Source organism: Vogesella facilis (assembly GCF_042648525.1).
Classification (GTDB): domain Bacteria; phylum Pseudomonadota; class Gammaproteobacteria; order Burkholderiales; family Chromobacteriaceae; genus Vogesella; species Vogesella facilis.
Genome location: NZ_JBHRXN010000003.1, coordinates 1 through 55331, shown reverse-complemented (window position 1 = coordinate 55331; position 55331 = coordinate 1). Strand labels below are relative to the sequence as shown.

The window sequence follows — 55331 nt, the reverse complement described above, 5'->3', positions numbered from 1 at the left end:
GGAAGCCGGCCACCGGCCAGTCGCGCAGCTCCTTCTTGGCGACGAAGCGCGATACCGTCACGCTGTTGAGCGCGAAGATGTCCAGCCACGACACGTGGTTGGCCACCACCAGCGTGTGCGGCGGGTAGATGGCCGCCGGCGCGGCGCCGTGCACCCGCACCTTGATGGCCAGGATGTGCAGCAGCTGCTGCGACCAGCGCTGGGTGATGACGGCTTTTTCCGGTTGTGACAGCCGGGGGTACAGCCGGGCAATGGTGAGCACGCCGTGGCACAGGTGCAGCACGAGGCGGAGCAGGCGAAGCAGGCGGAAGGGCAGGGAGGTGGTCTGGTGCACGGTAATGACGGTTCGCGGACAGTTGGTGGCAGTGTAAGGGGCGGAGGTGGCAGCCGTTTTACAGTGGCTGGCAGTGCGGGCAGAAGCAGGTGCTGCGCTGCCCCTGGCGGATTTCCACGATCAGTGTGCCGCAATCATGGCAGGGCAGCTCGCGGCGGCCGTACACCTTGTAGCTCTGCTGGAAGTAGCCCGGTTTGCCCTTGGCGTCCATGAAGTCGCGCAGCGTGCTGCCGCCGGCGGCGATGGCGCGTGCCAGCACCGCCTTGATCTCTGCGGCCAACCTGTCGCACTCCTCGCGGCTGAGCGAGTTGGCCGCCCGCGCCGGATGGATGCCGGCGTAGAACAGCGACTCGTTGGCGTAGATATTGCCCACCCCCACCACCACGTGGTTGTCCATGATCAGCAGCTTGATGGCGCTGCCCTTGCGGCGGCTGGCGTCGAACAGCACGCCGCCGTCGAAGGCGTCGGCCAGCGGCTCCGGCCCCAGGCTGGCCAGCAGCGGGTGCGCCAGCGCCGGCCCCTGCTGCCACAGCATGGCGCCAAAGCGGCGCGGATCGCGATAGCGCAGAACCGTTTGCCCCAGCACGATGTCTACATGGTCATGTTTTTCCGGCGGCGTGCCCGGCGCCACGAAGCGCAGGCTGCCGGACATGCCCAGGTGCACGATCAGCGTGCCGTGTGCGAAGTCCAATAGCAGGTATTTGGCGCGGCGGCTGACGCTGCGCACGGTGCGGCCGGCAAGGTTGGCCGCCAGCTCCGGCGGGATCGGCCAGCGCAGCCGCGCCTCGCGGACGATCACTTGCTGGACGGTGGCGCCCTCCAGCTGCGGGGCGATGCCGCTGCGGGTGGTTTCGACTTCTGGCAATTCGGGCATGGCGGGTGTAGGCATGATTAACGTTAATGGCGTGGTATTCTACCCGCCTGTGATGAATACAGGTTCTGTGCATGAACGCTCTGCTCCGTCTGTTTGCCGTGCTCACGCCGCTGGCGCTGTCCGCCTGCGCCAGCCTGCATCCGTCCGCCGCGGCGGCCACTGCGCCCGCCGCGCAGGCGGCGGCTGCCGACGCCGATGACGACGCGGCGGTGCCGCGCGATGAAGACAACCCGGCCATTCCGCATCAGCAGCTGCGGGCGGAGTGGTTCTATGGCCTGTTGGCCGGCGAGCTGGCGGCGCAGCGCGGCGCCGCCGCGCAGTCGGCCGAGAGTTACCTGGCGCTGGCGCGCGATACGCGCGACCCGCGCATCGCGCGCCGTGCCGCCGAATTCGCGCTGTACGCCGGTCAGCTGCAAAGCGCCAGCGCGGCGCTGAGCCTGTGGCTGGAGCTGGACCCGGAGGCCGAGGCGGCACGCGAGCAGCTGATCATCGCGCTGTTGCGTGCCGGCAAGCTGGTGGAAAGCCGCCCGCTGATCGAGGACATGCTCAGCCGCCAGCCGCAACGGGCGGCCGCCATGTTCGTGCAGCTGGCGCGGCTGGCGGCGCGGCAGAATGACAAGCAGGGTGCCGAGCGGCTGATCGGCGAGCTGGCCACCCGTTACCCGGACTTGCCGGAGGCGCGCTTCGCGCTGATCGCGGTGGCGGCGGAGGCCAACGATCAGGCCACCGTGGATACCGAATTCGCGCGTCTGGCGCGCATCGCGCCGCAATGGGACTTGCCGGTGCTGTGGCAGGTCGACCGCCTGCGCCGTCAGTCGGCCGGTGATGCCATCGGCTTCCTCAAGCAGGAGCTGGCGCGGCGGCCGCAATCCAGCATCGATCTGAACAGCAGTTATATCCGCCTGCTGGCCGGCGAGAAGCGCTTTGCTGAGGCCGAGGCGCATGCGCGCAGCCTGCAGGGACGCTTTGCCGGCAATGCCGAGCTGCTGCACCTGCATGGCCTGCTGGCCTACCAGACCGGCAACTTCGCGCTGGCGCGCAAGCAGCTGGAGGCCGCACTGGCGGCCGGCTTCAGCGACCCGAACACCCTGCGCTACACCCTGGGGCAGCTGGCCGACGAGCAGAAACAGCCAGCGCTGGCGCGGCGCTGGTACCTGCAGGTGGATGGCGGCGACAACCTGCTGCCGGCACGGGTGCGCGCCGCGCAGATGCTGGTGCTGGACGGGCAGTGGCAGCAGGCCATCGACAGCCTGAACGAGCTGTCCGCCGACCCGGACAACTGGTTGCGCGTTACCCAGGCGCAATCGATGCTGGCGCGCGAAGCCAAGCAATATGATGTGGCGTTGAAGATTCTGGGCAGCGGCCTGCAGCAGTCGCCGGAGCAGGCCGACCTGCTGTACGAGCGCGCGCTGCTCCTAGATCAGCTGGGGCGCTCCGCCGAGGCCGAGCAGGATCTGCGCAGCGTGGTGCGGCAAAAGCCGGACGATGCCCAGGGCCTGAACGCGCTCGGTTACGTGATGGCCAACCGCGGCCTGCAGCTCAAGGAAGCGCAGGGTTATATCGAGCAGGCGCTGAAGGCGGAGCCGGACAATGCCATGATTCAGGACAGCCTGGGCTGGGTGCTGTTCAAACAGGGCAAGCTGGCCGAGGCGCTGCAGCAGCTGCAGACCTCCTACAGCAAGCTGCCGGATGCCGAGGTGGCAGCACACCTGGGCGAAGTGTTGTGGGCGCTTGGCCGCAAGGATGAGGCGCGCTCGGTATGGGGCGAGGCCGGCAAGCGCGCGCCGGATGATCCGGTGCTGAAGGAAACGCTGGATCGCCTGAAACCATGAAATTATCCCGCTGCTTGTCGGCGGTCTGCCTGCTGTTGCTGGCGGCCTGCGCCACCACTCCCGAGATCGCCCAGCCGCTGGCGACCCCTGCGGCCAACGTTGTCGACACTCCGTTCAGTGTCAGCGGCCGGCTGGCGGTGAATTATCAAGGCAAGGGCCATGTCGCCAATTTCGACTGGCAGCACAGTGCCGGCAGCGATCAGCTCAACGTCAAGACGCCGATCGGCACCACGGTGGCCAGCCTGGCCCGCGACGCCGCTGGCGTGCGCCTGGTGGCGGACGGCCAGGAGCGGCAGGCGGCCGACGTGGAGAGCCTGACCGAGGCGACGCTGGGCTGGCCGCTGCCGCTGTCCAACCTGGCCTGGTGGGCGCGCGGTCTGGCCGCGCCCGGCCTGCCCGCCGCGCAGGCTGCCGATGGCCGCCTGCAGCAGCAGGGCTGGCTGATCCGCAATCTGAAAGACGCCAGCAGCCAGCCGCGCCGGCTGGAGCTGGAGCGCGATGGCCTGAGCATCCGCCTGGTATTCTCCGACTGGCGTGTCCGTGACGCCTCCGCCCCGATTTCGACGCAACCATGAACCTGCAATTCCACCGTTTTCCCGCGCCGGCCAAGCTCAATTTGACGCTGCTGATCACCGGCAAGCGTGCCGATGGCTACCACCTGCTCGATAGCGACTTCCGCTTCATCGATTTTGGCGACGATATCGACATCGCCGTGCGCGACGATGGCCGCATCGTACTGGAAACCCCGACGCCGGGCGTTGAGCCAGAGGCCGACCTCACCGTGCGCGCCGCCCGCCTGCTGCAGCAGGCCAGCGGTAGCCGGCTCGGCGCCAGTCTGCGCGTCACCAAGCGCATCCCGATGGGCGGCGGCCTGGGTGGCGGTTCGTCCGATGCCGCCACCGTGCTGCTGGCACTCAACAAGTTGTGGGGCTGTGCCCTGTCGCGTCAGCAGCTGATGGATCTGGGCGTGCAGCTGGGGGCCGACGTGCCGGTCTTCATCTATGGCCGCAATGCGCGCGCGCGCGGCATCGGCGAGCAGCTGGAGGCGCTCGATTTGCCGGCGGCCTGGTATGTGGTATGCAAGCCACCGGTGTCGGTGCCGACCGGGCCTGTTTTCCAGCGCTTTTCGCAAAAGCTGTTGACAGGAGAGGTTCGATTCTCCATAATGCGAAGCCTGTTCGATGCGACGCAAAAACAAAACGATTTGCAGTCGGTCGTAACGGCAATGTATCCAGCGGTAAATGAAGCACTGAATCGACTGAGTGAGTACGGTTCGCCGCTGATGACAGGTTCGGGAGCATGCGTGTTTCTGGAGCTGGCAAGTGAAGATCAAGCAAAATCAGTATTCCAGTCCTTGTCGAAAGATATGGTCGGATTTGTTGCCAAGGGGTTAGCGGCTCATCCACTGTACGACAGGGAAGCGTAAAGGATACTGGGGAGTCGCCAAGTTGGTTAAGGCACCGGATTTTGATTCCGGCATTCGAAGGTTCGAATCCTTCCTCCTCAGCCAAATCTCTGCATGACTGAAAGAATACTGGGGAGTCGCCAAGTTGGTTAAGGCACCGGATTTTGATTCCGGCATTCGAAGGTTCGAATCCTTCCTCCTCAGCCAAACTTCCAGCAGTGAAGTAAGAAAAAAAGCGTGTAAGTTTCCCTTACACGCTTTTTCTTTATCTCCCGATCCAAGGCATAGAGTTATGGCGGCATACGACAGTTTGATGGTCTTCACCGGTACCGCAAATCCGGAACTTGCACAGAACGTGGTCAAGCACCTCGACATCTCCCTCGGCCGTGCCGATGTGGGCAAGTTCAGCGATGGTGAAGTGGCAGTGGAACTGCTGGAGAACGTGCGCGGTCGCGACGTGTTCATCCTGCAGCCGACCTGTGCTCCGACCAACGATAACCTGATGGAAATCCTGACCATGGCCGACGCGCTCAAGCGCGCCTCCGCCGGTCGCATCACCGCGGCGATTCCGTACTTCGGTTACGCCCGTCAGGATCGCCGTCCGCGTTCCGCCCGTGTGCCGATCACCGCCAAGCTGGTAGCCAACATGCTGACCAGCGCCGGCATCGACCGCGTGCTGACCGTCGACCTGCATGCCGACCAGATCCAGGGCTTCTTCGACATGCCGGTGGACAACGTGTACGCCACACCGGTGCTGCTGAAGGATATCCGTTCGCAGCGCATCGACGACCTGATCGTGGTCAGCCCGGACGTGGGCGGCGTGGTGCGCGCCCGTGCCGTGGCCAAGGCGCTGAACACCGACCTCGCCATCATCGACAAGCGTCGCCCGAAGGCCAACGTGGCCGAGGTGATGAACATTATCGGTGATATCGAAGGCCGTACCTGTCTGATCATCGACGACATGATCGACACCGCCAACACCCTGTGCAAGGCCGCTTCCGCGCTGAAAGAGCGCGGCGCCCAGCGCGTGCTGGCCTACGCCTCGCACGCCGTGTTCTCCGGCCAGGCCGTGGACCGCATCAATAATTCGGACATCGATCAGGTTGTGATCACCGATACCATCCCGCTGGTGGCTGCCGCCAAGCAGAGCAGCCGCATCCGCGTGGTATCGATCGCCGGGCTCATCGCCGAGACCCTGCGTCGCATCAACAACGAAGAATCGGTGTCCTACCTCTTCAACGAAGAGCTGGTTTCGGCAGGCGCCGTCCTGCCGTAAACGTCGGCCCCGCTGGTCGCGGCGGGGCGGGCGAATTTCAATGAAACTGGAGTAATACTCAATGGCAATCGAACTGATCGCTGCCAAGCGCGAACTGGAAGGTACAGGTGCGAGCCGCCGCCTGCGTCGCGCTGGCCAAACCCCGGCTGTTGTTTACGGTGCAGGTAAAGAAGCCGTATCCATCACCCTGGACCACAACACCATCTACCACGCACTGAAGAACGAAGCTTTCCACAAGGAAACCATCGAACTGGTGATCGACGGTCAGAAGGAACTGGTAAAAGTTGCCGACTTCCAACTGCACCCGTTCAAGCAGCTGGTTCTGCATCTGGACTTCGCTCGCGCGTAATGTATGCGTGCCGCTCTGTCTGACAGAGTGGTGACAGGCCCGCTGACCGGTTATCTGGCAGCGGGCTTTTCATTGGAACGACACCCATGGCGATCCGTCTGGTAGTCGGGCTGGGCAATCCCGGCCCGGAGTACGCAAAAACCCGGCACAACGCCGGCTTCTGGCTGGTGGACGAGCTGGCCTGGCAGCACAAGGCCAATCTGCATGCCGAAGGCAAGTTCTTCGGCGAGGCCGCGCGCGCCACCTTGGCGGCAGGTGACCTCTGGCTGCTCAAGCCGATGACCTATATGAACCTGTCCGGCCAGGCGGTGGCGGCGCTGGCGCGCTTCTACAAGATCGCGCCGGAAGAAATCCTGGTGGTGCACGACGAGCTGGACCTGCCGCCGGGCGCGGCGCGCCTGAAGCAGGGTGGCGGCCACGGCGGTCATAACGGCCTGAAGGACATCATCGCCCGTCTCGGCAGCCCGGCGTTCTGGCGCCTGCGGCTGGGCATCGGCCATCCGGGCGACCGCAACGAAGTGGCCAACTTCGTGCTGAAGAAGGCCCGCGCCGAGGAGCAGCAGGCCATCGACGACGCGCTGGCCAAGTCGCTGCAGGTGATGCCGGAAGTGCTGGCCGGCAATATGGCGGCGGCGATGAAGACGCTGCACACTGCGGCCAAGTAATGCGGTGCGGCCAACGTTGGCCGCAACATTGCGCAAAATACAGGCAGCCGAAGTGTTAAAATCGCTGCCTTTGTTGCCCCGCCTCGCTGGCGGGCCGAACACAACGAGGAATTACCATGAGTCTGAAGTGCGGTATCGTCGGCCTGCCCAACGTCGGCAAGTCCACCCTGTTCAATGCGCTGACCAAGGCCGGCATCGAAGCGGCCAACTACCCGTTCTGCACCATCGAGCCGAACGTCGGCATCGTGGAGGTGCCGGACCATCGCCTGAGCGAGCTGGCCAAGATCATCAACCCGCAGAAGATCCAGCCGGCCATCGTCGAGTTCGTCGACATCGCCGGCCTGGTGGCGGGCGCCTCCAAGGGCGAGGGCCTGGGCAACCAGTTCCTGGCCAACATCCGCGAGACCGACGCCATCGTCAACGTGGTGCGCTGCTTCGAAGACGGCAACATCGTACACGTGGCCGGCAAGGTCGATCCGCTGGCGGATATCGAGACCATCCTCACCGAGCTGGCGCTGGCCGACCTGTCGTCGGTGGAAAAAGCCGTCGCCCGCGAAGGCAAAAAGGCCAAGGCCGGCGACAAGGATGCGCGTGCGCTGATCGCGGTGCTGGAGAAGCTGGTGCCGCACCTGAACGAAGGCAAACCGGCGCGCTCGCTGGGTCTGTCCGACGAGGACAAGGCGCTGATCAAGCCGCTGTGCCTGCTCACCATCAAGCCGGCGATGTACGTGGCCAACGTGGCCGAAGACGGCTTCAGCAACAACCCGCTGCTGCAGCGCGTGGAAGAATACGCCGCCAAGGAAGGCGCGCCGGTGGTGGCGCTGTGCGCGGCCATCGAGTCCGAGATCGCCGAGCTGGACGATGCCGACAAGGCCGAGTTCCTGGAGACCCTGGGCCTGGAAGAGCCGGGCCTGGACCGCCTGATCCGTGCCGGCTACAAGCTGTTGGGCCTGCAGACCTACTTCACCGCCGGGGTGAAGGAAGTGCGCGCCTGGACCATCCATGTCGGCGACACCGCGCCGCAGGCTGCCGGCGTGATCCACACCGACTTCGAACGCGGCTTCATCCGTGCGCAGACCATTTCCTACGCCGATTTCATCAGCTACGGCAGCGAAGCCAAGGCCAAGGAAGCCGGCAAGATGCGTGCCGAAGGCAAGGACTACGTGGTGCAGGATGGCGACGTGCTGAACTTCCTGTTCAACGTCTAAGCGCGGGCACAAGACAACACCCCGACAGTTGGCCACTAGGCCGGCTGTCGGGGTGTTTTGTTTTCGTGGCTGGGGCCGTGCTGCTCGGTGCGGCGCCATCTGCGCGGCGGCGGGTGGTTTGGTCGCTGCCAGCCGTGCTGGCGCTGCGCAAAAAAATGCGGCCAACCAGCAGGTTGGCCGCATGACGGAGCGGTTTACTCCACCCGTTCGCCGTGCAGTACCACGTCCAGACCTTCGCGTTCTTCTTCTTCGCTGGCGCGCAGACCCATTACCGCATCCACGATCTTCAGCAGAACGAAGGTCAGTACGCCGCAGTAGAGGGCGGTGGCGCCCACGCCGATGGCCTGGGTCATCAGGCTGCCTTCCACGCCACCGATGTCTTTCACCGCGAATACGCCGGTCAGCAGCGCGCCGATGATGCCGCCGATGCCGTGTACGCCGAAGGCATCCAGCGAGTCATCGTACTTCAGCATGTGTTTCAGGCTGGTGGCGCTCCAGTAGCACACCACGCCGGCCACCAGGCCAATCGCCAGCGCGCCCTTGGCGTCGACAAAGCCCGCGGCCGGGGTGATGGCCACCAGGCCGGCCACCGCGCCGGACACGATGCCCAGTACCGACGGTTTGCCCTTGGCGATCCATTCCGCTGCCATCCAGCCCAGCGCGGCGATGCCGGTGGCCACCTGGGTGGCGACCATGGCCATGGCGGCGCGGCCGTCGGCGGCAACGGCGGAGCCGGCGTTGAAGCCGAACCAGCCCACCCACAGCATGGAGGCGCCCACCAGGGTCAGCACCAGGTTGTGCGGCGGCATGGCTTCCTTGCCGAAGCCGACACGTTTGCCCAGCACCAGCGCGGCCACCAGACCGGCGATACCGGCATTGATGTGCACTACGGTGCCGCCGGCAAAGTCCAGCACGCCTTTGTCAAACATCCAGCCGCCCGGCGCCCATACCCAGTGCGCCACCGGCACGTATACCAGCAGCGACCACAGCACCATGAACACCAGCATGGAGGAGAACTTCATGCGTTCGGCGAAGGCGCCGGTGATCAGCGCCGGGGTGATGATGGCGAAGGTCATCTGGAACATCATGAACACGCCTTCCGGGATGGTGGCGGCCAGCGGGTGCACGGTCAGCTTGCCGGCATCCTTCAGGTACAGCATGCCGTCCAGCAGCACGCGGTCCAGGCCGCCGATCAGGCTGTTGCCCGGGGTAAACGCCAGGCTGTAGCCGACCACGGTCCACAGCACGGTCATCACCGCGCAGATGGCGAAGCTCTGCATCAGGGTGGCCAGCACGTTTTTCTTGCGCACCATGCCGGCATAGAACAGCGCCAGGCCGGGGATGGTCATGAACAGCACCAGGGCCGTGGAGGTCAGCATCCAGGCGGTATCGCCGGCGCTGATGGTGCTGGTGGCGACCAGGGTCGGCGCACCATCCGCCAGCGCTGGCAGGGCGGTTGCCAGCGCGGCGGCGCCGGCGGCAGCAAGCAGTTTCTTGTCCATATACAGGTTCCCTCTATCGCTCTTGTTGTGCAGATTCAGACGGCGTCGGCGCCGGTCTCGCCGGTACGGATGCGCACCACCTGCTCCAGATCGAACACGAATACCTTGCCATCGCCGATCTTGCCGGTGCGTGCTGCGCTTTCGATTGCCTCGACCACCTGATCCAGCAGTTCATTGGCGATGGCGATTTCCAGTTTTACCTTGGGCAGGAAGTCCACGACATATTCCGCGCCGCGGTAGAGCTCGGTATGGCCTTTCTGACGGCCAAACCCTTTGACTTCGGTAACGGTGATGCCTTGCACACCGATGGCAGAAAGTGCTTCCCGCACTTCGTCAAGCTTGAACGGCTTGATGATTGCACTGACCAGTTTCATGGCGACTCCTCGATAATTGCCGAATGGCTGCGTGGTTGGAGAGACGACGCCAGCTATGCATGAATCGTGCCAGAATAAAATTTCTTTTTATTTCAAGCAACTACCGCATCTTGGTGCATTCTGCCGCGCGGTGCCGAGCCTGTGCACCATTTAGGCGGCGGCCCGTGCGCCGTATTGGTGCGCGGTCGGCTTTGTGCAGTTATAGAGGCTTTTTGCTAAACTCAAACTCTCTCCGTTCATGACAAAGTCAAGGTCGCGCCATGCTCAGCCAGAAACTGTTTGATGAAATCAGCAACAAGATCAGTGAAACCATCGCCGCCAGCCCGGCCAAGGACCTGGAAAAGAACGTCAAGGCCATGATGGCCGCCACCTTTACGCGCATGGATCTGGTGACGCGCGAGGAGTTCGACATCCAGCAAGAAGTGCTGGCGCAGACCCGTGCCCAGCTCACCGCCATGGAGTCGCGCCTGCAGCAGCTGGAAGCCGCGCTGCAGCCGGCTGCGGCCGCCGCGGAAGCCGATACCGACGCGCCGTCGCAAGACTGAGCGATGTCGCTTGCCGTCTGTCTCAGCCGGGCGCTTGCCGGCGTGCATGCGCCGGAGGTGGCGGTAGAGGTCCATCTGGCCAACGGTCTGCCGGCATTTACCCTGGTGGGGCTGCCGGATACCGAAGTAAAGGAAAGCCGCGAGCGGGTGCGCGCGGCGTTGCAGCAATCCGGCTTCGACTTCCCGGCGCGGCGCATCACGGTCAACCTGGCGCCGGCCGACCTGCCCAAGGAGTCCGGCCGTTTCGATTTGCCCATCGCGGTGGCGTTGCTGGCCGCCGGCGGGCAGCTGCCGGCGGAGGTGCTGGCCGGCTATGAGCTGGCGGGGGAGCTGGCGCTGGGCGGGGAGTTGCGCCCGGTGCGCGGCGCCCTGGCGATGGTGGCGGCGGCGCGTGGCAGCGGCCGCAAATTCATCCTGCCCCGGCTTAGTGCACAAGAGGCGGCGCTGGTGCAGGGGGTGGAGATCTTCGCCGCCGATACCCTGTCCGAGGTCTGTGCCCATCTGGCCGGCCTGGCGCAACTGCCGCGCTGTTCCCCGACGTTGGCCACCGGCGAACTGGCCCATTATCCGGATCTGCTGGATGTGCGTGGCCAGGGCGCCGCCAAACTGGCGCTGGAGGTAGCGGCCGCCGGCGGGCACAGCCTGCTGATGCAGGGGCCGCCCGGTACTGGTAAATCCATGTTGGCCGCACGGCTGCCCGGCTTGTTGCCGCCGATGGCGCAGCTCGAGGCGCTGGAAAGCGCGGCGGTGCAGTCGCTGGCCAATGGCGGCTTCGTGGCGGCCAACTGGGGGCAGCGGCCCTACCGCCATCCGCACCACACGGCATCGGCGGTGGCGCTGGTCGGCGGCGGTTCCGATCCGCGCCCCGGGGAAATCACGCTAGCCCATCGCGGCGTGCTGTTTCTCGACGAATTGCCCGAATTCGACCGCAAGGTACTGGAGGTACTGCGGGAACCTCTGGAAACCGGCGAAATCCATATCTCGCGCGCTGCACGGCAGGTGACTTTCCCGGCGCGTTTCCAATTGCTGGCGGCGATGAATCCTTGCCCTTGCGGTTATTTGGGGCATGCGCGACGCGCTTGTCGCTGCACGCCTGAACAAGTGCTGCGATATCGCGCTAAAATATCCGGCCCGCTGTTGGATCGTTTTGATTTGATGGTAGAAGTAGGCAGTCTGCCGCTGGACGAATTGCAGCAGCTGCCGGGCGGTGAAACCAGTGCACAGGTGCGTACCCGCGTGGTTGCCGCGCGCGAGCGCCAATGGCAGCGGCAGGGCAAGGCCAATGCCGAGTTGCAGGGCGGCGAGCTGGACGAGGTCTGCGCCTTGCCGCAAGCCGAGCGCAGCTATCTGAACCAGTTGCTGGAACGGCTGGCCTTGTCGGCACGCGCCTATCACCGCGTATTGCGCGTGGCGCGCACATTGGCGGATCTGCAAGAAACGGCGCTAGCCCGGACCCATTTGCTACAGGCGGTGCAGTTCCGCCGTGGTCTGTCCGGTTTTGGCAGTAATGAATGACAGGGTCGAATCGACTCGAATCAGTGGGTTTCATGAGCAACAAAGATCATAAGAATTCACGTGGCAGCCGCAGCGCTTCGTCACGCAAGGGCGGTGGTGGTGGCCTGATGGCCGGTGTGCTGGTCGGCTTGATCATCGGCATCGGTGTCGCCGTCGGCGTGACGATGTACCTCAGCCGTTCCTCCACGCCGTTCAGCAATCTGGAACGCATGCAGGGCAAGCAGCAGGCATCGCTGCCGGAGGCCGAGCTGCTGGAGCCGGGCGCCAAGCTGTCCACGGTGACGCCGCCGCCAGCCAAGCCGGCCGTCGTGCCGACGCCGGCATCGGCGCCGGTTGCGGCCAAGCCGGCCACCACGACAACCACCACGCCGTCGCCGGCGGATGTCGATGGCCAGCGTTTCGACTTCTACAAGATACTGCCGGGGCAGCAGGAAGCGCTGCCCAACACCGACAAGGGAACCGGCGACGCCTCCAGCAGCTCCAATGCGCCAGGACCGCGCCTGTTCCTGCAGGCGGGTGCCTTCCAGTCGGAAAGCGATGCCGACAATATGAAGGCGCGGCTGGCGCTGATGGGGGTTGAAGCCAAGATTCAGTCGCTGTCGATGCCGGAAAAAGGCCTGATGCACCGGGTGCGTATCGGGCCGTTCGAGCGTCAGGAAGAGCTGGACGCGTTGCGTGCTCGCCTGCGCCAGGACGGCATCGAAGTCTCTGTAGTGAAACTCCCTGCGAAATAAACGAAAGAAAACCATGAAGAAATGGCTGTTTGCAGCATTGTTGCTGGTGGCGGGCGTGGCCCAGGCCGCCATTGTGGAAGGCAAGGACTATGTGCTGCTGGCCAAGCCGCAGCCGGTGGCGACGCCGGGCAAGGTCGAAGTGATCGAGTTCTTCTCGTACCACTGCGTGCATTGCTTCAATCTGGAGCCGTCGATTGCCGCCTGGTCGAAGAAGTTGCCGAAGGATGTGAGCTTCCGCCGTGAACAGATCGTCTGGGGCAAGCAGATGGAGCCGCTGGCGCGACTGTTTGCTACCTTCAACATCACCAAGACGCTGGATCGCCTGCACGCACCGGCACTGACGGCGATGGTGCAGCAGCGCGTCAACCTGGCCGACGAAGCGGAAATGAGCAAGTGGCTGGCCACCCAGAAGGGCGTGGATGGCAAGGCCTTCATGCAGGTGTACAAGTCTTTCGGCGTGAACTCGCAAGTGGCCCGTGCGACACAGATCACCCGTGACTATGCCATCCAGGGCACGCCGACCATCGTGGTGGCGGGCAAGTACGCCACGTTGGCCGCAGAGCCGGCGCAGCTGCTGCGCGTGGTCGACGAACTGATAGTGAAGGCGCGCGGCAAGTAAGCAGCCTCCTGCGTTATGTTCAGGCCGCCCTGTGCGGCCTGAAGTCATTTTAGAAAGGGAAAAAGTGGACACTTTGTTACTGGCTCAGGCGCTGTTACTGGGTATCGTAGAAGGTTTGACCGAATTTCTGCCGGTATCCAGCACCGGGCATCTGATCGTGGTCGGGGATCTGATCGGCTTTCACAACGCCGGCAAGGTGTTCGAGATCGCCATCCAGTTCGGCGCCATCCTGGCGGTGCTGTTCCTGTACCGCGAACGCTTCACCGCGGTGGTGAAGGGGCTGGGCAGCGAGCCGAAGGCGCAGCGCTTTGCGGCCAACCTGCTGATCGCCTTCCTGCCGGCGGCCATCATGGGGCTGCTGTTCATCAAGCAGATCAAGCACTATCTGTTCAACCCGGTCAGCGTCGCCAGCGCGCTGGTGCTGGGCGGGCTGGTGATTCTGTATGCCGAGCGCCGGCAGCATGTGGCGCGGGTGCACGATGTGGACAACATCGGCTGGCGCGAGGCGCTCAAGATCGGCTGCGCGCAGGTGGTGGCGATGATTCCGGGCACTTCGCGTTCCGGTGCCACCATCATCGGCGGCATCTTCTTTGGCCTCGACCGCAAGGTGGCCGCCGAGTTTTCCTTCTTCCTGGCGGTGCCCACCATGTTTGCCGCCACGGTGTACGACCTCTACAAGCACCGTGACCTGCTGTCGCTGGCCGAGCTGCCGATGTTTGCCATCGGCTTCGTGGCGGCCTTCCTGAGCGCGCTGCTGGCGGTGCGTACCCTGGTGCGCTTTGTCGGCAGCCACAGCTACGAAGTCTTCGCCTGGTATCGCATCGGCTTTGGTTTGCTGATCCTGGCGACGTGGTTCTGGGGGCTGGTAGACTGGAATGTATAAAAAAGCTTGACGTGAAACTTACAGTTGGCTATTATGTGTTCTCTCTGACGCGGGGTGGAGCAGTCTGGTAGCTCGTCGGGCTCATAACCCGAAGGTCGTAGGTTCGAATCCTGCCCCCGCAACCAAGTTTCAAGTAAAAAGCCAACCTTCGGGTTGGCTTTTTACATTGCCGGCCGGCAATGCGGTTTCGACAGATGGCGGCTCGCGCGACGGGGACCGTCTCGGCGGCAAGGTTGGCCGCAAAGCCGGTGGATACGGGTCAGTCGTCGCCCAGCCCAGGGCACCGAGCCACGAAGCGGTACATAAAAAAAGCCACCTTGCGGTGGCTTTTTCAGCTTGCGGCCAACGTTCAGATGCGGCGTGCCAGTTCCTCGGCCTTGCCGACGTAGCCGGCCGGGGTCAGTGCCAGCAGGCGGGTCTTCTCGGCTTCCGGAATCTCCAGGCCCTTGATGAAGGCGGCCAGGGTGTCGCGGGTGATGCCGTCCTTGCCGCGGGTCAGCTCTTTCAGCTGCTCGTACGGGTTGGGCACGCCATAGCGGCGCATCACGGTCTGGATCGGCTCGGCCAGCAGTTCCCAGGTGGCGTCCAGATCGGAAGCCAGCATGGCCGGGTTGAGTTCCAGCTTGTTCAGGCCCTTCATCAGCGCCTTGAAGCCCAGCAGGGTGTAGCCGAAGCCGACGCCCATATTGCGCAGCACGGTGGAGTCGGTCAGGTCGCGCTGCCAGCGGGACAGCGGCAGCTTCTCGGCCAGGTGGTTCAGCACGGCATTGGCCAGACCCAGGTTGCCTTCCGAGTTTTCGAAGTCGATCGGGTTCACCTTGTGCGGCATGGTGGAGCTGCCCACTTCGTCCTTCTTCACCTTCTGCTTGAAGTAGCCCAGCGAGATGTAGCCCCACACGTCGCGATCCAGGTCGATCAGGATAGTGTTGATGCGGCTCAGTTGCTGGTACAGCTCGGCCATGTAGTCGTGCGGCTCGATCTGGATGGTGTACGGGTTGAAGGTCAGGCCCAGACCGCTGACAAAGCGGCCGGCCAGGCTTTCCCAGTCCACGTCCGGGTAGGCGACGATGTGGGCGTTGTAGTTGCCGACCGCGCCGTTGATCTTGCCGAGGATTTCCTGTTTCACCAGCTGTTCGCGCTGGCGCTTCAGGCGGTACACCACGTTGGCCAGCTCCTTGCCCATGGTGGACGGGGTAGCCGGCTGGCCGTGGGTGCGGCTCATCATCGGTACCGCGGCCAGGTCGTGCGCCAGGGTGGACAGCTTGGTGATGACTTCGTCCAGCGCCGGCAGCATCACGGTGTTGCGCGCAGTTTTCAGCATCAGCGCGTGGCTGAGGTTGTTGATGTCTTCCGAGGTGCAGGCGAAGTGGATGAACTCGCTGGCGGCCATCACTTCCGGGTTGCCGGACAGGCGCTCTTTCAGCCAGTACTCGATGGCCTTCACGTCGTGGTTGGTGCGCGCCTCGATGGCCTTCACTTCTTCGCCGTGCTCGACGGAGAAGTTGGCGATCACGTCGTCGATTTCACGGATGGTGGCATCGGAGAACGGCTTTACCTCTTCGATGCCCGGCTCTGCGGCCAACATTTTCAGCCATTCCAGCTCTACCTTGATGCGGGCCTTCATCAGGCCGTATTCGGAGAAGGTGGCGCGCAGGGCTTCGGCCTGGCCGGAGTAGCGGCCGTCGAGCGGGGAAAGGGCGGTCAGCGTGGTCAGATTCATCACTCAGTGCTTCCAGGTTGCTGGCCAGCAGGCGCTGGCCGGTTGCTTCAAATAAAAACGAAATCTCAAGCGCGCAGGCGGCGGGCCAGGCCGGCGGCCAGGGTGTCGGCCGCCGCCGGGTTGAAGCGGAAGAACAGCTCCGGTTCGATCATTTCCAGTTCCATGATCGCCAGCTGGCCATCGTTGTCGCGGATCAGGTCCACGCGCGCGTACAGCACGTCGAACGGCACCGCGGCGACAGCGGCCTCGGCAAACAGCACTTCATCGGCGCTGGCATCGTATTGGTGCACCGTGCCACCGTGGTCATCCTGCACGCGGAAGTCGCCGGCCTTGGCCGTTTTGCGAATGGCGTGGGTGTACTTGCCATCGATGATCATCAGCGACAGCTCACCGCTTGCCAGGATGTTGCGCTGGAACGGCTGCAGCATCAGCGCCTCCTGTTCGATCAGTTCGCCGAACACGCACTCGTGCTGTTCGCTGTCGGTGGCGGCAAAACGGTAGGTGTGGCGCGCGGCACCGGACACCACCGGCTTCAGGATCACGTCCTGCCAGCCGGTTTCTGCCACGATATGCGCCAGCGAGCGGGCGTCGCCTCGTTCGATATAGACCGTGGGGACGATGTTGACGTCTTTTTCTGCCAGCGCACCCAGGTAGTGCTTGTCGATATTCCAGCGCACCAGTGCCGCCTCGTTGAACAGGCGGGTGGTTTCACTGGCTCGCGCCAGCCACGGCGCGAATTCGGTGAAGCGGTGGTAGTAGTCCCAGGTGGTGCGGAACACTGCGCTGCGGCAGTCGGCCCAGTCGAAGTCCGGGTCGGCCCAGTCCTTGCGGCCAACCTTCAGTCCCTGTTTGGCCAGTGCCTGCAGTACCAGACCGTCTTCGGTGTGTACCTGGCGGCTGTACCAGTCGGCGTCGTTCAGGGCCAGCAGTTCGTGGTCGGTGAGGACGATTACGTCGTATTGCATGGTGTCTTTATAAGATCTGCGCGTAAAAAACGGGCGTACACGACGCCCGTCCTGCTATCCATTACATGCCCGGCAGCATGCCCTTCATGCCCTTGAGGCCTTTCAGCATCTTGAACATGCCGCCCTTGGACGAGAACATCTTCATCATCTTCTGCATCTGCTCGAACTGCGCCAGCAGCTTGTTGACTTCCTGCACCGAGACGCCGGAGCCGGTGGCGATGCGGCGCTTGCGGCTGGCCTTGATCAGTTCCGGCTTGCGGCGCTCGTTCATGGTCATGGCGTTGATGATGCCTTCGATGCGGCGCATGGATTTTTCCGCTTCGGCGCCTTGCACGCCCTTGGCCAGCTGGCCCAGGTCGCCCGGCATTTTTTCCAGCATGCTGGTCATGCCGCCCATCTTCTTCATCTGCTGCATCTGGGTCTTGAAGTCCTCGAGGTCGAAGCCCTTGCCGGATTTCAGCTTCTTGGCCATCTTGGCCGCTTCTTCCTCGTCGATACCCTTCTGCACGTCCTCGATCAGCGACAGCACGTCACCCATGCCGAGGATGCGGCCAGCCAGGCGGTCGGGGTGGAACGGCTCCAGGCCGCCGACTTTCTCGCCCACACCGATAAACTTGATCGGCTTGCCGGTGATGTGGCGCACCGACAGCGCGGCACCGCCGCGCGAGTCGCCGTCCATTTTGGTGAGCACCACGCCGGTCAGCGGCAGCGCCTCGTTGAAGGCCTGGGCAGTGTTCACCGCATCCTGGCCCTGCATGGCGTCGACCACGAACAGGGTTTCGATCGGATTGAGGCAGGCATGCAGCGCCTTGATCTCGGCCATCATCGCTTCGTCGATGGCCAGACGGCCGGCGGTGTCCACCATCAGCACGTCGAAGAAGTGGCGCTTGGCGTGATCCACCGCGGCACGGGCGATGTCTTCCGGCTTCTGGCTGCCGTCGGACGGGAACCACTCCACGCCCACCTGCTCGGCCAGCAGCTTCAGCTGTTCGATGGCGGCCGGGCGGTATACGTCGGCGGACACCACCAGCACCTTCTTCTTCTGCGTTTCCTTCAGCAGTTTGGCCAGCTTGCCCACGGTGGTGGTTTTACCGGCACCCTGCAGGCCGGCCATCAGGATGATGGCGGGTGGAACGGCGGCCAGATTCAGCGCGTCGTTCTTCTCGCCCATCAGCTTGACCAGCTCTTCGTTCACCACGCCGATCATGGCCTGGCTTGGCGTCAGGCTGCCCAGCACTTCCTGGCCCAGCGCACGTTCCTTGACGCTGGCGATAAAGGTCTTGACCACGGGCAGCGCCACGTCGGCCTCCAGCAGCGCCATGCGTACTTCGCGCAGGGCGTCCTGGATATTGGTTTCGCTAAGCCGCGCCTGACCGCGCAAGGTTTTCAGCGCACTGGTTAGGCGTGAGGATAGGTTGTCAAGCATGGGATGTCCTTATGGTCTGCCAACTGCATTCTGCTTGGTGTAGACTTCTGCAATCGTCCATTTTACCACGACCCGGCGCCGGGGCGTGGCGCTCCCCCCAATCAGATGAGTGGCATCCTGTTGATTTTGGTCATTTTGCTGGTGTCCGGCTACCTCGGCCTGTCCTGGCATTTTATCGGTCATTGGCGTGGCCTATCGCTGTGGCCGCGCCAGCCGGGGCGCGAGCATTTCCTGCTGGGCGCCTTGTTGGTGGTGCATGCGCTGGTGCTGATGTTGCCGGTGCTGCGCTTTGGTGCCCTGAGCATGGGGGTTGGGACGGCGCTGTCCCTGCTGGCCTGGATCATGCTGCTGATTTTCTGGACCGGCAGTTATTTCGCCCGCATGGATGGCCTGCAGGTGTTCCTGGTGCCGCTGGCAGCCATTGGCGTGCTGATGGCCGAGGTGCTGCCGATTCCGCATACCTTATATGAGATCAATAATCCGGCATTCCTGCTGCATTTGCTGGTGTCCTTATTGGCTTACAGCCTGTTTGCCATCGGGGCTTTGCTGGCGGTGCTGATGCTGTTGCAGGAGCGTGCGCTGCATGACCGGCGCTTTGCGCTGGCGCGACGCATGCCGCCGTTGCTGGTGCTGGAAAACCTGATGTTTCAGACGCTGGGCACGGGGTTCGTGTTGCTGACCTGCAGCCTGATCAGTGGCGTGTTTTTTGCCGAAGAGGTATTTGGCCGGGCCGTGCCGCTGAGCCATAAGGTCGTGTTTGCCTTCTTGTCCTGGCTGGTGTTCGGCGGCTTGCTGGTTGGCCGCAAGCTGCATGGCTGGCGCGGCCGTATCGCGATCCGCTGGACGCTGGCCGGTTTTGCGTTGTTGCTATTCGGCTATATCGGCAGCAAGGTAGTGCTGCAATTCTTTTTGCATAAATTGTAGTGTTTTGACATAGTGGTATCTCCATTTTTTGTCATGAAGACGGAGGGTTGGCCATGAAAAAGCTGTTTGCCGCATTGTGTGTACTGTTTGTAACGCTGTCGGCCTGGGCCGCAGTGAACGCCAATACCGCCACGGCGCAGCAGTTGGAAGCGCTGAACGGGATCGGTCCGGTCAAGGCCAAGGCCATTGTGGATTTCCGCACGAAGAATGGCCCATTCAAAACCTATGCCGATCTGGAAAAGGTGCCGGGCATCGGTCCGAAGACACTGGAGAAATTGAAAACCGAGCTGGTGGTCAGCGGTGGTGCCGTACCGCCAGCGGCGCCGGCAAAAGCCGCACCGGCTGGCAGCGCCAAGGCCACTCCAGCCGGCACAGCCAAAGCAGTACCGGCAACGTCGCCGGTGAAGAAGCCGTAAGCGTACGGCATGGAAGCACAGGGCCCGACACCGTCGGGTCTTTTTACTTTTTACCGAACAGCGCCAGCGCCAACTCGCGCTGGATGGCGTGCTCCACGATGGGTTCCGGGTAGTCGCGTCCCAGCTGAAAACCACTGGGGAGCGACTTGGCCAGCCACGGTGCATGGATGGCCTTGTTGTCCAGTGCGGCCAGCTCCGGCACATAGCGGCGGATGAACTTGCCGTCCGGGTCGAACTTCTCGGACTGGCTTACCGGGTTGAAGATGCGGAAGTAGGGTTGTGCATCACAGCCAGTAGAGGCCGCCCACTGCCAGCCACCATTGTTAGCCGCAAGATCAAAATCCAGCAGCTTGGCCGCGAAGTAGGCTTCGCCGCGGCGCCAGTCGAGCAAGAGATCCTTTACCAGAAAACTGGCGGCAACCATGCGCAAGCGGTTGTGCATGAAGCCGCTCTGGTTGAGCTGGCGCATGGCGGCATCGACCAGCGGGTAGCCGGTATTGCCTTGGCGCCAGGCATCAAACCAGCTGTCTTGCCCAGGGAAAGCCAGCTGCCGGTACTCGGCCTTGAAGCTCTGTGTTACCACGTCTGGAAAGTGCCATAGCAACTGCTGATAGAACTCGCGCCAGATCAGCTCGTTCAGCCAGCTTGCTGCGCCTTCATCCTCTATGTCCATCGTCAGCCGCACGGCTTCTCTGATAGAGATAGTGCCAAAGCGCAAATGTGCAGACAGGTAGGACACGCCTTTCACCGCAGGGTAGTCACGGCAGGCTTTGTACTGGCTGATGCGCAGGGCGAAGTCCTGCAGTAGCACTTTTCCTCCCGTGCGACCGGTTGGTAGTCGCACTGCTTGCTGCGCGGCGGCGGCAAATCCCAGCTCTGCCAGTGAGAGCAGACTTTGTGCCTCAGTGGGTGGTGCCAGGGCGCCGGCCAACGGGGCGGGGAAGGGCTGGGTCAGTAGCGGTGTGAACTGCTGGCGCCATGCCCGCATGTAAGGGGTAAAGACGGTATACGGCTTGCCTTGCTTGGTGACGACGTCGTCCTGCTCGAAAATCACCTGATCCTTCTCGCTGCGTAGTTCGCGACCCTGTTGCCGTAACTGCGCTGCCACTTGCGCATCGCGCTCCCGCGCGTAGGGTTCGTAATCGCGGTTGCAGTACACCGCATCGCAGTGCAGCTCTGCGGCCAACTGTGGAATCAGTTGGGTTGGATCGCCGTGCAGCACGCGCAGTCCACCGTTGTGCTGGCGTAGCGCGGTATCCAGTTCCTGCAGTGCGGCGTGGATAAATGCCACCCTCCTGTCGTCACGCGGCAGCAAGCGCAGGATGTTTTCGTCGAAAACAAAAACACAGTGGCAGGTTTTGTGGCGCAACAAAGCCCGTGACAGTGCGGCGTTATCAACCGCCCGTAAGTCGCGCCGAAACCACATCAGGCAGGCTGTACTCATCATGAAATGCTCACTGGTGTCGTTATAAAGCAACGCTTTTGTAGGTGTTGTGGGCATTGTTGTCTAGTGGCAACAATGGTGTTTTTTATTTTAAATTCAATAAAAACAATGCTTTGATTACTTTTTTGTGGTGTTGCCCGGGAAGGCTATGAGTACGGGATTTGTTTTTTCGCAACGCCACGTTTATAGTCCGCCACAGATACCGCCGGAATACCGGTGGTCTGGACAGCCCTACCGGAGCCAAGGTTTCGGATAAATCCACGGGCAACATTCGTGATCTCTGAAAGGAACACACATGAAAAAGCTGATCGTTCTGGCTACCCTGGCTGCCCTGCCGGCAGTTGCAATGGCTGACGTTACCATCTCCGGTAACCTGGCTGTTGGCATCGTAAATACCAAGGCCTCTGGCTCTGGCTCCCTGACGACTGAAGATCGCACCAGCGGCGAAATCAAGTTTGCCGGTTCCGACGATCTGGGTAACGGCCTGAAAGGCATCTGGCAGATCGCCTCCCGCATCAACCTGGCGGACACTGCTGATGGCAACACTTTTGCCGGTCGCGATTCCTATGTTGGTCTGGAAGGTGGCTTCGGTCGTCTGACTCTGGGCAACATCTATCTGATGCCGACCTCCGGTGCGATGGCAATCTTCGAGAACGACTCTGCGACTTGGAAGTCCAGCATCTACGACCAAGGTGATCGTTACAACAACACCGTATCGTACAAAACTCCGTCCTTTAGCGGCTTTACTGCTACCGTGCAGCACAGCTTCGGTAGCGGTACCACTAGCAGCGTAGATGACACTACTCGCGAAGCAGACAAGCTGTACTCCCAAGCCATCAGCTTGGCATACGAAGGTGATGGCTGGACCGTTTCCTACGATGCTTCCCGCTCCAAGCTGGACACCCTGGGTACCACCAGCGACACCAAATACAAGACCCTACATGAGCTGAATGCTTCCGTAACTCTGAGCGATCTGACCCTGATGGCCGGTTATGCACGCGGCGTGAATAACTTCCCGAGTGATGATGATGGCGAAGGCACTGTAACTGCGCCGACCGTTGACCACGTGAAGCGTAGCGGTTGGGGCCTGGCTGCTTCCTACGCGCTGGGCAACTTCACCCCGAAAATCGGCTTCTGGAAAGAAGGCGATGCTAAGGCTGATGGCGAAAACGCAAACGATGGTCACAAGACTTGGGCCGTTGGTGTTGAATACGCCCTGTCCAAGCGCACCCGTGCTGGTGTAGAGCTGGTTAAAGTTAACTACGATGACAACGCTACCGCTGATCTGCGTGAAGCTACCATCTACCTGGGCACCAAGTTCTAATTTGGTTGTACCGGTTTGAAAAAGGCTGCCTCGGCAGCCTTTTTTTATTGCTGTCGAAGGTTGGCAGGGCATTGCCAAAGCTGGGTTAGCGGTTAATATGCCGCTATAACGGATAGCGGGATGCAATTCATGCAAGTGGCAGGGAGTCGTATGGAGAATGTGGCCATTTCCGGCTTGAGCCGGGCCTTGGTTCAGAGTGAGTTGCTGCTGGCCAGTGATGCGGAGTCCATCATCAAGCTGGCACAGACTGGCGGTGTCTCGTTTGTCGAGCAGTTGGTGCAAAGCAAGAAAATGTCGGCGCAAGACGTCGCCCTGTTTGCTTCTGCCACCTTTGGTCTGCCCTTGTATGACCTGAGTCGGCACAATAGTGACACTATGCCACGCGGCCTGTTGGAGCAGGACTTCATTGCGGCCAACCGTTTGTTGCCACTGTTTCGCCGTGGCAACCGCCTGTATATCGCCATTTCCGACCCGACGCAGAGCAGCGTGCTGCATGCCATTACCTTTAAGACCGGGCTGACGGTTGAATGTGTGGTGGTTGAGGACGACAAGCTGGGGGTGCTGGTTGGCCGCCTGGCGGAAAACTCGATGGCCGCCATCAATAGTCTGGCCGCAGAAGAGTTTGGCGAGCTGGAAATTGCCGACCCAGACGCCGAGCCGGCTAGCGATGGCCTGCCTGATGTTGACGATGCCCCTGTCGTTCGCTTTGTGAACAAGCTTATGGTGGATGCGATCAATGGCGGCGCGTCGGATATCCACTTCGAGCCGTATGAAAAGTTCTACCGTATCCGCTACCGTGTTGATGGTGTGCTGAAGGAGGTGGCGCAGCCGCCGCTGGCAATCAAGGAAAAGCTGGCCTCGCGCATCAAGGTAGTGTCCAAGATGGACATCTCCGAGCGCCGCGTGCCGCAGGATGGACGCTTGAAGCTGGTGTTGTCCAAACACAAGGCAGTGGATTTCCGGGTCAGTACCTTGCCGACGTTGTATGGCGAAAAGATCGTGATGCGGATTCTCGACTCTTCCGCCGCCTCGCTGGATATCGAGCAACTGGGTTTCGAGCCGGAACAAAAAGAGCAGCTGCTGCGGGCGATTGCCCGCCCATACGGCATGGTGCTGGTGACGGGGCCGACCGGTAGCGGCAAGACGGTTTCGCTGTATACCTGTCTGAACATTCTCAACAAGCCGGACAGCAATATCTCTACCGCGGAAGACCCGGTGGAAATCAATCTGCCCGGCATCAATCAGGTCAACGTGAATGAAAAAGCCGGCCTGACGTTTGCCTCGGCATTGCGGGCTTTCCTGCGGCAGGATCCGGACATCATCATGGTGGGCGAGATTCGCGACTTTGAAACTGCGGATATTGCCATCAAGGCCGCCCAGACCGGCCACCTGGTGTTCTCCACCCTGCATACCAACAATGCCCCGGCCACGCTGAACCGCTTGCTGAACATGGGGGTGGCGCCATTCAACATCGCCAGCTCGGTGCTGCTGATCATGGCGCAGCGTCTGGCGCGACGGTTATGTAGTCATTGCAAGCAGCCGGTGGAGATCCCGCAGACCGCATTGCTGCGCGCCGGCTTCCGGCAGGAAGAGCTGGATGGCAGCTGGACGCCTTATGGCCCGGTGGGGTGTGATCAGTGTCGTGGCACTGGTTACAAGGGGCGTACCGGCATTTACGAAATCATGCCGATTACCGATGCGATGATTCGACTGATCATGAGCGATGGCAACGCCGTGCAGATCGATGACCTGGCGCGCGCGGAGGGCATGGTTGATCTGCGCCGTGCCGGCTTGCTGAAGGTGATGCGTGGCGTGACCTCGCTGACCGAAATTGAAGCCGTAACCAACGAATAATCGACAGGATGGCAAGCATGGCGGGAACGGTAAGCAAGAAAGCGGTTGCCCATATCTGGAACTGGGAAGGCAAGGATCGTACCGGCAAACTGATCCGTGGCGAGATTCGGGCGGAGTCCGAAATCGTCGCCAAGGCGCAGCTGCGTCGTCAGGGCATCAATGTCAGCAAGGTAAACAAGCGCAAGCCCAAGTTTGGCCAGAAGGTGACGGAAAAAGACGTCGCACTGTTTACGCGCCAGCTGTCCAGCATGATGAAGGCCGGGGTGCCCTTGCTGCAGGCCTTCGACATCGCGGCAAAAGGGCTCAGCAACGCGCTGTTCACCCGCATTCTGCTGGACGTACGTGCGGAAGTGGAGATCGGTAGCAGCCTGGCGGACGCCTTCCGCAAGTATCCGCTGTATTTTGATGGCCTGTTCTGCAACCTGGTGGCCGCCGGTGAGGCCGGTGGTGTGCTGGATGCGCTGCTGGAAAAACTGGCCACCTATAAGGAAAAAGTGCTGGCCATCAAGGGCAAGATCAAATCGGCACTGGTATATCCGGCTGCCATTATCGCCACGGCGTTCATCATTACGGCGGTGATCCTGATTTACGTGATCCCGGCGTTCAAGGAGCTGTTCTCCAGCTTCGGTGCCGACTTGCCGACGCCGACGCTGATTGTCATCAAGCTGTCAGATGTGTTTGTCGAATACTGGTGGATGATTTTCGGCACGCTCTTCGGCGGTATCTGGGGTATTGCCTATGCCTATAAACGCTCGGCGAAAATGCAGGACGGGCTTGACCGCATCATCCTGAAAGTGCCGGTAATTGGCGAGGTGGTACGCAAGGCCACGATTGCGCGCTGGTGCCGCACACTATCTACCATGTTTACTGCGGGTGTGCCGCTGGTGGAGGCGCTGGATTCGGTTGGTGGCGCGGCCGGCAACAAGATCTATGCCGATGCTACCAAGGTGATCCAGAACGATGTAATGACCGGCTCGACACTGAATGCCTCCATGCAGCGCAGCAATCTGTTTCCCAATATGGTGCTGCAAATGACTGCCATCGGCGAGGAGTCCGGGGCGCTGGATGACATGCTGGACAAGGTCGCGGACTTCTACGAAGAAGAAGTCGACAATGCGGTGGCCTCGCTGTCCAGCCTGCTGGAACCGATGATCATGATCATCCTGGGGGTACTGATTGGCGGCCTGGTGGTGGCCATGTACATGCCGATCTTCAAGATGGGTCAGGTGGTTGGTTGATGCTGGACACGATAACAATGCTGCCGTCGGCGGCACAAATCGGTTTGGCGCTGGTGCTGGGCCTGCTGGTGGGCAGTTTCCTCAATGTGGTGATTTACCGGCTGCCCAAGATGATGGAGCAGCGCTGGCTGGCGGAGTGTGCCGAATTACAGGGGCAGCAAGCGCCTGCGGCCAACTACAACCTGTTCTTCCCGCCATCGGCCTGCGTGCATTGCCAGGCGCCCATTCGTGCCTGGCAGAACATCCCGCTGCTGAGCTTTGCGCTGCAGCGCGGGCGTTGCAGCCATTGTCACGGCGCCATCTCCTGGCGTTATCCGCTGGTGGAGCTGGTTGCCGGCCTGCTGCTGGCCGGCTTTGCCTGGCACTGGGGCCTGGGCGCGACGTGGCTGTGGGCCAGCGTGTTCGGCCTGACGCTGCTGGTGCTGACCCTGATCGATGCTGCCACCCAGTTATTGCCGGACGATCTGACCCTGCCATTGCTGTGGCTGGGCTTGCTTTATAACCTGGATGACAGCTTTGTACCGCTGTCGCAGGCAGTAGTCGGTGCGATGGCCGGTTACCTGGCGTTGTGGAGCGTGTACTGGCTGTTCAAACTGGCGACCGGCAAAGAGGGCATGGGCTACGGCGACTTCAAGTTGCTGGCGGCGCTGGGCGCATGGCTGGGCTGGCAGATGCTGCCGCTGATCATCCTGTTGTCGTCGCTGGTGGGGGCGCTGGTGGGCATCGGCTTGATGCTGACGGCTCGCCACGGGCGCGGCCAACCTTTGCCTTTCGGCCCGTATCTTGCCGCCGCCGGGCTGCTGGCATTCCTGTGGGGCAAGCCGATCATGGCTTGGTATCTGGGTGCTTAAGCCGGTCGTTGGCCTGACCGGTGGCATCGGCTCCGGCAAATCCACGGTGGCACAGTTGTTTGCCGAGCATGGCGTGTGCTGCGTCGATGCCGATGCGGTCGCCCATCAGCTCACGGCCGTTGGCGGTGCGGCGATGGCGGCCATCCGTACTGCCTTTGGGGATGCGGTGGTGACGGTCGATGGCGCCTTGGATCGCACGGTGATGCGGCAGCGCGTGTTTACCGAGCCGGCCGAACGGCAGCGGCTGGAAGCCATTCTGCATCCGTTGATTCGTGCTGAAAGCCTGCGGCAGCTGGCTGCGGCACCCGGGCCGTATGTGTTGCTGGCGGTGCCATTGCTGTTTGAAAACCCGGCCTTCCAGGCGCTGGTGCAGCGTAGTCTGCTGGTGGATTGCCCGGAAGACATGCAGCACCAGCGCGTGATGGCGCGTAGCGGCTTGGCCGCAGAGCAGGTGGCGGCGATCATCGCCGCGCAGATGCCGCGCCAGCAAAGGCTGCAGTTGGCCGATGACGTGATTCACAATAGCGGCGGGCTGGCCGATTTGGCGCTTCAAGTTGATGACAAACACCGCTATTATCTAGCCTGCTTTGGCTTGCCGGCTCCGGCATGACGTTACGAACCAACGGATACCCGCCGTGACCAGTTTCGAGTTCCCCATCACCGAACGAACCCGTACCTTGCTTCGCCTGGAGCAGGTGTACCAGCGGCTGGTGTTCTTTATGGCGCAGGACGAGGCCAATTGTCATCACGTGGCGTTGATGGCCTTGTTCGAGGTGCTGGAGTCTGCCGGTCGCACCGAGTTGAAATCCGAGCTGCTGCAGGAGCTGGAGCGGCAGAAACTGGCGCTGGAAGCTCTGCGGGATAATCCGGTGATCGCCCAGAACGCGCTGGACGCCGTGCTGGAGGAGATCGAACAGACGGCGACCAGCCTGCTCGAAATCAGCGGCAAGTTCGGCCAGCATCTGCGTGAAAACGAATGGCTGATGGCTATCAAGCAACGCTCGGTGATTCCCGGTGGCACCTGCCAGTTCGATCTGCCGTCCTATCATCTGTGGCTGCAGCGCGAGAGCGAAGCCCGCCGTATCGACCTGCTGCGTTGGGCCGCCCCGCTGATGCCGACATCGCGTGCCGCCACCGTGCTGCTCAAGCTGCTGCGCGACAGCGGCAAGGCCTACCAGTACACTGCGCGCCGTGGTGCCTTCCAGCAGATGTCCGGCGGCAAGGCGGTGCAGCTGATCCGCGTTTCCTACGATGCGCGCTTGCAGATCGTGCCGGAGATTTCCGCCAACAAATACGCACTCAATGTTCGCTTCATCAATGCCGGTACCGGCGAGGTTCGCGCCCGCCAGGTGGAAGATGATGTGGATTTCACCCTGACCTATTGCAAGTTCTGAATCATGCCGTCCGAGAAAACCGTTGCCTGTCCGCAGTGCCGCCAAGCTGTCGCCTGGGGGCCGCAAAGCCCGTTCCGTCCCTTCTGCAGCGAGCGCTGCCGGCTGATCGACCTGGGGCAGTGGGCCGATGAAAGCTACCGCGTGCCGGTGTCCGGCGACGACCCGATGCGCGAGCTGGAGCAGCTGTAAGGCATGCGGCCAACATGACAAAGCCGCCCGGGAGGGCGGCTTTTTGTTGTCTGCGGCGGTTTACACCCGGGCGATGGCGGCGCCTTGGGCAAAGTAGCTGCGCACCCCGGACAGGATGGCGTCGGCCATCTGCTGCTGGAAGTCCGGGTCTACCAGCTTCTGCTCTTCTTCCGGGTGGCTGATGAAGGCGGTTTCCACCAGGATGGACGGGATGTCCGGCGCTTTCAGCACCGCGAATCCCGCCTGCTCCACCTTGTCCTTGTGCAGCTTGTTGAGGTTGCTCAGCCGGCCCAGCACCGACTTGCCCAGTTTCAGGCTGTCGTTGATGGTGGCGGTCTGGGTCAGGTCGAGCAGGGTATGCGCCAGGTATTTGTCCTTGCCGCCGATCTTCACGCCGCCGACCATGTCGGCATCGTTCTGGGTTTTGGCCAGGAAGCGCGCCATGGTACTGGTGGCGCCGTTTTCCGACAGCGCGAACACCGAGGAGCCGCGTGCGGAACGGTTGTCCACCGCGTCGGCATGCACCGAGATGAACAGGTCGGCATTCAGCTTGCGCGCCTTGGCGACGCGCACGCCCAGCGGCAGGAACACGTCCTCGTCGCGGGTCAGCACCGCGCGCATGTTCTTTTCGCCATCGATCAGCTTTTTCAGCTGGCGGCTGATCTTCAGCACCACGTCTTTCTCGCGGATACCGCTGGGGCCGATGGCGCCCGGGTCCTCACCGCCATGGCCGGGGTCGATCACGATGGTGAGGGTGCGCCCCGGGCCGCTCTTGTCCTTGCCGCCGCGCGGCGCGCTGTTGTCCAGCTGACCCTTGTTGTAATCCTCCAGCAGTGCCAGCAGCGGATCATCCTGTTGCGCATCGGCCGGGTAGAGGTCCAGCACCAGCCGGTGCTGGTATTCGCCCACCGGCTTCAGCGAGAAGATCTGCGGCTTGACCTCGTTGCGCAGGTCCAGCACCAGCCGCACCGTGTCGTTGTTAAACTGCCCGGCGCGCGCCATGCGGATGAACGGGTCGGCACTCTGGATCTGCTTGCTCAGCTCCTGCAGCACACCGGTCAGCTGCACGCCTTCCAGGTCCACCACCAGCCGGTTGGGATTGGCCAGCGAGAAGTGCTTGTAGCGAATCTCGCTGCTGGCCTCGATGGTGACGCGGGTATAGGTGGACGATGGCCATACGCGCACGGCCACCACCTGGCTGCTGGCGGCCAGGCCGATACGGCTGACCGTCAGCAAAAAGGTGGCGGCAGCGGCACCGATCAGCTTGCGGCGGTCAGAGTCTGGTAGCGGGTGAGGCATGCTGTTCCTGTTTCACTATGGGCAACAAGGCGATAGTTGCGACCATCGCCGGCCAGCTGGAGTTCCAGCGTCAGATCCGGAGCCGGCAGTACACCGGCGGCTTTTTGCGGCCACTCCACGATGCAGAGCGTATCCGCGGCCAAGTAATCGGCAAAACCGGCGTCGAACCATTCCTGCGGATCGTTGAAGCGGTATAAATCGAAATGATGCACGGTGGCGAGCGGCAGCGGATAGCTTTCCACCAGTGTGTAGGTGGGGCTCTTTACCCTGCCGGCATGGCCCAGCCCGCGCAGCAGGCCGCGGGTAAACGTGGTCTTGCCGGCGCCCAGGTCGCCATGCAGCTGCAATTGCAGGCCGGGCTGCAGGCTGGCGGCCAGCGTCTGCCCCAGTTGCAGCGTGGCGGCTTCGTCGCTGAGAAAGCCTGCGACACTGGTATGATCCGTCGCCATGAATGAAATGTCCGTGCAAAACGAGAATTATCGCCATTTGGCCAGCCAAATCAAGGCTTGGGCGCAGGAGCTCGGCTTTGCCGACGCGTGCATCACCCGCGCCGAGCTGCCGGCCGCGGCCGAGACCACGTTGGCCGCATGGCTGGCGGAGGGGTGCCATGGCGAAATGGACTACATGGCGCGCCACGGCAGCCTGCGGCTGCGGCCGGCGGAGCTGGTGCCGGGCACGCTGCGGGTGATCAGCTTGCGCATGCATTACTGGCCGGGCGAGGCGGCGGCGGCGGACGCGGTGCTGGCGGATGCGTCGCGCGCCTATATCTCGCGTTACGCGCTGGGGCGCGACTATCACAAGGTGCTGCGCAACCGGCTGCAAAAACTGGCCGAACGCATCTCCGCCGCCGATCCGGCGCACCAGTTCCGCGTATTCACCGACAGCGCGCCGCTGGCCGAAGTGGCGCTGGCGGCGCAGGCCGGGCAGGGCTGGCGCGGCAAGCACACCCTGCTGCTCAACAAGCAGCAGGGCTCGCTGTTCTTCCTGGGCGAAATTCTGACCAACCTGCCATTGCCGGAAGATGACAGCGAGGTGGCGCATTGCGGCCGCTGCACGCGCTGTCTCGATATCTGCCCCACCGGCGCCATCGTAGCGCCGTACAAGGTGGATGCGCGGCGCTGCATCTCCTACCTCACCATCGAGCTGAAAGGCGTGATCCCCGAGCCGCTGCGGTCGCTGATCGGCAACCGCGTCTACGGCTGCGACGACTGCCAGCTGGTCTGTCCGTGGAACCGCTTCGCGGTGCCGACGGCGGAGGCGGACTTCGCCGTGCGCCACGGCCTGGACGATGTCAGCCTGCTGCAGTTGTTCGGCTGGGACGAGGCGACCTTCCAGCAGCGCATGGCCGGCAGCCCGATCTATCGCATCGGCTACGGCAAGTGGCTGTCGAATCTCGCCGTCGGGCTGGGCAATGCGCCGTACGACGCGGCCATTGTGGCCGCACTGCGGCAGCGGCTGGACGATGGCGACGAACGGGTGCGCGAGTCGGTGGCCTGGGCGTTGCGGCGGCAGCTGCAGGCGGGCGGGCAGGAGCAGCAATAAGGTTGGCCGCATGCGGCCAACCTTGTGCGGTTACTGCAGCGGCTTGGTGAAGTGGAACGACGAGATCACGAAGCCATGGCGCAGGTACAGCTTGTGCGCCGCGGTGCGCCAGGTGCCGGAGTCCAGCACCAGGAAACCACAGCCCAGTGCGCGGGCCTCGGTCTCGCACCAGTCCAGCATCAGGCTGCCGACGCCCTGCGAGCGCACGGCCTCGTCGGTGACCAGGTCGTCCACATACAGCCGCATGTCTTCGTAGGTGTTTTCGTAGACGCGGTACAGGCCCAGCGCCACCACCTTGTCACCGTCGTCCAGCGCGGCGATCAGCCGCGCGCCATAGCTGCAGATGCGGCCCATCTTGGCGACATAGTCGGCGCCACTTTCCGGCAGCATCGGCCGCAGCTGGCGGTGCACCGGGAAGGCGGCGGCCAGCAGTGCCGGCTCCACGATGCGCCCCTGTTCATCGCAGAGGCGCACGATGCGCAGGCGGCCCATCAATCGGCACGCGACGGTGCGATCACCAGCGATTCGCCTTCCAGCACCACCTTGCCTTTCACCAGGCAGGCGGTGGCGAACTTGACCCGCTTTTTCGCCGGGTCCAGCTCGGTGACGGTGACGCGGGCGGTGACGGTTTCGCCGATCTTGACCGGCGCCTTGAACTTGGTGGATTGCGACAGATAGATGGTGCCGTTGCCCGGCAGGCGGGTGCCCACCACGGTGGAGATCAGGCCGGCGGTCAGCATGCCGTGGGCGATGCGGGTCTTGAACATCGACGCTTCGGCGTATTCCTGGTTGATGTGCACCGGGTTGTCGTCGCCGGAAACTGCGGCGAACATCAGGATGTCGGCTTCGGTGATGGTCTTGGCGTATTCGGCGGAATCGCCGATCTGGATGTCTTCAAAAAAAACCGTCATGGGGGCTCCCTGGGCAAAGTGAAAACCGCAACGGCCAGCAAAGGTTGGCCGCTGTCATTCAGCATGCGCTCCTGCCTGTGTTTTATTGTTATGACGTGCTCAATGTTGCAGCGCATTCTTGCATGCTTTCCCTCAAATGCAAATTGCGGGGAAATCGCGTAATATCACCCCACCCCTGTTGTACTGCAGTTGCTTTGTAGTCAATTCACCAATTAAACGCTCGTTTGATAGTGCGCCTGGCGCCCGCCGCGCGGCGACACGGGACGAGTTGTTTCAACCAGAGAGTTCGCTGGAGGAATATGAAAGCTCTAGTCGCTGTGAAGCGCGTTGTTGATTACAACGTGAAAGTGCGAGTCAAGGCCGACGGCACCGATGTGGATGTCGCCAACGTCAAGTTCTCGATGAACCCGTTCGACGAAATCGCGGTGGAAGAGGCCGTGCGCCTGAAGGAAGCCGGCAAGGTCACCGAGATCGTGGTGGTATCGATGGGGGTGAAGCAGTGCGAGGAAACCCTGCGCACTGCACTGGCCATGGGTGCCGACCGTGCCATCCTGGTGGAAACCGATGCCGAACTGCAGCCGCTGGCGGTGGCCAAGCTGCTGAAGGCGGTAGCCGACAAGGAACAGCCGCAGCTGCTGATCGTCGGCAAGCAGGCCATCGATGACGATGCCAACCAGACCGGCCAGATGACTGCCGCGCTGCTGGGCTGGGCGCAAGGCACTTTCGCCTCCAAGGTGGACGTGGCTGCCGAAACCGTGGACGTGACCCGCGAAGTGGATGGCGGCCTGGAAACCGTCAAGCTGCGCCTGCCGGCGGTGGTGACCACCGACCTGCGCCTGAACGAGCCGCGCTACGTCAAGCTGCCGAACATCATGGCCGCCAAGAAGAAGCCGCTGGACAAGACCACCCCGGCCGAGCTGGGCGTGGACGCTGCCCCGCGTCTGAAAACCCTGAAAGTGGCCGAACCGGCCAAGCGCTCCGCCGGCATCAAGGTGGCCAACGCTGCCGAGCTGGTGGCCAAACTCAAGAACGACGCAAAGGTGCTGTAAGCCATGGCTATTCTCGTTATCGCTGAACACGACAACCAGAGCCTGAAAGCAGGCACCCTCAACACCGTTACCGCCGCCGCCAAACTGGGCGAAGTGCACGTGCTGGTAGCCGGCCACAATGCCGCCGCCGCTGCCGATGCCGCCAAATCCGTGGCTGGCGTGGCCAAGGTACTGCTGGCCGACAGCGCCGCCTACGCGCACGGCCTGGCCGAGAACGTGGCACCGCTGGTGGTGGATCTGGCCAAGGGCTACAGCCACGTGCTGGCCCCGGCTACCTCCTACGGCAAGAACCTGCTGCCGCGCGTGGCCGCGCTGCTGGACGTGGCGCAGATCTCCGACATCATCGCCATCGAATCCGCCGACACCTTCGTGCGTCCGGTTTACGCCGGCAACGTACTGGCCACCGTGCAGTCGTCCGACAGCATCAAGGTGATCACCGTGCGCACCACTGCTTTCGAAGCAGCGGCTGCCGGCGGTGCGGCCAACGTTGAAAGCGTTGCCGCCGCTGCCGATGCCGCGCTGTCGAGCTTTGTCGGCCAGGAGCTGACCAAGTCCGACCGCCCGGAACTGGGCGCCGCCAAGATCATCGTGTCCGGTGGTCGCGCGCTGGGTTCCGAGCAGCAGTTCAAGGCAGTGATCGAGCCGCTGGCCGACAAGCTGGGCGCAGCCGTGGGTGCTTCCCGCGCCGCGGTGGACGCCGGCTACGCGCCGAACGACTACCAGGTCGGTCAGACCGGCAAGGTAGTTGCGCCGCAGCTGTACGTGGCGGTGGGCATCTCCGGTGCCATCCAGCATCTGGCCGGCATGAAGGATTCCAAGGTGATCGTGGCGATCAACAAGGATGAAGAAGCGCCGATCTTCCAGGTGGCCGACTACGGCATCGTCGGTGACCTGTTCACCGTGGTGCCGGAGCTGATTGCCGAGCTGTCCAAGTAATACCCGCTGTACCCATAAAACAAGGCGTGGTGCCACGATGCCATGCCATACAAGAAGGCCGGCCATGACCGGTTCGTCTGGGGAATACCTGCCGCACACGCGGCGGGCATGTCCGTTGGCGGACAGCATGGCCGGCCTTTTTGCACGACGAAGGTTTAATCACGAGGAGCTGTACCCATGATCTACAAGGCACCAAGCAAAGACATCCGCTTCGCCCTCAACGAGCTGGCGGAGCTGCCGGCCATCTGCACCCTGCCGGGCTACGAAGACTGCAGCGTCGAGCTGACCGACGCCATCCTAGAAGAAGGCGCCAAGTTCGCCGAGAACGTGCTGGCCCCGATCAACCGCAACGGCGACAAGGGCGCCAAGTGGGCGCCGGACTACAGCGTCACCGCCGCCGAAGGCTTCAAGGATGCTTGGCTGCAGTATGTGGAGGCCGGCTGGGTGGGGCTGCGCGCCCCGGCGGACTTTGGCGGCCAGGGCCTGCCGGCACTGGTGGCGATTGCCGCCGAGGAAATGTGGTGCTCGGCCAACCTGGCGTTCTCGCTGGCGCCGCTGCTGACCCTGGGGGCGGTGGAAGCCATCAACCATCACGCCTCCGACGAATTGAAAGCCGTCTACCTGCCGCGCATGTCCAGCGGCGAGTGGACCGGCACCATGAACCTTACCGAGCCGCAGGCCGGCTCCGACCTGGCGCAGGTGCGCAGCAAGGCCGTACCGGTGGGGGACGGCAGCTACAAGATCAGCGGCCAGAAGATTTTCATCACCTGGGGCGAGCACGACATGGCGGACAACATCGTCCACCTGGTGCTGGCCCGTCTGCCGGATGCACCGGCCGGGGTGAAGGGCATTTCGCTGTTCATCGTGCCCAAACTCCTGGTCAATGCCGACGGCAGTCTGGGTGCGCGCAACGACGTGCGCTGCGTGTCGCTGGAACACAAGCTGGGCATTCACGGCAGCCCCACCGCGGTGATGAGCTTCGGTGACGAAAGCGGCGCCATCGGCTACCTGGTGGGCGAGGCCAACAAGGGCCTGGCTTATATGTTCACCATGATGAACCACGCCCGCCTGGGCGTGGGTGTGGAAGGCATGGCGGTATCCGAGCGCGCCTACCAGAAGGCGGTGGAGTACGCCCGTGACCGCGTGCAGAGCCGTGCCGTCGGCAGCGCGGACCCGGCCGGCGTGGCCATTATCCGTCACCCGGACGTGCGCCGCATGCTGATGACCATGAAGGCGCAGATCGAGGCGCAGCGCGCACTGGCCTTCTATGCCGCCGCCGCGCTTGACCGTGCCGCCCGCCACCCGGTGGCCAGCGAAGCGGCGCGCAACCAGGCGCTGGTCAACTTCCTGATCCCGATCGTGAAGGGCTGGAACACCGAACAGGCCAACGAGATCACCAGCCTGGCAGTGCAGGTGCATGGCGGCATGGGTTTCATCGAGGAAACCGGTGTTGCCCAGTACTACCGCGATGCGCGCATCACCGCCATCTACGAAGGCACCACTGGCATCCAGGCGCTGGACCTGATCGGCCGCAAGACCGCGGCGGAAGACGGCGCCACCGCGCGCTGGTTGCTGGAAGAAGTGCGTGTCACCGCCGGCAAGTTGGCCGCCGCCGGCTACGCCAGCATGGCGGCCAACCTTGAGGCCGCTGCCAAGGAGGCCGAGCGTTGCGTGGCCTTTATCCTAGACACTTTCGGCGCCAACCCGGCGCTGGCTGCCGCAGGCTCGGTACCGTTCCTCAAGCTGATGGGCATCGTGCTCGGCGGCTGGATGATGGGGCGCGCCGCGCTGATCGCCCGCGCGCAGCAGGGTGACGAGGATGCAGATGGCGAGTTCCTGGCCGCCAAGATCGTCACCGCGCGCTTCTACGCCGAGCACCTGCTGCCGCAGGCGAGCGGCCTGGCAGCGGCTATCGTGGATGGTGCCGGCAGTGTGCTGGAGCTGGACGAAAGCCTGTTCTGATACGGCTGGCAAGCGCCCCGCATGGCGGGGTGCTTTGCCGCATGACAGGCAGTGGTAACGCTGGCGTCAGCCTGGCTGACGCCAGCGTAAACTTAGGAAGTTACCCCGATTGTCCACCTGGACGGCTTGCCGAAAACGGATTTCGTGTTATAATCGAAAAGTTTATCCGAACGGGACATGCGCAAGCCGCGCGGTGTCCCGTTTGTTGTATAAGTGATTAAAAAAACACTATTCTCAGGAGCCAGCCAGTGACAACCGTACCCGCGATTCTTGCCTTGGCTGACGGCACGCTGTTCAAAGGCGTAGCCATCGGTGCCAATGGCCACACCGTCGGAGAGGTGGTATTCAATACCGCCATTACCGGTTATCAGGAGATCCTCACCGATCCGTCCTATACCCGGCAGATCGTCACCCTGACTTATCCGCATATTGGTAATGTCGGCGCGAACTCGGAAGACACCGAGTCCCGCGCCGTTTTTGCATCCGGTCTGATCATCCGTGATCTGCCGCTGCTGCACAGCAACTTCCGTGCGGAAGCCTCGCTGTCGGATTACCTCAAGCAGAACAACGTCGTCGCCATCGCCGACATCGATACCCGTAAACTCACCCGCCTGCTGCGCGAAACCGGCGCCCAGGCCGGCTGCATCATGGCCGGCGACATCGACGAGGCCCGTGCCATCGAGTTGGCCCGCGGCTTCGGCAGCATGGCCGGCCAGGATCTGGCTCAGGTCGTTAGCTGCGAGCAAGCGTATGAGTGGAACACCCGCGAATGGCGTCTGGGCCAGGGCTACACTGCCCAGACCGAGGCCCCGTTCCACGTGGTGGCCTACGACTACGGCGTGAAGCACAACATCCTGCGCATGCTGGCCGAGCGCGGCTGCAAGCTGACCGTGGTGCCGGCCAAGACCCCGGCCAAGGACGTGCTGGCGCTGAAGCCGAACGGCGTGTTCCTGTCCAACGGCCCGGGCGACCCGGAACCGTGCGACTACGCCATCACCGCCATCCGCGAACTGCTGGACAGCAAGCTGCCGGTATTCGGCATCTGCCTGGGCCACCAGCTGCTGGGCCTGGCTTCCGGCGGCAAGACTTCCAAGATGAAGTTCGGCCACCACGGCGCCAACCACCCGGTGCAGGATCTGGATTCCGGCCGCGTGATGATCACCAGCCAGAACCACGGCTTCCAGGTGGACGAGACCAGCCTGCCGGCCAACGTGCGCGTAACCCACCGTTCGCTGTTCGATGGCACCGTGCAGGGCATCGCGCTGACCGACCGTCCGGCATTCTCCTTCCAGGGCCACCCGGAAGCGAGCCCGGGTCCGGAAGACGTGGCCTACCTGTTTGACCGCTTCATCTCTGCCATGGCAGATAGCAAGACTGCCTGATCCAAGGAGCGCATCATGTTTGGCATAACCGACCTGACCACCTACATCCTCGGCACCATCTTCATTGTGCTGCTGCCGGGCCCCAACTCGATGTACGTGCTATCCGTGGCCGCCCAGCGCGGCGTCAAGGCCGGTTTTGCCGGAGCCGCCGGCGTGTTCGTCGGCGACTTCATCCTGATGACGCTGGCCGCCACTGGCGCGGCCGGCTTGCTGAAAGCCAACCCGGCGCTGTTCGCCGTGGTGAAGTACCTTGGCGGCGGCTACCTGGCGTGGGTAGGCATCAACATGCTGCGCGGCGCGCTGCGGGCGCTGCGCAACCGCGGAGCTGCCGAAGCCGGCACCGCGCAGACAGTGAATGCGGCCAACCCGTTCGTACGGGCGCTGGTCATCAGCCTGATGAACCCCAAGGCCATCCTGTTCTTCGTGTCCTTCTTCGTGCAGTTTGTTGACCCGGCCTACGCCTACCCGGCGCTGACCTTCGCCATCCTCGGCGGCATCCTGCAGTGCTTCAGCGTGCTGTACCTGACCGCCATCATCGTCGCCGGCTTCCGTCTGGCCGCAGCGTTCCGTCGCCGCCGCAAGTTGGCCGCATCGCTGTCCGGTACCGCGGGCGCGATGTTTGTCGGTTTTGGCGCCAAGTTGGCCGCAGCAAGCCTGTGAACTGAATCATTGAATTGAATTGAGCGAATACGATGCCGAAACGTACTGATATCAAGAGCATTCTCATTATTGGCGCCGGCCCGATCGTCATCGGCCAGGCGTGCGAATTCGACTACTCCGGCGCCCAGGCCTGCAAGGCGCTGCGCGAAGAGGGTTACAAAGTCATTCTGGTGAACTCCAACCCGGCCACCATCATGACCGACCCGAACATGGCCGACGTCACCTACATCGAGCCGATTACCTGGCCGGTGGTGGAAAAGATCATCGCCAAGGAGCGTCCGGACGCGATCCTGCCGACCATGGGCGGCCAGACCGCGCTGAACTGCGCGCTGGACCTGGCGCGCAACGGCGTGCTGGAGAAGTACAAGGTGGAGCTGATCGGCGCCACCGAAGACGCCATCGACAAGGCGGAAGACCGCGGCCGCTTCAAGGAAGCCATGGCCAAGATCGGCCTGTCCTGCCCGCTGTCCTTCGTCTGCCACACCATGGAAGAGTCGCTGGAGGCGCAGGCCAAGGTCGGTTTCCCGACCCTGATCCGCCCGTCGTTCACCATGGGCGGCTCCGGCGGTGGTATCGCCTACAACAAGGAAGAGTTCCTGGCCATCTGCGAGCGCGGTTTCGAAGCCTCGCCGACCCATGAGCTGCTGATCGAACAATCGGTACTCGGCTGGAAAGAGTACGAGATGGAAGTGGTGCGCGATCGCAACGACAACTGCATCATCATCTGCTCGATCGAAAACTTCGACCCGATGGGCGTGCACACCGGCGACTCCATCACCGTGGCCCCGGCGCAGACGCTGACCGACAAGGAATACCAGATCATGCGCAATGCCTCGCTGGCAGTGCTGCGTGAAATTGGCGTCGATACCGGCGGTTCCAACGTGCAGTTCGCCACCAACCCGGACACCGGCGAGATGATCGTCATCGAGATGAACCCGCGGGTGTCGCGTTCCTCGGCGCTGGCTTCCAAGGCTACCGGCTTCCCGATCGCCAAGGTCGCCGCCAAGCTGGCGGTGGGCTACACCCTGGACGAACTGCGCAACGAGATCACCGGCGGCGCCACCCCGGCCTCGTTCGAGCCGTCCATCGACTACGTGGTCACCAAGATTCCGCGTTTCGCCTTCGAGAAATTCCCGCAGGCCGACGACCGCCTGACCACCCAGATGAAGTCGGTGGGCGAAGTGATGGCCATGGGCCGCACGCTGCAAGAATCGATGCAGAAAGCGCTGCGTGGCCTGGAGACCGGTCTGTCCGGTTTCAATCCGGTCACCAGCAACGAAGAAACCATCCGTCACGAGCTGGGCGCGCCCGGTCCGGAACGCATCCTGTACGTGGCCGACGCCTTCCGCATCGGCATGAGCCGTGACGACATCTTTGCCGTCAGCAAGATCGACCCGTGGTTCCTAGCACAGATCGAAGACCTGATCGGTGAAGAGCTGGCGCTGGCCGGCCGCAAGGTGGACAGCCTGGGCTACGACGAACTACGTCGCCTGAAGCGCAAGGGCTTCTCCGACCGCCGTCTGGGCGAGCTGCTGGGCACCGACCAGGCAGCCGTGCGCGCGCATCGCTGGAGCCTGCAGCTGCACCCGGTGTACAAGCGGGTGGATACCTGCGCCGCCGAATTCGCCACCAACACCGCCTACATGTACTCCACCTATGAGGAGGAGTGCGAGTCCGCACCGACCGACCGCAAGAAGGTGATGGTGCTGGGTGGCGGCCCGAACCGTATCGGCCAGGGTATCGAGTTCGACTATTGCTGCGTGCATGCCGCGCTGGCGCTGCGCGAATCCGGCTTCGAGACCATCATGGTCAACTGCAACCCGGAAACCGTGTCCACCGACTACGACACTTCCGACCGCCTGTACTTCGAGCCGCTGACGCTGGAAGACGTGCTGGAAATCTGCCGCGTGGAAAAACCGTTCGGTGTGATCGTGCAATACGGCGGCCAGACGCCGCTGAAACTGGCGCGCGCACTGGAAGCCAACGGTGTGCCCATCATCGGCACCAGCCCGGACATGATCGACGCCGCGGAAGACCGCGAGCGTTTCCAGCAACTGCTGAACGACCTGGGCCTGAAGCAACCGCCGAACCGCACCGCGCGTAACCCGGTGGACGCCATGCGTCTGGCCGAGGAAATCGGCTACCCGCTGGTGGTGCGCCCGTCCTACGTACTGGGCGGCCGCGCGATGGAAATCGTGCACGAGCCGGCCGACCTGGAGCGCTACATGCGCGAGGCGGTGAAGGTGTCCAACGACAGCCCGGTGCTGCTGGACCGCTTCCTCAACGACGCCATCGAAGTGGATGTGGACTGCATCTCCGACGGCGAGAACGTGGTGATCGGCGGCATCATGCAGCATATCGAACAGGCCGGCGTGCACTCCGGTGACTCCGCCTGCTCGCTGCCGCCGTACAGCCTGTTCCCGGCGGTACAGGACGAGATCCGCCGCCAGACCGTGGCGATGGCCCGCGCGCTGAACGTGGTCGGCCTGATGAACGTGCAGTTCGCCATCCAGGGCGACACCATCTACGTGCTGGAAGTGAACCCGCGTGCCTCGCGTACCGTGCCGTTCGTATCCAAGGTGACCTCGGCGCCGCTGGCCAAGATCGCCGCCCGCGCCATGGCCGGCATCAGCCTGATCGAGCAGGGCTTCACCAAAGAAGTGGTGCCGCCGTACTACGCGGTGAAGGAAGCGGTATTCCCGTTCATCAAGTTCCCGGGCGTGGATACCATCCTGGGGCCGGAAATGAAATCCACCGGTGAAGTGATGGGCGTTGGCCGCACCTTCGCCGAAGCCTTCGTCAAGAGCCAGCTGGGCGCCGGCGACAAGCTGCCGCGCACCGGCAAGGTGTTCCTGTCGCTGCGTCAGAGCGACAAGGAAGGTGGCGTGGAAGTGGCGCGCGAACTGCAGAAGCTGGGCTTCGGCGTGTGCGCCACCCGTGGTACCGCCAAGGCGCTGGCCGAGGCCGGCATCGTGGTGCAGGTGGTGAACAAGGTGAACGAAGGCCGCCCGCACATCGTCGACATGATCAAGAACGGCGAGATCGACATCCTGGTGAATACCGTGGACGAGAAGCGCCAGGCGATCCAGGACAGCCACGCCATCCGCCGCTCCGCGCTGCAGATGCGCGTGCCGCAGTACACCACCCTGGCCGGTGCCAAGGCGGTGTGTGTGGGCCTGTCGCATGTGGACGATTTCGATGTCTACAGCGTGCAGCAGCTGCACGCCGAAGTGCAGGGTTAAGCGGTACTGCCTGCGGCCAACCTTTGAACCGCAGGCAAATACCCGTTACAATTCGCGCTGAAAACATTGTCCGCCAAGCCGCCGTCCAGTACGGCGGCTTGCGCTTTTATCATGGGGCGGCAACGCCCCCGGAGAATACAGAATCATGATCAAGACCCCGCTGACCGTGCGTGGCGCCGAGCTGCTCAAAGCCGAGCTGCAGCGTCTGAAAAGCGTGGAGCGCCCGTCTGTAATCGAGGCTATCGCCGAAGCGCGTTCCCATGGTGATCTGTCGGAAAACGCCGAATACGATGCCGCCAAGGAGCGGCAGGCGTTCGTGGAAGGCCGTATCGCCGAGCTGGAAGCCAAGATTTCCAACGCCCAGATCATCGACCCGAATGAGCTGGATGCCGATGGCCGCATCGTGTTTGCCGCCACCGTCAAGCTGATGGACCTGGAAAATGACGACGCGGTAACCTACCAGATCGTGGGTGACGACGAAGCCGACATCAAGGACGGCAAAGTGTCGATCAACTCGCCGATCGCCCGTGCGCTGATCGGCAAGGAAGCCGGCGATGTGGCCGAGGTTCTGGCCCCGGGCGGTATCCGCGAATACGAGATTCTGGACGTACTCTATATCTGAGCTGCCGCAGGGCACGCTGGCCGCTAAGCCGGCCGGACAGGGGGTTGCATGAACGGTTTGCGTGAAATTGCCCGTACCTTGTGGATTGGCGGTATGTGGGTGGTGGGCATCATCGTGGCGCCGGTGCTGTTTTCGGCGCTGAACAACGCCACCGCCGGCATGGTGGCTGGCCGCCTGTTTGCCGCCATCGCCTGGGTCGGGCTGGTATGCAGCGTGTTCCTGATGGTGGAGCTGGTGCTGCGCAACGGCGCGCGCGCACTGAAGAGTGCGCCGTTCTGGCTGCTGGTGGGAATGCTGGTGTGCATCATCATCAACCACTTCGCGGTGACGCCGATCATCGCCGGCCTGAAGGCGCAGATGAACCACGCGGCGGAAGGCTTGTTCGGCGGCGGCTTCGCCACCTGGCATGCCATTTCCAGCCTGATTTACCTGGTGCAGAGCCTGATGGGGCTGATGTATATCCTCAGCAACGACAACTGAGCGTTGCGGCCGGTAGCAATGACAAAGCCCTTGCGCATGGCGCAAGGGCTTTGTGGTGAAAACAGGGGCGGCGGGCTTGTGTGCAGGGCCGCCGCCTTTTGCTATCGCAAGGTTGGCCGCAGGCTTACGGGCGGGCCTTCAGCGCTTTCTTGCTCTTGGGCAGCTCGATCAGCTGCTTGTCGGACGGGCGGAACAGCACCAGCAGCTTGCCGATATGCTGCACCTGGCCGGCGCCCAGCTCGTCGCAGACTTGCTCGTAGATCGCCACGCGGGCAGCGCGGTCGTCGCCCTGTACGCGAACTTTGATCAGCTCGTGAGCGTCCAGGTTGATGGCGATCTCGCGGATAACCGACTCGGTCAGGCCGTTATTGCCGATCATCACCACCGGGTTAAGCGAGTGGGCCAGACCTTTCAGGTATTGGCGCTGGACTGTGGTCAGTTCGATTTTCATGTAGTGCTTCAAGTTTCAGATTAAAAAGCGATTTTACTCGACTTTAGCCTAATCCCCAACGGGGATTTTCGATGCAGGAATTCATCATGGCACGCAGCAAAACCAGCAATGCCTGGCTGAAAGAACACGTCAACGATTCATATGTGCAGATGGCGCAAAAGGATGGCTACCGTGCCCGTGCCGCCTACAAGCTGCTGGAAATCAACGACAAGGATAAATTGATCCGCCCCGGCACCGTGCTGGCCGACCTGGGCTCGGCGCCTGGCAGCTGGTCGCAGGTGGCGGCGCGCATCGTCGGCGATCAGGGCAGGGTGTTCGCGCTGGATATCCTGCCGATGGACCCGATTGCCGACGTGGCCTTCATCCAGGGCGACTTTCGCGAACAGGAGGTGCTGGAAGAGTTTGTTGCCTTGCTGGGTGGGCGCGAACTCGATCTTGTAATTTCCGACATGGCGCCCAATATCTCCGGGATGAGCAGTATCGATCAGGCGCGCAGTTTTCACCTGACCGAGCTGGCACTGGAATTTGCTCGCGATCACCTGAAACCCGGCGGCAGCTTTCTCGTCAAAGTGTTCCAGGGGAGCGAATTTCAGGATTACATGAAAGCCATGCGCGAACTGTTTGCCGAAGTGGTAACGCGCAAGCCCAAGGCTTCGCGCGATCGCTCCAGTGAAATCTACCTGCTGGGCAAGGGCCGTCGCTGACAGCCTGCCTGCCCCGGTTTACAATCAGATAACCATTTACCTTGTCAGGGCACATAGGAGCACGCTCTTGTGAACAATATCGGTAAGAATATAGCGATCTGGGTGATCATCGGTCTGGTGCTGATGACCGTGTTCAACCAGTTCACCAAACGTCAGGAAACCCAGAACCAGATCGAGTATTCGCAGTTCATCAGCGATGTCGAAACTGGCAAGGTGCAGTCCCTTACCATCGAGGGCAACCCGTTGCGCGGGCAGTGGATTCGCGGCAAGCGCAACGACGGCTCGCAGTTCAGCGCGTTTGCGCCGCTGGATACCAAGCTGGTGGACGTGCTGATCAACAATAACGTGCGCTTCTCCGCCAAGCCGGAAGAAGAACCGTCGATGCTGATGAACATCTTCATCAGCTGGTTCCCGATGCTGCTGCTGATCGGCGTGTGGTTCTTCTTCATGCGCCAGATGCAGGGCGGCGGCAAGGGCGGTGCGTTCTCGTTCGGCAAGAGCAAGGCGCGCATGCTGGACCAGGACACTAACACCGTGACCTTCGCCGATGTGGCCGGCTGCGACGAGGCCAAGGAAGAGGTGAAGGAGATCGTCGATTACCTGCGCGATCCGACCCGCTACCAGAGCCTGGGCGGCCGCATTCCGCGCGGCATCCTGCTGGCAGGTAGCCCGGGTACCGGTAAGACGCTGCTGGCCAAGGCCATCGCCGGCGAGGCCAAGGTACCGTTCTTCAGCATTTCCGGCTCCGATTTCGTGGAAATGTTCGTCGGTGTCGGCGCCTCCCGTGTGCGCGACATGTTCGAGCAGGCCAAGAAAAACGCACCGTGCATCATCTTCATCGATGAAATCGACGCAGTTGGCCGCCAGCGTGGCGCCGGCCTCGGCGGTGGCAACGACGAACGCGAACAGACTCTTAACCAGCTGCTGGTGGAGATGGACGGCTTCGAAACCAACCAGACCGTGATCGTGATCGCCGCCACCAACCGTCCGGACGTGCTGGACCCGGCGCTGCAGCGCCCGGGCCGTTTCGACCGTCAGGTAGTGGTACCGCTGCCGGATATCCGCGGCCGCGAGCAGATTTTGGGCGTGCACATGCGCAAGGTGCCGATTGCTGCCGACGTCGATGCATCGGTGATCGCCCGCGGTACCCCGGGCTTCTCCGGCGCCGACCTCGCCAACCTGGTGAACGAGGCTGCCTTGTTCGCCGCCCGCCGCAGCAAGCGCCTGGTCGACATGCTGGACTTCGAATCCGCCAAGGACAAGATCATGATGGGCGCCGAGCGCAAGTCGATGGTGATGTCCGAGGAAGAGAAGAAGAACACCGCCTACCACGAGTCCGGCCATGCGGTGGTGGCCAAGCTGCTGCCCAAGTCCGACCCAGTGCACAAGGTCACCATCATCCCGCGCGGCCGCGCGCTGGGCGTGACCATGCAGCTGCCGGAAGAAGACCGCTACGCCTACGATCGTGGCTATCTGCTGGACCGCATCGCCATCCTGTTCGGCGGTCGCATCGCCGAAGAGCTGTTCATGAACCAGATGACCACCGGCGCCAGCAACGACTTCGAACGTGCCACCCAGATGGCGCGCGACATGGTGACCCGCTACGGCATGTCCGACCGGCTGGGGCCGATGGTGTACGGCGAGAACGAGGGTGAAGTGTTCCTCGGCCGTTCCATCACCACCCACAAGAACCTGTCGGAAGCGACGCTGCAGCAGGTGGACCTGGAAATCCGCAGCATCATCGACCAGCAGTACACGCTGGCACGCCGCCTTCTGGACGAGAACCGCGACAAGGTGGAAGCGATGACTGCGGCACTGCTGGAATGGGAAACCATCGACGCCGAGCAGATCAACGACATCATGGATGGCCGTCCGCCGCGCCCGCCGAAACCGGGTGGCGGTTTTGCCAAGCCGGAGCCGAAAAACCCGGCACCGCCGGCGCCTGAAGCCAGCACCACGCCGGCGCAGGAACTGTAAGCGTCCACGGCTTGCCAAGCCCGAGGCCGCAGCTTTAAGCTGCGGCCTGTTTTTTTTCATGTTGCCGCCGCAGCGGTGGCGGCAACTGTCAGTCCTTACCCGGTGCGGCCAACATGCAGCCATTTGTTTGCGGGCGTTTCTCGCTCGATCTGACCCGTCCGCTGGTGATGGGCATCCTCAATGTCACGCCCGATTCCTTCTCCGATGGCGGTCGTTACGACCGGCTGGACATGGCGCTGGCGCGTGCCGAGGCGCTGCTGGCCGAGGGCGCCGACATCCTCGACATCGGTGGCGAGTCCACCCGCCCGGGGGCGCCGTTCGTTAGCCCGGAGGAGGAACTGCAGCGTGTGCTGCCGGTGCTGCAGAAGCTGGCCGCGCTGAACGTGCCGTTGTCGCTGGATACCCGCCGCAGCAGCGTGATGCGCGCGGCGCTGCAGGCCGGCGCGGTGGACCTGATCAACGACGTGTCGGCGCTGGAAGACGAGGGCGCGCTGCCACTGGTGGCTGCGGCCAACGTTGGCATCTGCCTGATGCACAAGCAGGGCAATCCGGACAGCATGCAGCACAAGCCGGTGTACCGGGATGTGGTGGAAGAGGTAGGCGACTACCTGGCGCGCCGCGTGGCGCTGTGCGGCGAGCAGGGCGTGGCGATGGAACGCCTGCTGGCCGACCCCGGCTTCGGCTTCGGCAAGACGCTGGAACACAATCTGGCGCTGCTGCGCGAGCTGCCGCGGCTGGAAGCCATGGCCGGCGTGCCGCTGCTGGTGGGCATGTCGCGCAAGTCGATGTTGGGCGCGGTGACCGGCGAGCAGCAGCCGGATCAGCGCTTGGGCGCCAGCGTGGCGGTGGCACTGTTGGCCGCACAGCGCGGCGCCAGGATCATCCGCGTGCATGATGTGAAAGCCACCCGCCAGGCGCTGCAGATGTGGCAGGCGCTGGAAGCATCCAACTAACGATTGCGACCTGTCCGCCGGTGGTAAGCCGGCGGTAAAATGGCCGCCATAACGCGATACAAGAGGCAAACAATGGGCCGCAAATATTTTGGTACCGACGGCGTGCGAGGCGAAGTCGGCAAGTTTCCGATCACCCCGGACTTCGTGCTGCGCCTGGGTTACGCCGCCGGCAAGGTGCTGGTGGACCACGAGCGCCAGGAGCACCCGACGGTGATCATCGGCAAGGACACGCGCATCTCCGGCTACATGCTGGAGGCGGCGCTGCAGGCAGGCCTCACCGCCGCCGGCGTCAACGTGCTGCTCACCGGGCCGCTGCCGACGCCGGGCATCGCCTACCTCACCCGCGCGCTGCGGCTGTCGGCCGGGGTGATGATCTCCGCGTCGCACAACCCATACCAGGATAATGGCATCAAGTTCTTCGCCGAAGGCGGCAAGAAGCTGGACGACGCGCTGGAGCTGCAGATCGAGGCGATGCTGGATTCGCCGATGGAGACCAGCCCGTCGCGCGAGCTGGGCCGCGCCCGCCGCATCGACGGCGCCGCCGAGCGTTACATCGAGTTCTGCAAGAGCACCTTCCCCAACGAGCGCAACCTCAAGGGTCTGAAGCTGGTGGTGGACTGCGCGCATGGCGCCACCTACCACATTGCGCCCAAGGTGTTCCACGAACTGGGCGCCGAGGTGATCACCATCGGTGGCGAGCCCAATGGCTACAACATCAACGACGGCGTGGGCGCCACCCACCCGGAGGCGGTGGCGGCAGCGGTAAAAGCGCACGGCGCCGATTTCGGCATCTCGCTGGACGGCGACGGCGACCGCCTGATGATGGCCGACCGCGACGGCCAGCTGTACGACGGCGACCAGCTGATCTACGTGGTGGCCAAGGCGCGCGCCGCACGCGGCCAGCTGCACGGCGGCGTGGTCGGCACGGTGATGACCAACCTGGCGATGGAACTGGCGCTGCAGCAGCAGGGCATCGCCTTCGGCCGCGCCAAGGTGGGCGACCGCTACGTGCTGGAGATGCTGCATGCCAACGGCTGGCAGGTGGGCGGCGAAGCCTCCGGCCACATCCTGTGCCTGGACAAGCACAGCACCGGCGACGGCATCATCTCCTGCCTGCAGGTGCTGGCCGCCTGCCAAGAGCTGGAACAAGAGCTGGCCGCCATCTGCAGCGACTGGCAGCCGTTCCCGCAGACCATGATCAATGTGCGGCTGAACGGCCAGGACTGGCAAAGCGCCAGCGCCGCCAGCCACCAGGCCGCCACCGCGGCGCTGGCCGGGCGCGGCCGCGTGGTGCTGCGCCCGTCCGGCACCGAGCCGGTGGTACGGGTGATGGTGGAGGCCGACGACGCCACGTTGGCCGCACACTGGGCCGAGGCAATCGCCGCGGCGATCCGCGCCGCCTGAGCGGCAAGCGCCGCCGACAAGCCGCCCGCAGGCGGCTTTTTTCTTGCCCGCGCGGCGAGACGGGTTTTCTTGCCCTGCGGCAAGTTCCTTAAGCGGTGGCCAAGGGGCGCTGTGTTATGATGGCTGCCGTTTCAGAACTGCCTCGACGTGTCCGCCTGCGCGGAAGCGACGTTGATGCGGCTTCGACCGATCAACGGTTTGTCAGGCTGACATGGATATCCTGCAGATTCTTCTCGATTTGTTCACGGGCTACGGTTATCTGGCTGTCTTCCTCGTGTTGCTGGTGTGTGGTTTTGGCGTGCCGATTCCGGAAGACATCACCCTGGTGGCCGGCGGCATCATTTCCGGCTTGGGCTATACCAATGTGCACTGGATGTTCGTAGTGGGCATGGCCGGCGTGCTGGTCGGCGACGGCATCATGTTTTTTGCCGGCCGCTTTTTCGGCCACCGCGTGCTGCGCTTCCGCCCGATTGCCAAGGTGATGACGCCGGCGCGTTTTGAGGCGGTGCAGGAAAAGTTTGCCAAATACGGCAACTGGGTGCTGTTCGTGGCGCGCTTCCTGCCGGGGCTGCGCTCGCCGATCTTCCTCACCGCCGGGCTGACGCGGCGCATTGCCTACTGGCGCTTCCTGCTGATGGACGGCTTTGCCGCGCTGATCTCGGTGCCGGTCTGGGTGTATCTGGGCTACCTGGGCGCCAGCAACCACCAATGGCTGATGGCGATGGTGCATCGCGGCCAGGCCGGCATTCTGATCGTGCTGGGCGTGCTGGCGCTGGTGCTGGTGCTGGTGTGGTGGCGCAAACGCCGCGCCACGCAGCAGCAATCGTCCTGAGCCGCTTGCCGTCAACAAAAAGCCCCGCCGATGAGCGGGGCTTTTTACTTGTGCAGCGGCGCGATCAGCCGACCTGCAGCAGCTCTACTTCAAATACCAGGGTGGCGTTGGGCGGAATCACGCCGCCGGCGCCACGGGCGCCGTAGCCCAGTTCTGCCGGGATGGTGAGTTTGCGTTTGCCGCCCACTTTCATGCCTTGCACGCCCTGGTCCCAGCCCTTGATCACGTAGCCGGCGCCCAGCGGAAAGCTGAACGGCTGGAAACGGTCCTTGCTGGAGTCGAATTTGCTGCCATCGGTCAGCCAGCCGGTGTAGTGCACGGTCACTTCCTTGCCGGTCTGTGCCTCGATGCCGTCGCCAACGACCAGGTCTTCGATGATCAGTTCTGCCATTGTTATGTCCTCGTTGCTGCGGTGAGTCGGGAGCCGGCCATTCTACCGCGTGCGACGGTGCGGGGTAAGAGCGATGTTGTCTTTGCAGCTCAATGGCTTATAACGGTACAAGTCGTCGGTTTAACCACGCTCCTGTCAGCAAAGGGGAACACCATGGACATTACCCACCTGCCCAGCAATGAGCATATCGTCGTCAAGCATGTTTCTGTCGGCCAGCCGCTGCAGTGGCTGAAGCTGGGCTGGCAGGATCTGAAGCGCGCACCGGCCGATGCCATGTTTTACGGCGCCGCCTTCGTGCTGATGGGCTACCTGCTCAATATGTATTTCAGCTACGCCCCCGAGTATATGATCACCCTGGCGGCGCTGTTCCTGCTGGCCGGGCCGTTCATGGCCATCGGTCTGTACGACATCTCGCGCCAGCTGGAGGCCTTCAACGGCGGCCGCGTGCGCCTGGCGCACAGCATGGCGGCCTGGCGCAGCAATATGCCCGGCTTTTCGCTGTTTGCCGTGCTGCTGGCGGTGATGGTATTCGGCTGGTTCCGCGTGTCGCTGCTGATGTTCGCGCTGTTCTACGAAGGCAGTGTGCCGACGCTGGATTCGCTGGTGGCCAATGCCTTCACCCAGGAAAACATCGGCTTCCTGCTGGCGTGGTTCGGTACCGGCTTCCTGTTTGCCGCCGCGGTGTTCTCGCTCAGCGTGTGCGCCATTCCCATGCTGCTGGATAAAGAGGTGGATACCATCACCGCCATGGTGATGAGCGTGCAGGCGGTGTATCACAACCTGCTGACGATGCTGGTGTGGGCGGCTATCATCGTGGCTCTGACCGCGATCGGGTTTGCCACCCAGTTTGTCGGGCTGCTGCTGATCACCCCGCTGATCGGCCTGTCCAGCTGGCATGCCTATCGTGCCCTGATCACCTATGAGCACTAGACCCGCCAGCACATGACCGCACCCTCCATCGTGTTTCTGGACCGGGACAGCCTGCCTGTCCCGGTTCCCGTTTGTAGCCTGCCGCATACCTACCGTGAATTCCCAAGCACCAGTCGCGAACAGATCGTGGCGCACTGCGCCGCGGCCGATATCGTCATCACCAACAAAGTGCCGTTCGACGCCGCCACGTTGGCCGCCTTGCCGCGGCTGAAAATGCTGGCCATCGCCGCCACCGGCTACAACCACATCGACCTGGATACCTGCCGCCGCCAGGGCGTTGCGGTGGCCAATATCCGCCACTACGGCGACGAGACCGTGGCCGAGCACGCTTTCATGCTGATGATGGCGCTGATGCGCAACCTGCCGGCCTACCAGCGCGACGTCGCCGCCGGCGTGTGGCAGAACGCCGCGCAGTTCTGCCATTTCGGCGCGCCGATCCGCGACCTGAAAGGCGCCACGCTGGGCATCTTCGGCAGCGGCGGCATCGGCCAGGAAATGGCGGCGCGCGCGCGTGCCTTCGGCATGCAGGTGCAGTTCGGCGAGCGCAAGGGCGCCGCCGCGGTGCGTGACGGCTACGTGTCGTTCGACACCCTGCTGGCCACTTCCGATGTCATCTCGTTGCATTGCCCGCTCAACGACGACACTCGCAAGCTGATCGGCGAGCGCGAGCTGCAGGCGATGAAGCCGGGGGCGGTGCTGGTGAATGCCGCGCGTGGCGGCCTGGTGGATGAAGACGCGCTGGTGGCCGCCTTGAAATACGGCCAGCTGGGTGGCGCCGGTTTCGATGTGCTGTCGGTGGAGCCGCCGCGCGACGGCAACCCGCTGCTCAAGGCGCGGCTGCCGCATTTGATCGTCACCCCGCACGTCGGCTGGGCCAGCCGCGAGGCGATGGACAGGTTGGCCGCACAGCTGATGGGCAATATCGAGGCCTTCCTGCGCGGCGAGCGACAGCACCGGCTGGACTGAGCGGCCGTCGCCGACGCCAGACAAACCCGCCTGCCGGCGGGTTTTTTCTTGCCGGCAGCAGGCGCTGCTGGACGCGGCGGTTACAGGGCGGGGGATCACCGCTGCGGCGCTGCCGGACTGGCAATGCAGCGTGGCATGCCGGGCGCCGTCTGTGCCGCGGGGCGGTGCCTGGACGCGCTGCTGCGGCCCGGCTGGCACGCGTCGACGGCAGCCGGCAGCGACGGTTTCGCCGGCTTGCAAAAGCAGGGGGGCTTGACCATAACAAAGGGACCGGCAAAGCGGTCCCCGGTTGATGCGACTCCGGCCGCGGCCTAGTCGTCCATGTCCTTCAGATTGAGGCGGCGTTCGTGTTCCGGGTCCAGCCCCAGTTTGCCGCGGATGCAGCTCAGGTACACGTTGACGTCCGGCCCGCCGCCGTAGCGCTGCGCCTGCCAGATCATCTCGCCCAGGCAGTCGATCACCTCGTGCTGGGCGTCATGCTCGCTGCCATGCTTGGCCAGCAGCTGCTGGTACAGTTCGCGGATGCCGAACGGCTGGTTGATGGACAACTGTTCTTCCACCGCCAGGTGCATGCTCATGTGCATGAAGGGGTTGGTTTCGCCCTGCTCCGGCAGCCATTCGCGCTCGCCGTACTGCTCGGGGCGGGCCAGGATGGCGTGGTACTCGGGATGGGCGGCAATCACGCTGGCCAGCAGTTTTTCCAGGTCACTCAGCGGGTGGCCGGCTTGCTGCTTGTTCCAGGTATCGAAAAAGAAACGGCGGGCATCCTGCCGGCTGGGTGCGAACATAATTGTTGACTGAATAACTCGGAAAAGCAGCATTATACGAGGGCATTCCCACCATGACCACGCTTGCCAACTTTACGGCCAACCTGGGCGATGGCCGCCAGCAGCCGCTGGCCGACTACCTCGGCCAGGTAGTGCTGATCGTCAACACCGCCAGCGAATGCGGCTACACCCGGCAGTATGCCGGGCTACAGGAGCTGCAGCAGGCCCTGGCCGCGCGCGGCTTTACCGTGCTGGGCTTTCCCTGCAACCAGTTCGGCGGCCAGGAACCGGGCAGTGCCGAACAGATCGCCGCCTTCTGTCACAGCAAGTTCAGCATCGACTTTCCGTTGTTCGACAAGGGCGACGTCAACGGCGCGGCAGCCAGCCCGCTGTGGCACTGGCTGACCGGTGCGGCCAACGGTCATCCGCATCCGGTGAAGTGGAATTTCACCAAGTTCCTGATCGATCGCAAGGGGCGGCTGGTGAAGCGTTACGAGCCGGCTGCCGAGCCGCACGAGCTGTTGCCGGACATCGAGGTGCTGCTCAACGCCGCTGCCTGAAGGCAGTAGCGGGCGGCACAAAACAATGCGGCCAACCTGGTGGCAGGTTGGCCGCATTGTTGTTGGTGCCGCGACTTACTTGCGGAGGAACACGATGTCCCACACGCCGTGACCCAGGCGGATGCCGCGGGCTTCGAACTTGGTCAGCGGGCGGTAGGCCGGGCGCGGCGCGTAGCCGTCGGCGCTGTTCTGCAGCTCGGCATTGGCGCCGAACACTTCCATGATCTGGATGGCGTAGTCTTCCCAGTCGGTAGCGGCGTGCAGGTAGCCGCCCGGCTTGAGCTTCTTCACCAGTTTCTCGATGAACGGCGCCTGGATCAGGCGGCGCTTGTTGTGGCGTTTCTTGTGCCACGGATCGGGGAAGAAAATGTGCACGCCGTCCAGGCAGCCATCCGGCAGCATGTGGTCCATCACCTCTACCGCGTCGTGGCGGATCAGCCGCAGGTTGCTCAGCTGCTGTTCACCGATCAGCTTGCACAGATTGCCCACGCCCGGCGAGTGCACCTCGACGCCGAGGTAGTCATTCTGCGGGTTGGCCGCGGCGATCTCGGCGGTGGCGGTGCCCATGCCGAAACCGATTTCCATGATCTTTGGCGCGTCGCGGCCGAAGGCCTGTGCCAGATCCAGCGCCTGCGGCTGGTAGTCGATACCCCAGCGCGGCATGCCTTCGTCGATGGCGCGCTGCTGCGAGGCGGTCAGATGGCCCTGGCGCAGCACGAAGCTGCGAATGGCGCGGTTGAAGGCCGGATTTTCCATGCTCGTCACTCAAAAACTGCAAAAAGATCGCGATGTTACCGAATCTTGCGCCGGGCGGGTAGGGTGGGCGCATGCGGCCAACCCTGGCCGTGCGATTAAAGCTCGCGCAGCAGCGCATCCACCGTCGGGTAGCGCAGGCAGCCCGGCAATTCGCGCAGCAGGCGCGCATTGCTCAGCCGCCGCGACTCGGCCATGAACGACCACAGCCCGGGCGACACCTGCTGCTGCACCAGCGCGCGCGGCAACCGTGGCAGCCGCGGGTAACCCAGCGTGTCCGCCAGCTTGTCGTACCAGTCGCCCACCGGCAGCGGCTGGCTGTCGCAGGCGTTGTAGACGCGGATGCCGCCGCGCGGCTGCTGCAGCGCGGCCACGCACAGCCGCGCCAGATCGTCGGCATGGATGTGGTTGCTGATGCTGTCCTCGGCGGCATCGATCAGCGGCGCCTGGCTGGCAAAACGCGACAGCGGCAGCCGCTCGGCGGCGTAGATGCCCGGCGCGCGCAGGATGCTCAGCGCGCAGCCGTGCAGCATGGCGAAGGCGCGCAGCTGGCGTTCGGCATCCAGCCGCCGCCGTGCGCGCGCGCTTTGCGGGCGCGGCGGCCGGGTCTCGTCCAGCCAGTCGCCGGCGGCATTGCCATACACGCCGCTGGTGCTGATGTAGACGATGCGCTGTGGTAGACTCGCCGTTTTTGCCAGTTGCGACAATACCTTGCGTAATCTGGGGTCTTGCTGGCCGCTGTCCGGCGGCGGTGCCGTGTACAGCACGGCGTCGGCGAGGCCGGCCAGGCGCGACAGACTGCGGCCAACGTCCAGGTCTGCCAGGAGTGGCAAAGCGCCGAGTGCGCGCCATTGTGCGCATTTGTCCGGGCTGCGCAGCAGCGCGATGACGCGCCAGTGGCGGGTTAACAGCGGCAGGGCGCGCCGGGCGATATCGCCGGCGCCGATGATGAGCAAGGTTCGCATACCGGTCATTCTAGCGAGAGTTTAAGGGAACGAGATGACGTGTCAGGTAAAGGTGCTTCCCAGTGGCCATTCTTTTGCCGTAGAAGCGCATGAAACCATTCTGGAAGCGGCGCTGCGCCAAAATGTCGGCCTGCCGTACGGTTGCCGCGACGGTGCCTGCGGCGCCTGCAAGGGCAAGGTAGTCGCCGGCGAGGTTGAGCATGGCGGCGCGCAGGACAAGGCGCTGTCTAGCGCCGACCGCGCGCAGGGCATGGCGCTGTTCTGCTGCGCCAAGCCCAAGGGCGACATCACCATCGAGGCGCGCGAGCTGGCCGGCATTGGCGATATCCAGATCAAGACCCTGCCGTGCCGTGTCGAGTCGATCGACAAGATCCACGACGTTGCCGTGCTCAAGCTCAAGCTGCCGGTGTCCGAGCGCCTGCAGTTCATGGCCGGCCAGTACATCGACATCCTGATGAAGGACGGCAAGAAGCGCAGCTTCTCCATCGCCAACGCGCCGCACGATGACGCCTTCATCGAGCTGCACATCCGCCACCAGCCGGGCGGCTCCTTCTCCGACTACGTGTTCAGCGCGATGAAGGAAAAAGAGATCATGCGCTTCAAGGGCCCGCTGGGTTCCTTCTTCCTGCGCGAGGATTCCGACAAACCCATCATCATGGTGGCTAGCGGTACCGGTTTTGCGCCGATCAAGGGCATCATCGAGCATGCCATCCACCACGGCGTTACCCGCCCGATCGTGTTCTACTGGGGCGCCCGTACCCCGGCCGACCTGTACATGGCGGAGCTGGCGGCCAAGTGGCAGGCCGAGAACAGCAACATCACCTTCATCCCGGTGGTATCCGACGCGCTGCCGGAGCACAACTGGATCGGCCGCAGCGGCTTCGTGCACCAGGCGGTGCTGGACGACTTCGACTCGCTGGCCGGCTACCAGGTGTATGCCTGCGGCGCGCCGATCATGGTGGAGGCGGCCCACCAGAGCTTCACCACGCAGTGCGGCCTGCCGGAAGACGAGTTCTTCTCCGATGCCTTCTTCCTGTCCAAGGACATGAGCGGCAGCAAGTAAGTTGGCCGCAAGGCATCTCGCCGGCAGGAAAAAGCCACCGCATGCGGTGGCTTTTTTGTTGCCATTGCTGGCGAGCGGGCGCTGCTATTGCCATGCGCATGGCGGTACAAATGCTGTGCCGGCGGCTAGCGCGCCGATGAATGGCGGCGGCAAAGAAAAAGGACTTGCAGACAGGTCTGCAAGTCCTTGATTTTCCGTGGTGGGCCCTGCGGGGCTCGAACCCGCGACCAAAGGATTATGAGATCTGCTGACCAAAGGAATCACTTACAAATCAATGATTTGACAAAAGCATAAACCACGTAAGTCATTGATTTTTCGTTGATGCGCCAGAAAAAGTGTAGCCTAGTTTGTAGCCTAGAAATCACATTAACCTAGTAGATCAATAGTCTATTAGGCTAGAGGACCAACACCTAATGTCATTAGGACGCCTCAAGTTACTGAGTCATCAACAGCTGATGCCTAAATCAAACCATTGCAACCCGTGCTTTCGCTGTTAACGCGCATCCCCCCGGCATTAGGAACACCATCCCAAATCATGTTGAACGGGAGGAAACTCATCGCGGTCAATTTTTAACTGCCCATCCACATTGAATCGCCCCAGCTTCTCTAGACACTCTTGAGCCGTTGGAAATATTGCTTCTCAAACTCTACCGGCGATAGCCCGTTTGCG

General features: G+C 63.0%; 56 protein-coding genes and 3 tRNA genes (1 of these 59 running past the window's edge). 42 read left to right on the top strand and 17 right to left on the bottom strand.

The genetic code is table 11. The features are described from left to right. Together ACFOLG_RS01740 and mutM are read right to left on the bottom strand one after the other, a co-directional pair. Positions 1–334, bottom strand: the start of a protein-coding gene (locus tag ACFOLG_RS01740) for a lysophospholipid acyltransferase family protein (RefSeq protein ID WP_386087742.1). Its footprint begins 434 nt before the window's first position; the window shows 334 of its 768 coding nt (coding positions 1–334); its start codon is at positions 332–334; the stop codon falls past the left edge of the window. A gap of 58 nt (positions 335–392) precedes the next feature. Next, entirely contained in the window at positions 393–1208 is an 816-nt protein-coding gene (gene mutM / locus ACFOLG_RS01735; protein WP_386087740.1) for a bifunctional DNA-formamidopyrimidine glycosylase/DNA-(apurinic or apyrimidinic site) lyase, read from the bottom strand. 71 nt (positions 1209–1279) lie between these two features. Between mutM and ACFOLG_RS01730 the strand changes: the two genes are divergently transcribed. From ACFOLG_RS01730 to ychF, 9 genes are all read left to right on the top strand, one after another. Then, positions 1280–3040, top strand: coding sequence for a tetratricopeptide repeat protein (locus tag ACFOLG_RS01730; protein ID WP_386087738.1), 1761 nt, complete (start codon positions 1280–1282; stop codon positions 3038–3040). Further along, on the top strand, positions 3037–3615 hold the full coding sequence (locus ACFOLG_RS01725; protein WP_386087736.1) for an outer membrane lipoprotein LolB: 579 nt from the start codon (positions 3037–3039) through the stop codon (positions 3613–3615). Before ACFOLG_RS01730 ends, ACFOLG_RS01725 begins: the two co-directional genes overlap by 4 nt. Further along, positions 3612–4466 (top strand): 4-(cytidine 5'-diphospho)-2-C-methyl-D-erythritol kinase, encoded by an 855-nt coding sequence (gene ispE / locus ACFOLG_RS01720; RefSeq protein ID WP_386087734.1) that lies wholly within the window; start codon positions 3612–3614, stop codon positions 4464–4466. The genes ACFOLG_RS01725 and ispE overlap by 4 nt, the downstream gene beginning before the upstream one ends. 7 nt (positions 4467–4473) lie before the next feature. After that, positions 4474–4550 (top strand) — tRNA-Gln (locus ACFOLG_RS01715). Positions 4551–4575: 25 nt separating this feature from the next. After that, positions 4576–4652: transfer RNA gene (locus tag ACFOLG_RS01710), tRNA-Gln, on the top strand. Positions 4653–4737: 85 nt separating this feature from the next. Next, positions 4738–5721, top strand: a complete 984-nt coding sequence (locus ACFOLG_RS01705) for a ribose-phosphate pyrophosphokinase (RefSeq protein WP_349590384.1) — start codon at positions 4738–4740, stop codon at positions 5719–5721. Positions 5722–5782: 61 nt separating this feature from the next. Then, positions 5783–6070 carry a 50S ribosomal protein L25 gene (gene rplY, locus ACFOLG_RS01700; protein ID WP_349590386.1) on the top strand — a complete coding sequence of 96 codons (288 nt, stop codon included), beginning with the start codon at positions 5783–5785 and terminating at the stop codon, positions 6068–6070. Between the two features lie 86 nt (positions 6071–6156). After that, entirely contained in the window at positions 6157–6735 is a 579-nt protein-coding gene (pth, locus tag ACFOLG_RS01695; protein WP_386087731.1) for an aminoacyl-tRNA hydrolase, read from the top strand. Between the two features lie 116 nt (positions 6736–6851). After that, on the top strand, positions 6852–7943 hold the full coding sequence (gene ychF, locus ACFOLG_RS01690) for a redox-regulated ATPase YchF (RefSeq protein ID WP_386087730.1): 1092 nt from the start codon (positions 6852–6854) through the stop codon (positions 7941–7943). 194 nt (positions 7944–8137) lie between these two features. Here ychF and ACFOLG_RS01685 read toward each other — a convergent pair whose 3' ends face one another. Beyond that, the gene (locus ACFOLG_RS01685) at positions 8138–9445 is read right to left on the bottom strand and encodes an ammonium transporter (RefSeq protein ID WP_386087728.1); all 1308 of its coding nucleotides are present in this window, start codon (positions 9443–9445) and stop codon (positions 8138–8140) included. Positions 9446–9480: 35 nt separating this feature from the next. Beyond that, positions 9481–9819 (bottom strand): P-II family nitrogen regulator, encoded by a 339-nt coding sequence (gene glnK, locus ACFOLG_RS01680; protein WP_386087726.1) that lies wholly within the window; start codon positions 9817–9819, stop codon positions 9481–9483. A 260-nt stretch (positions 9820–10079) separates the two neighbouring features. Here glnK and ACFOLG_RS01675 point away from each other — a divergent pair, with 260 nt between their 5' ends. The 6 genes from ACFOLG_RS01675 (at position 10080) to ACFOLG_RS01650 (ending at position 14240) form a co-directional block, all read left to right on the top strand. Then, positions 10080–10364 (top strand): accessory factor UbiK family protein, encoded by a 285-nt coding sequence (locus ACFOLG_RS01675; RefSeq protein WP_386087724.1) that lies wholly within the window; start codon positions 10080–10082, stop codon positions 10362–10364. 3 nt (positions 10365–10367) lie between these two features. Then, positions 10368–11879, top strand: coding sequence for a YifB family Mg chelatase-like AAA ATPase (locus tag ACFOLG_RS01670; protein ID WP_386087722.1), 1512 nt, complete (start codon positions 10368–10370; stop codon positions 11877–11879). Positions 11880–11911: 32 nt separating this feature from the next. Continuing rightward, positions 11912–12613: an SPOR domain-containing protein gene (locus tag ACFOLG_RS01665; protein ID WP_386087720.1), complete on the top strand. Its 702-nt coding sequence runs from the start codon at positions 11912–11914 to the stop codon at positions 12611–12613. Positions 12614–12626: 13 nt separating this feature from the next. Then, entirely contained in the window at positions 12627–13232 is a 606-nt protein-coding gene (locus tag ACFOLG_RS01660) for a thiol:disulfide interchange protein DsbA/DsbL (RefSeq protein WP_386087718.1), read from the top strand. Positions 13233–13296: 64 nt separating this feature from the next. Next, on the top strand, positions 13297–14115 hold the full coding sequence (locus ACFOLG_RS01655) for an undecaprenyl-diphosphate phosphatase (RefSeq protein ID WP_386087716.1): 819 nt from the start codon (positions 13297–13299) through the stop codon (positions 14113–14115). Positions 14116–14163: 48 nt separating this feature from the next. Next, positions 14164–14240, top strand: a tRNA-Met gene (locus tag ACFOLG_RS01650). A 224-nt stretch (positions 14241–14464) separates the two neighbouring features. On the opposite strand, the gene purB is transcribed toward ACFOLG_RS01650, so the two are convergent. The 3 genes from purB to ffh form a co-directional block, all read right to left on the bottom strand. Next, positions 14465–15835, bottom strand: coding sequence for an adenylosuccinate lyase (gene purB, locus ACFOLG_RS01645; protein ID WP_386087756.1), 1371 nt, complete (start codon positions 15833–15835; stop codon positions 14465–14467). 65 nt (positions 15836–15900) lie between these two features. Beyond that, a complete protein-coding gene (locus tag ACFOLG_RS01640; protein WP_386087715.1) occupies positions 15901–16800 on the bottom strand; it encodes an ATP-grasp domain-containing protein in 900 nt (299 codons plus the stop codon). A 61-nt stretch (positions 16801–16861) separates the two neighbouring features. Continuing rightward, positions 16862–18226, bottom strand: a complete 1365-nt coding sequence (ffh, locus tag ACFOLG_RS01635; protein WP_386087713.1) for a signal recognition particle protein — start codon at positions 18224–18226, stop codon at positions 16862–16864. 105 nt (positions 18227–18331) lie between these two features. On the opposite strand from ffh, the gene ACFOLG_RS01630 reads away from it, so the two are divergent. Then, positions 18332–19150 (top strand): cytochrome C assembly family protein, encoded by an 819-nt coding sequence (locus tag ACFOLG_RS01630; protein ID WP_386087711.1) that lies wholly within the window; start codon positions 18332–18334, stop codon positions 19148–19150. Positions 19151–19203: 53 nt separating this feature from the next. Further along, a complete protein-coding gene (locus tag ACFOLG_RS01625) occupies positions 19204–19566 on the top strand; it encodes a ComEA family DNA-binding protein (protein WP_386087709.1) in 363 nt (120 codons plus the stop codon). A 43-nt stretch (positions 19567–19609) separates the two neighbouring features. On the opposite strand, the gene ACFOLG_RS01620 is transcribed toward ACFOLG_RS01625, so the two are convergent. Continuing rightward, positions 19610–21067, bottom strand: a complete 1458-nt coding sequence (locus ACFOLG_RS01620) for a cryptochrome/photolyase family protein (protein WP_386087707.1) — start codon at positions 21065–21067, stop codon at positions 19610–19612. Positions 21068–21305: 238 nt separating this feature from the next. On the opposite strand from ACFOLG_RS01620, the gene ACFOLG_RS01615 reads away from it, so the two are divergent. The 7 genes from ACFOLG_RS01615 to yacG all read left to right on the top strand — a co-directional run bounded on the left by ACFOLG_RS01615 (position 21306) and on the right by yacG (position 27860). Next, positions 21306–22334, top strand: coding sequence for a porin (locus ACFOLG_RS01615; RefSeq protein WP_386087705.1), 1029 nt, complete (start codon positions 21306–21308; stop codon positions 22332–22334). Between the two features lie 120 nt (positions 22335–22454). Further along, positions 22455–24188 carry a type IV-A pilus assembly ATPase PilB gene (gene pilB, locus ACFOLG_RS01610; protein ID WP_386087703.1) on the top strand — a complete coding sequence of 578 codons (1734 nt, stop codon included), beginning with the start codon at positions 22455–22457 and terminating at the stop codon, positions 24186–24188. A gap of 17 nt (positions 24189–24205) precedes the next feature. After that, positions 24206–25426: a type II secretion system F family protein gene (locus ACFOLG_RS01605; protein WP_386087702.1), complete on the top strand. Its 1221-nt coding sequence runs from the start codon at positions 24206–24208 to the stop codon at positions 25424–25426. Beyond that, positions 25426–26277 carry a prepilin peptidase gene (locus ACFOLG_RS01600; RefSeq protein ID WP_386087700.1) on the top strand — a complete coding sequence of 284 codons (852 nt, stop codon included), beginning with the start codon at positions 25426–25428 and terminating at the stop codon, positions 26275–26277. Before ACFOLG_RS01605 ends, ACFOLG_RS01600 begins: the two co-directional genes overlap by 1 nt. Further along, a complete protein-coding gene (coaE, locus tag ACFOLG_RS01595) occupies positions 26210–26887 on the top strand; it encodes a dephospho-CoA kinase (protein WP_386087698.1) in 678 nt (225 codons plus the stop codon). Before ACFOLG_RS01600 ends, coaE begins: the two co-directional genes overlap by 68 nt. A gap of 25 nt (positions 26888–26912) precedes the next feature. Then, positions 26913–27671: a cell division protein ZapD gene (zapD, locus tag ACFOLG_RS01590; protein WP_386087696.1), complete on the top strand. Its 759-nt coding sequence runs from the start codon at positions 26913–26915 to the stop codon at positions 27669–27671. A 3-nt stretch (positions 27672–27674) separates the two neighbouring features. Then, complete coding sequence (gene yacG, locus ACFOLG_RS01585) at positions 27675–27860, top strand: DNA gyrase inhibitor YacG (protein ID WP_386087694.1); 186 nt, start codon at positions 27675–27677, stop codon at positions 27858–27860. A gap of 60 nt (positions 27861–27920) precedes the next feature. On the opposite strand, the gene ACFOLG_RS01580 is transcribed toward yacG, so the two are convergent. Beyond that, positions 27921–29159 carry an N-acetylmuramoyl-L-alanine amidase gene (locus ACFOLG_RS01580; protein WP_386087692.1) on the bottom strand — a complete coding sequence of 413 codons (1239 nt, stop codon included), beginning with the start codon at positions 29157–29159 and terminating at the stop codon, positions 27921–27923. Further along, positions 29120–29608, bottom strand: coding sequence for a tRNA (adenosine(37)-N6)-threonylcarbamoyltransferase complex ATPase subunit type 1 TsaE (tsaE, locus tag ACFOLG_RS01575; protein WP_386087691.1), 489 nt, complete (start codon positions 29606–29608; stop codon positions 29120–29122). Before tsaE ends, ACFOLG_RS01580 begins: the two co-directional genes overlap by 40 nt. 13 nt (positions 29609–29621) lie before the next feature. Here tsaE and queG point away from each other — a divergent pair, with 13 nt between their 5' ends. Beyond that, a complete protein-coding gene (gene queG, locus ACFOLG_RS01570; protein WP_386087690.1) occupies positions 29622–30701 on the top strand; it encodes a tRNA epoxyqueuosine(34) reductase QueG in 1080 nt (359 codons plus the stop codon). Between the two features lie 30 nt (positions 30702–30731). On the opposite strand, the gene ACFOLG_RS01565 is transcribed toward queG, so the two are convergent. Together ACFOLG_RS01565 and ACFOLG_RS01560 are read right to left on the bottom strand one after the other, a co-directional pair. Beyond that, on the bottom strand, positions 30732–31193 hold the full coding sequence (locus tag ACFOLG_RS01565) for a GNAT family N-acetyltransferase (RefSeq protein WP_386087688.1): 462 nt from the start codon (positions 31191–31193) through the stop codon (positions 30732–30734). Next, entirely contained in the window at positions 31193–31612 is a 420-nt protein-coding gene (locus ACFOLG_RS01560; protein ID WP_386087686.1) for a MaoC family dehydratase, read from the bottom strand. Before ACFOLG_RS01560 ends, ACFOLG_RS01565 begins: the two co-directional genes overlap by 1 nt. Positions 31613–31911: 299 nt before the next feature. Here ACFOLG_RS01560 and ACFOLG_RS01555 point away from each other — a divergent pair, with 299 nt between their 5' ends. The 8 genes from ACFOLG_RS01555 (at position 31912) to ACFOLG_RS01520 (ending at position 41945) form a co-directional block, all read left to right on the top strand. Beyond that, a complete protein-coding gene (locus tag ACFOLG_RS01555) occupies positions 31912–32661 on the top strand; it encodes an electron transfer flavoprotein subunit beta/FixA family protein (RefSeq protein ID WP_386087684.1) in 750 nt (249 codons plus the stop codon). Between the two features lie 3 nt (positions 32662–32664). Continuing rightward, positions 32665–33597 carry an electron transfer flavoprotein subunit alpha/FixB family protein gene (locus tag ACFOLG_RS01550; RefSeq protein ID WP_088966444.1) on the top strand — a complete coding sequence of 311 codons (933 nt, stop codon included), beginning with the start codon at positions 32665–32667 and terminating at the stop codon, positions 33595–33597. A gap of 177 nt (positions 33598–33774) precedes the next feature. Further along, positions 33775–35559, top strand: a complete 1785-nt coding sequence (locus tag ACFOLG_RS01545) for an acyl-CoA dehydrogenase (protein WP_386087681.1) — start codon at positions 33775–33777, stop codon at positions 35557–35559. A gap of 248 nt (positions 35560–35807) precedes the next feature. Next, positions 35808–36941 carry a glutamine-hydrolyzing carbamoyl-phosphate synthase small subunit gene (carA, locus tag ACFOLG_RS01540; protein ID WP_386087679.1) on the top strand — a complete coding sequence of 378 codons (1134 nt, stop codon included), beginning with the start codon at positions 35808–35810 and terminating at the stop codon, positions 36939–36941. 15 nt (positions 36942–36956) lie between these two features. Continuing rightward, positions 36957–37601 (top strand): leucine efflux protein LeuE, encoded by a 645-nt coding sequence (gene leuE / locus ACFOLG_RS01535; protein WP_386087677.1) that lies wholly within the window; start codon positions 36957–36959, stop codon positions 37599–37601. A gap of 32 nt (positions 37602–37633) precedes the next feature. Next, the gene (carB, locus tag ACFOLG_RS01530) at positions 37634–40843 is read left to right on the top strand and encodes a carbamoyl-phosphate synthase large subunit (protein ID WP_386087675.1); all 3210 of its coding nucleotides are present in this window, start codon (positions 37634–37636) and stop codon (positions 40841–40843) included. Positions 40844–40988: 145 nt separating this feature from the next. Continuing rightward, positions 40989–41465, top strand: coding sequence for a transcription elongation factor GreA (gene greA, locus ACFOLG_RS01525; protein ID WP_386087673.1), 477 nt, complete (start codon positions 40989–40991; stop codon positions 41463–41465). A gap of 48 nt (positions 41466–41513) precedes the next feature. Further along, positions 41514–41945: a DUF4149 domain-containing protein gene (locus tag ACFOLG_RS01520; protein ID WP_349590467.1), complete on the top strand. Its 432-nt coding sequence runs from the start codon at positions 41514–41516 to the stop codon at positions 41943–41945. Positions 41946–42069: 124 nt separating this feature from the next. On the opposite strand, the gene yhbY is transcribed toward ACFOLG_RS01520, so the two are convergent. Then, positions 42070–42396 carry a ribosome assembly RNA-binding protein YhbY gene (yhbY, locus tag ACFOLG_RS01515; RefSeq protein WP_386087670.1) on the bottom strand — a complete coding sequence of 109 codons (327 nt, stop codon included), beginning with the start codon at positions 42394–42396 and terminating at the stop codon, positions 42070–42072. 83 nt (positions 42397–42479) lie between these two features. On the opposite strand from yhbY, the gene rlmE reads away from it, so the two are divergent. From rlmE to ACFOLG_RS01490, 5 genes are all read left to right on the top strand, one after another. Then, positions 42480–43100 (top strand): 23S rRNA (uridine(2552)-2'-O)-methyltransferase RlmE, encoded by a 621-nt coding sequence (rlmE, locus tag ACFOLG_RS01510; protein ID WP_386087754.1) that lies wholly within the window; start codon positions 42480–42482, stop codon positions 43098–43100. Positions 43101–43169: 69 nt separating this feature from the next. After that, positions 43170–45077, top strand: a complete 1908-nt coding sequence (gene ftsH / locus ACFOLG_RS01505; protein ID WP_386087668.1) for an ATP-dependent zinc metalloprotease FtsH — start codon at positions 43170–43172, stop codon at positions 45075–45077. A 113-nt stretch (positions 45078–45190) separates the two neighbouring features. Next, positions 45191–46030: a dihydropteroate synthase gene (gene folP, locus ACFOLG_RS01500; RefSeq protein WP_386087666.1), complete on the top strand. Its 840-nt coding sequence runs from the start codon at positions 45191–45193 to the stop codon at positions 46028–46030. A 72-nt stretch (positions 46031–46102) separates the two neighbouring features. Beyond that, complete coding sequence (gene glmM / locus ACFOLG_RS01495) at positions 46103–47434, top strand: phosphoglucosamine mutase (protein ID WP_386087665.1); 1332 nt, start codon at positions 46103–46105, stop codon at positions 47432–47434. 211 nt (positions 47435–47645) lie between these two features. Beyond that, entirely contained in the window at positions 47646–48266 is a 621-nt protein-coding gene (locus ACFOLG_RS01490) for a DedA family protein (protein ID WP_386087663.1), read from the top strand. Between the two features lie 64 nt (positions 48267–48330). On the opposite strand, the gene ACFOLG_RS01485 is transcribed toward ACFOLG_RS01490, so the two are convergent. Next, positions 48331–48657 carry an FKBP-type peptidyl-prolyl cis-trans isomerase gene (locus ACFOLG_RS01485; RefSeq protein WP_349590480.1) on the bottom strand — a complete coding sequence of 109 codons (327 nt, stop codon included), beginning with the start codon at positions 48655–48657 and terminating at the stop codon, positions 48331–48333. Positions 48658–48810: 153 nt separating this feature from the next. Here ACFOLG_RS01485 and ACFOLG_RS01480 point away from each other — a divergent pair, with 153 nt between their 5' ends. Then, positions 48811–49587, top strand: coding sequence for a DUF2189 domain-containing protein (locus ACFOLG_RS01480; RefSeq protein ID WP_386087661.1), 777 nt, complete (start codon positions 48811–48813; stop codon positions 49585–49587). 12 nt (positions 49588–49599) lie between these two features. Beyond that, positions 49600–50553 carry a D-2-hydroxyacid dehydrogenase gene (locus ACFOLG_RS01475; protein WP_386087659.1) on the top strand — a complete coding sequence of 318 codons (954 nt, stop codon included), beginning with the start codon at positions 49600–49602 and terminating at the stop codon, positions 50551–50553. Positions 50554–50864: 311 nt separating this feature from the next. On the opposite strand, the gene ACFOLG_RS01470 is transcribed toward ACFOLG_RS01475, so the two are convergent. Next, entirely contained in the window at positions 50865–51341 is a 477-nt protein-coding gene (locus ACFOLG_RS01470) for a DUF1841 family protein (protein WP_386087657.1), read from the bottom strand. A 53-nt stretch (positions 51342–51394) separates the two neighbouring features. Here ACFOLG_RS01470 and ACFOLG_RS01465 point away from each other — a divergent pair, with 53 nt between their 5' ends. Next, positions 51395–51880: a glutathione peroxidase gene (locus tag ACFOLG_RS01465; protein WP_386087655.1), complete on the top strand. Its 486-nt coding sequence runs from the start codon at positions 51395–51397 to the stop codon at positions 51878–51880. A gap of 75 nt (positions 51881–51955) precedes the next feature. Here the strand turns inward: ACFOLG_RS01465 and trmB are convergent, their stop codons facing one another. Both trmB and ACFOLG_RS01455 read right to left on the bottom strand, forming a co-directional pair. Next, positions 51956–52636 (bottom strand): tRNA (guanosine(46)-N7)-methyltransferase TrmB, encoded by a 681-nt coding sequence (trmB, locus tag ACFOLG_RS01460; RefSeq protein ID WP_386087653.1) that lies wholly within the window; start codon positions 52634–52636, stop codon positions 51956–51958. Positions 52637–52731: 95 nt separating this feature from the next. Further along, entirely contained in the window at positions 52732–53598 is an 867-nt protein-coding gene (locus ACFOLG_RS01455; RefSeq protein ID WP_386087651.1) for an SDR family oxidoreductase, read from the bottom strand. A 34-nt stretch (positions 53599–53632) separates the two neighbouring features. Here ACFOLG_RS01455 and ACFOLG_RS01450 point away from each other — a divergent pair, with 34 nt between their 5' ends. Further along, entirely contained in the window at positions 53633–54661 is a 1029-nt protein-coding gene (locus ACFOLG_RS01450) for a CDP-6-deoxy-delta-3,4-glucoseen reductase (protein ID WP_386087649.1), read from the top strand. The last annotated feature ends 670 nt before the right edge of the window (positions 54662–55331 follow it).

Excerpts from the sequence above, each read along its gene's own strand:
- ACFOLG_RS01725 (WP_386087736.1), top strand. The coding sequence starts at position 3,037 with ATGAAATTATCCCGCTGCTTGTCGGCGGTCTGCCTGCTGTTGCTGGCG.
- leuE (WP_386087677.1), top strand. The coding sequence starts at position 36,957 with ATGTTTGGCATAACCGACCTGACCACCTACATCCTCGGCACCATCTTC.
- carB (WP_386087675.1), top strand. The coding sequence starts at position 37,634 with ATGCCGAAACGTACTGATATCAAGAGCATTCTCATTATTGGCGCCGGC.
- ACFOLG_RS01620 (WP_386087707.1), bottom strand. The coding sequence starts at position 21,067 with ATGCCCACAACACCTACAAAAGCGTTGCTTTATAACGACACCAGTGAG.
- yacG (WP_386087694.1), top strand. The coding sequence starts at position 27,675 with ATGCCGTCCGAGAAAACCGTTGCCTGTCCGCAGTGCCGCCAAGCTGTC.
- ACFOLG_RS01565 (WP_386087688.1), bottom strand. The coding sequence starts at position 31,193 with ATGGGCCGCCTGCGCATCGTGCGCCTCTGCGATGAACAGGGGCGCATC.
- pth (WP_386087731.1), top strand. The coding sequence starts at position 6,157 with ATGGCGATCCGTCTGGTAGTCGGGCTGGGCAATCCCGGCCCGGAGTAC.
- ychF (WP_386087730.1), top strand. The coding sequence starts at position 6,852 with ATGAGTCTGAAGTGCGGTATCGTCGGCCTGCCCAACGTCGGCAAGTCC.
- ACFOLG_RS01685 (WP_386087728.1), bottom strand. The coding sequence starts at position 9,445 with ATGGACAAGAAACTGCTTGCTGCCGCCGGCGCCGCCGCGCTGGCAACC.
- mutM (WP_386087740.1), bottom strand. The coding sequence starts at position 1,208 with ATGCCCGAATTGCCAGAAGTCGAAACCACCCGCAGCGGCATCGCCCCG.
- ACFOLG_RS01660 (WP_386087718.1), top strand. The coding sequence starts at position 12,627 with ATGAAGAAATGGCTGTTTGCAGCATTGTTGCTGGTGGCGGGCGTGGCC.
- yhbY (WP_386087670.1), bottom strand. The coding sequence starts at position 42,396 with ATGAAAATCGAACTGACCACAGTCCAGCGCCAATACCTGAAAGGTCTG.
- ACFOLG_RS01615 (WP_386087705.1), top strand. The coding sequence starts at position 21,306 with ATGAAAAAGCTGATCGTTCTGGCTACCCTGGCTGCCCTGCCGGCAGTT.
- ACFOLG_RS01730 (WP_386087738.1), top strand. The coding sequence starts at position 1,280 with ATGAACGCTCTGCTCCGTCTGTTTGCCGTGCTCACGCCGCTGGCGCTG.
- ACFOLG_RS01665 (WP_386087720.1), top strand. The coding sequence starts at position 11,912 with ATGAGCAACAAAGATCATAAGAATTCACGTGGCAGCCGCAGCGCTTCG.
- ACFOLG_RS01670 (WP_386087722.1), top strand. The coding sequence starts at position 10,368 with ATGTCGCTTGCCGTCTGTCTCAGCCGGGCGCTTGCCGGCGTGCATGCG.
- ACFOLG_RS01625 (WP_386087709.1), top strand. The coding sequence starts at position 19,204 with ATGAAAAAGCTGTTTGCCGCATTGTGTGTACTGTTTGTAACGCTGTCG.
- ACFOLG_RS01675 (WP_386087724.1), top strand. The coding sequence starts at position 10,080 with ATGCTCAGCCAGAAACTGTTTGATGAAATCAGCAACAAGATCAGTGAA.
- purB (WP_386087756.1), bottom strand. The coding sequence starts at position 15,835 with ATGAATCTGACCACGCTGACCGCCCTTTCCCCGCTCGACGGCCGCTAC.
- ACFOLG_RS01545 (WP_386087681.1), top strand. The coding sequence starts at position 33,775 with ATGATCTACAAGGCACCAAGCAAAGACATCCGCTTCGCCCTCAACGAG.
- ACFOLG_RS01465 (WP_386087655.1), top strand. The coding sequence starts at position 51,395 with ATGACCACGCTTGCCAACTTTACGGCCAACCTGGGCGATGGCCGCCAG.
- ACFOLG_RS01480 (WP_386087661.1), top strand. The coding sequence starts at position 48,811 with ATGGACATTACCCACCTGCCCAGCAATGAGCATATCGTCGTCAAGCAT.
- ACFOLG_RS01470 (WP_386087657.1), bottom strand. The coding sequence starts at position 51,341 with ATGTTCGCACCCAGCCGGCAGGATGCCCGCCGTTTCTTTTTCGATACC.
- ACFOLG_RS01605 (WP_386087702.1), top strand. The coding sequence starts at position 24,206 with ATGGCGGGAACGGTAAGCAAGAAAGCGGTTGCCCATATCTGGAACTGG.
- ACFOLG_RS01455 (WP_386087651.1), bottom strand. The coding sequence starts at position 53,598 with ATGCGAACCTTGCTCATCATCGGCGCCGGCGATATCGCCCGGCGCGCC.
- pilB (WP_386087703.1), top strand. The coding sequence starts at position 22,455 with ATGCAATTCATGCAAGTGGCAGGGAGTCGTATGGAGAATGTGGCCATT.
- ACFOLG_RS01520 (WP_349590467.1), top strand. The coding sequence starts at position 41,514 with ATGAACGGTTTGCGTGAAATTGCCCGTACCTTGTGGATTGGCGGTATG.
- rplY (WP_349590386.1), top strand. The coding sequence starts at position 5,783 with ATGGCAATCGAACTGATCGCTGCCAAGCGCGAACTGGAAGGTACAGGT.
- ACFOLG_RS01580 (WP_386087692.1), bottom strand. The coding sequence starts at position 29,159 with ATGCCTCACCCGCTACCAGACTCTGACCGCCGCAAGCTGATCGGTGCC.
- ACFOLG_RS01490 (WP_386087663.1), top strand. The coding sequence starts at position 47,646 with ATGGATATCCTGCAGATTCTTCTCGATTTGTTCACGGGCTACGGTTAT.
- glnK (WP_386087726.1), bottom strand. The coding sequence starts at position 9,819 with ATGAAACTGGTCAGTGCAATCATCAAGCCGTTCAAGCTTGACGAAGTG.
- ffh (WP_386087713.1), bottom strand. The coding sequence starts at position 18,226 with ATGCTTGACAACCTATCCTCACGCCTAACCAGTGCGCTGAAAACCTTG.
- glmM (WP_386087665.1), top strand. The coding sequence starts at position 46,103 with ATGGGCCGCAAATATTTTGGTACCGACGGCGTGCGAGGCGAAGTCGGC.
- ACFOLG_RS01555 (WP_386087684.1), top strand. The coding sequence starts at position 31,912 with ATGAAAGCTCTAGTCGCTGTGAAGCGCGTTGTTGATTACAACGTGAAA.
- ispE (WP_386087734.1), top strand. The coding sequence starts at position 3,612 with ATGAACCTGCAATTCCACCGTTTTCCCGCGCCGGCCAAGCTCAATTTG.
- ACFOLG_RS01550 (WP_088966444.1), top strand. The coding sequence starts at position 32,665 with ATGGCTATTCTCGTTATCGCTGAACACGACAACCAGAGCCTGAAAGCA.
- trmB (WP_386087653.1), bottom strand. The coding sequence starts at position 52,636 with ATGGAAAATCCGGCCTTCAACCGCGCCATTCGCAGCTTCGTGCTGCGC.
- greA (WP_386087673.1), top strand. The coding sequence starts at position 40,989 with ATGATCAAGACCCCGCTGACCGTGCGTGGCGCCGAGCTGCTCAAAGCC.
- ACFOLG_RS01450 (WP_386087649.1), top strand. The coding sequence starts at position 53,633 with ATGACGTGTCAGGTAAAGGTGCTTCCCAGTGGCCATTCTTTTGCCGTA.
- ACFOLG_RS01640 (WP_386087715.1), bottom strand. The coding sequence starts at position 16,800 with ATGCAATACGACGTAATCGTCCTCACCGACCACGAACTGCTGGCCCTG.
- ACFOLG_RS01560 (WP_386087686.1), bottom strand. The coding sequence starts at position 31,612 with ATGACGGTTTTTTTTGAAGACATCCAGATCGGCGATTCCGCCGAATAC.
- ACFOLG_RS01705 (WP_349590384.1), top strand. The coding sequence starts at position 4,738 with ATGGCGGCATACGACAGTTTGATGGTCTTCACCGGTACCGCAAATCCG.
- ACFOLG_RS01485 (WP_349590480.1), bottom strand. The coding sequence starts at position 48,657 with ATGGCAGAACTGATCATCGAAGACCTGGTCGTTGGCGACGGCATCGAG.
- folP (WP_386087666.1), top strand. The coding sequence starts at position 45,191 with ATGCAGCCATTTGTTTGCGGGCGTTTCTCGCTCGATCTGACCCGTCCG.
- ACFOLG_RS01630 (WP_386087711.1), top strand. The coding sequence starts at position 18,332 with ATGAGTGGCATCCTGTTGATTTTGGTCATTTTGCTGGTGTCCGGCTAC.
- ACFOLG_RS01475 (WP_386087659.1), top strand. The coding sequence starts at position 49,600 with ATGACCGCACCCTCCATCGTGTTTCTGGACCGGGACAGCCTGCCTGTC.
- tsaE (WP_386087691.1), bottom strand. The coding sequence starts at position 29,608 with ATGGCGACGGATCATACCAGTGTCGCAGGCTTTCTCAGCGACGAAGCC.
- ACFOLG_RS01600 (WP_386087700.1), top strand. The coding sequence starts at position 25,426 with ATGCTGGACACGATAACAATGCTGCCGTCGGCGGCACAAATCGGTTTG.